The sequence below is a fragment of the Clostridium perfringens ATCC 13124 genome (genome assembly GCF_000013285.1).
Classification (GTDB): Bacteria; Bacillota; Clostridia; order Clostridiales; family Clostridiaceae; genus Sarcina; species Sarcina perfringens.
This window is the reverse complement of record NC_008261.1, coordinates 2,422,203-2,479,873: the sequence shown is the minus strand read 5'-3', so window position 1 is coordinate 2,479,873 and position 57,671 is coordinate 2,422,203. Positions and strand designations below refer to the sequence as shown.

Sequence of the window (57,671 nt, the reverse complement as noted above, 5' to 3'; positions counted from 1 at the left end):
CTTCTTTATCTATTATTTTTTCCCAATCCCATTGGTCAACATAAATAGAGTGAATGTTATCTAAATCTTCATCTCTTCTTATAGCGTTCATATCAGTATAAAGACCTTCACCATGTTCAAATTCATATCTATGAAGAGCTAGTCTTTTCCATTTAGCTAGAGAATGAACTATTTGAATGTTAAACTCTGGCATAGCTTTCATATCAAAACTTACAGGTCTTTCAATTCCATTTAGATCATCATTTAATCCTGAACCTTTATTTACGAAAAGTGGAGCAGAAACTCTTGTTAAGTTTAAGTTTTTAGCTAAAGAATCTTCGAAAAAGTCTTTAAGTTCTTTAATAGCAACTTCTGTTTCTCTAAGTGATAATAAAGGTTTATAGCCCTTTGGTATAAATAATTTTTCCATTTTAAACAACTCCTTAATTTTAAATGTAGATATATTTTTTGCTACATATATTTTTTTATAAATTTGTTTGGCCCCAAACAGGTTATTAAAATTTCTTTAAATGTTTTGATTTATACGTATAGTTAAAATAATAAAATTTAAAAATATAGTTTAAAAGACAATAAAAAAAGCCATCATCCTATATTTTTAATAGGACGAAGGCTGTATAATCATCTCCGCGGTACCACCTATGTTAGTACAAAAGCACTCACTTAATAACAGTGCATCTTAACACTGTCCTTCTTTTAACGGAAAGAAACCCGTCTAAGTCTACTGTCCAAAATAAATTTTGAAGTTCGGTTAGAAGCTCAAGGATGTTCTTCATCAAAGGTATAGTATGAGGCTTTCACCATCCCTCAATCGCTAAAACTCTTTCCAAAGATTACTTTTTCCCATCAATGCTTTGTACAACTTATTTATTTAATAATTAATATATACTAAAAATCTTAATTTGTGAAGGGGTTTTTTAAAATTTTTTTAAATTTATGATATAATTATTAAAAAAATATATATTTTAAAGCTAATTTTTAAAATAATAAAGGAGAAATTTATGATAAAAGCAGTATTGTTTGACCTAGATGGAACATTGATAAATACTAATGATTTAATACTAAAATCATTTAAACATACATTTAAAACTATGTTAGATTTAGAGCCAAGTGAAGAAGAGATTACTATGAACTATGGTAGACCATTGCAGGAAATTTTTAAATCCTATGATGAAAATAGAATAGAAGAAATGATTAATTGTTATAGAAAAATAAACTTAGAATTACATGATGATGAATGTAAAGAGTTTGCTGGAGTCGATTTAATGCTAAAAACATTAAAGAGTAAAGGAATTAAAATTGGAGTTGTAACTTCAAAGAAAAGTGATATGGCAGAGCGTGGTGCTAAACTAATGGGTATATTTAAGTATTTTGATACTTTTATAACTCCTGAAATTACTACAAAGCATAAGCCAGATGGGGAGCCAGTTTTAAAGGCTTGTGAAAATTTAGGAGTATCTCCTAGTGAAGCTCTTATGGTAGGTGATTCACCTTACGATATTTTAGCAGGTAAAAATGCTGGGGCTAAGACCTGTGGAGTTAAATACACAGCATTGCCTCTTGAAAAATTAGGAGAGAGTGAGCCAGAATTTTATGTAGATAAACCTTTAGAAATTTTAGATCTTGTTGAAAAATTAAATTCTTAATTTAATAGGTTTATAATAAAAAAAGATTTAGTCTAAGACTAAATCTTTTTTTTATTAAAATATATTTCTTCTACGTCTTCTACGTTTTCTTAAATTTATTGCTCTTATAATAAGTAATATTAATACAATTACAACTATTGCTAGAACAATTATTCCTAAATAACTTAAGAAATTAGCTTTTATAAGAGTAAAAGTACCTATATCAGCTTTTACTGGATAATCCTTAACGTAAGCTCTTTGAGTAACAGTAACAGCAGCTGATTCAGGATTAGAAGCTAATTGCCAAGCGTTCATATCATTTAAGTTTATTGATTTTGATGTTTCTTTTTCATTTACATAATTTTTATAATAATCTATGTTTTCAGTTGCAACAAAAGGAACATCTATTTTCTTAGTTGGTCCAAACCATCTAAAAAGTTTATATTCAACTGGAATAGTATCTATTGTTGTACCAGCCTTTATGTATGGAACTTTATCTACAGAGTAACTGTAATCAATAATTTTATTCATATCATTAAATACAATTTCATCCTTAGCATCATATTGAGAATTTAAAACAGCACCTATTATTTTTCTACCATTTCTTTCGTATACTGATACTAAACATCTTCCAGCAGGAGTTGTAAATCCAGTCTTTCCACCAATATTTCCGTCGATACCAAGTTCTTTATTTCTATTTTCTAAAAGTACTTTTTTTCCGTTTACAGTTATGTCGCTATCCTTAAGTGCCATAGTTTCGCTTACCCAAGGATTTTTATAAGCATTTTGTAAAATGACAGCTAAATCGTAAGCTGTTGAATAGTGATCATCATTATGTAAGCCATTTGGAGTAACAAAGTGAGTATTTTTTAATCCTAATTTTTTTACTTCGTCATTCATCATTACACTAAATTTTTCAGCACTTCCAGCCAACCCGTCTGCAATTACAGCGGCAGCATCATTAGCTGAAAACATAAGTAAAGCTTTCATTAAATCATTAGCATTCATTCCTTCGCCAACAGGTATTGGTCCAAAGCTATTGTTTAATGTATAAGGTTGTTGAGCTTTTGCATCTGCTGTATATGGAAAAGAATCATTCTTTGAAGCATGTTCAGCAAATAAAAGACTTGTCATTACCTTTGTTGTACTAGCAGGATATGCTTTTTCATCTATTCCCTTTGCATAAATAATTTCACCAGTGTCATAATCTAAAGTGACAGCATACTTTCCAACTATATTAGGCTGGGAAATTTCGGCAGCCTGAACAGTAGCTTTTGTTGGCGTAAAAAGTGATACTGATAAAGCAATCAATATTGAACTTAAAAGCTTTTTCTTAAATTTAATCAATTTTCATCTCTCCTAATTTCAAAGTCTCATTAAACTTTTTTTATTATAACATCTATAGGGCATAATAACAATAATAATAAAGAAAGAGATGTAAAGCTTTAATTGTGGTATTTACAATACATATCTTATATAATATAAGGTATTTGAAGCAATTAATTAATATTTAGGATGTGATAATATGGCAGCTTTAACTGTAGATGATATTTTAAAAGAAAGTGAAGTTGGAACATTAATTCCACTAATAGTAGAAGTAAATGATAAAGTAGTACCTATAATTTTTGTTAAAGATTATTTAGAAGCTTTAAAGGATATAGGTGATAATGTCTTAGTTGCCTTAAAAAGCAGCATTATAAGCAATAAAAAATTAGACTTGCTTTTAATTATGATTAGGTTTGACGAAAGAGAGGAAAATACCTATGATCTATGGTTAAACTATGGATTTAATTGGCACTTTGACTTTTTAAATGGGTTAATTAACTTAGACAAAATACTTATAGATTTTAGAGATGAAGACAACAATAGAATTAAGACTATTGAAGTTTGTAATACAATTAAAAAGGATTTAGAAAAGTATAAAGAGTCATGTGAAGATTCTATTTTAATTAAAGAAGGAAAAGAAGAAAACATAATTAAAGTAGTAAAAAGAAAAAAATATGAATCTTGGAACAATGAAGATGCTTTAGATTTAATTGATGAAGTATTAGATGATTATAGTAGCATACAAGATATGTGGGAGAACTTATAATATAAGTAAAAATTTTTAAGTCAATAGGTAGAAGTAAAGATTTTGTTCATATAAAAACTTATAATTTAAGTAAAAAATTTATAAAACTATAATATATAATCAACTTAAAAATAGAGTATATAAATAAGCCTGCCTTGAAATAATAAAATTAAAGGTGGGTGATAAATATGAAAGATAATAAAAATAATAAGAATTATAATAATAAAAAACATAAAGATCATGAACCTGATGATGGTACATTTATTTCATACAAAGAAAATGAAGAGTTTAATAGCAATGGAAGCTCAAGATATGGATATGAACAAGATAGCTGTGATTTATAAAAAGCTATAAAAAGGAGTAGGGGCTCTTAAAAATTTAAAAACAAAATTTATAAACTATATTATAATAATTAGTGAATAACATTTATTATATATTTATAAATTTTAAGTTTGATAATAGCCCCATTTCCTTTACCTATAATTAGTATGTAGAAAATCTTTTTTCGCGGGTATCAACAGTTAAATCCTTCTCATCTATAGAAATAACTCTTGAAAAACCATTACCATTTAAAATTTTAGTTTTAAATTTTCTTATTGATGATTCATCACCTTGCACCTCTATAAGTACTTGACCATCATCTAAATTTTCAGCATAACCAGTTAAAGATAATAAGCTTGCCTGATACTTACAAAAGAATCTGAAACCTACTCCTTGGACTCTACCACTTACTAGAAATTCTTTTCTAATCACAGTAAACACCTCCTATATTTATTATAATTACAATACTATATAAAAGGCACTTATTTCTCTAACTAAGGTGGAAATAATAATTTAACAATTAAATATTTAGTAATTTTCTTGTGAATGTTTACATAAATAGGAAATTATATGTATAATATATCTTAGAGGGAAATAATATTGAGGAGGAATTTCAATGAGGTTAGAAAAAAGTCTTGTTTTAATAAAACCTGATGCCGTTGAAAGAAATTTAATAGGTAAGATATTAGAGGTTTATGAGGGAGCAGGATTAAAGATAAAGGCTATGGAAATGAAGCAAATAAATAAGGAATTTGCTGAAAAACATTATGAAGAACATAGAGATAAGCAATTTTTTAATTCTCTAATAAAATATATAACAAGAAGTCCTCTTGTAGCTTTAATTCTTGAAGGAGAAGATGCTATAAATAAAATAAGATCTCTAAATGGGGCAACAAATCCAGAAAAGGCTGAGTTTGGAACAATAAGAAGAAGGTTTGCCTTAAGTGGAACAGAAAACTCAGTTCATGCATCAGATTCAATAGAAAGTGCTGAGAAAGAAATTAAGCTATGGTTCCCAAAAGTATTTTATGAAGAAATTTGTGGATAATATAAAAAGGTCTCTATCAAAATAACTTTTTATAAAACTTACAAACATATTCCGAGAATTACTAGATTTCGCTAAGAATTTATAATTATTACTCCGAAGATATTACTAAAGCTTCAAAACTTGCTTCGCTTCGAACAGTTTCAGCTTCTTAACGTAATATCTTCTCAGTAATAATTTAAATTCTAAAGCTCATCTAGATATTCTCTTCATACTGTTTGTAAGTTTTATTTGTTATATTTTGATAAAGACCTTTTTTAATAAACACACTTGATTTCTAACCAAGCTTCATCATATTTTCTAAGTATTTTAGAAGGTAAATCTATAAATACCTCACAATTTTTTAATGACTCTTCATCTGGGTATGCAACTTTATCATCTCTTATATCCTCAGGTAAAAGGTCATATGCAGCTGTGTTTGGAGTAGAGTATCCTATATATTCTACATTTTGCTCAGCATTTTCAGGATCGCAAAGGAAGTTTATAAACTTCTCAGCATTTTCTTTATGCTTTGCATTTTTAGGAATTGCTATGGCATCAAACCATTTATTTGATCCTTCCTTAGGAATAGCATAAGCTAAATCAGGATTTCTCTCTATCATTGTTACAGCATCTCCAGACCAAGCAACAGCAAGGGAAGCCTCTCCACCAACCATGGCATCTTTAACTTGGTCAACCATGTAAGCTAAGATTAATCCATCTTTCTTTTGAGTCATAAGCTCCTTTTTAGCAGCTTCTATTTGGTCTAGGTTTTCTGTATTTAATGAATATCCTAATTTTTTTTCTGCAACAGCCATAGCATCTCTAACACTATCTGGCATTATAACTTGATCCTTATATTTAGGATTCCAAAGGATATTCCAACTATCTACAGGATCACTAACTCTCTTTGTATTATATATTATTCCAACTGTTCCCCACATATATGGTACTGAGTATTCATTAGTTGGATCATAAGCTAAATTTTTAAATTGTTCTCCTATATATTTATAATTAGGAATATTAGAATAATCTATCTTAGCTAACATATCTTCTTCTTTCATTTTTTCTATCATGTAATCAGAAGGAATTACTATATCATAAGATACATTACCACTATTAAGTTTTTGATACATTATTTCATTAGTATCATAAACATCGTATTTAACATCTATTCCAGTTTCTTCTTTAAATTTAGTAAGTAGTTCTGGATCTATGTAATCTCCCCAGTTATAAACATAAAGAACGTTATTGTTTTTATCTTGAGTAGCTTCCTCATCCTTTTTTGGTCCACAACCAAGAAAAAGAGATGATAAAAGAAGTGTTGAACAAGTTAATGCTAAAAATTTTTTTAATTTCATATTAACGTTCCCCCTTTACTAAAGATTGTTTTCTATTAGCAATAAGAAGTAATGCTAAGACAACTATAAACATTAATGTTGAAAGAGCATTTATTTCTGGAGAAATACCTCTTCTAGCCATAGAATAAATTTCTATAGAAAGGTTAGAAACACCAGGACCTGTAGTGAAGAAACTTATAACAAAGTCATCTATTGACATTGTAAATGCTATTAAGAATCCTGCAGCTATACCAGGTATTATTTGAGGAATTACTACCTTTCTTAAAGCGTAAGATGGTTTTGCTCCTAAATCTAAGGCCGCATCAGTTAGATTTGGAGGTAATTGTCTTAGCTTAGGTAAAACAGATAATATAACATAAGGAATATCAAATGTTATGTGAGCTAAAAGCATAGTCCAAAAACCAGGTTTTAAATTAAATAAAACTCCACCAATAGCGAATAAAGTCATTAATGAAATACCTGTAACTATATCAGGATTTAATACAGGTAAATAGTTTACGTTTAATAATAAGGTTCTAGGACCTTTTTTCATATTATTAATTCCTATAGCACTTATAGTCCCTATAACCGTAGCAACAACAGAGGCTATTACTGCTATTAAAACTGTATAATAAAGAGCTGCTATTATTCTATCATTTTCAAGTAGGGAGCTATACCAATCAAAAGTAAAGCCACCCCAAACAGCCATAGATTTTGTTTTGTTAAATGAAAATACCATAAGTGTTACTATTGGTGCATATAAAAATATAAATACTAAGGCTAAATAAAATTTAGAAATAAAATCACCTAACTTTTTTACCATAGCTGTTTACCTCCTTCTTTTCCGTTCTTTTCATATTTAGACATAAAGGCCATTGAAATTAATATTAATATCATCATAAAGATTGATAAAGCAGAACCAAAGTTCCAGTTACCAATAGTAGTAAATTGTTGTTCTATAAGGTTACCAACTAACATGTATTTTCCACCACCTAGAAGGCTTGGGATTACGAAGTTTGAAACAGCTGGCATAAATACCATAGTTATTCCAGAGATTATTCCAGGAATACTAAGTGGTAAAATAATTTTTCTAAAAGCTTGAGCTTTATTTGCACCTAAGTCATAAGCTGCATTAACTAAGTTTTTATCAATTTTTATAAGTACAGTATATATTGGTATAACCATAAATGGTAAGAAGTTATATACCATTCCAAGTAAGATTGCTCCGTCAGTATATAGCATTTTAATTGGACCTATTCCTATATAACCTAAAAGAGTATTAATAAGTCCATCTCTACCAAGTATAGCCATCCACGCATATGTTCTAAGTAAGAAGTTCATCCACATTGGTAATATGAATAAAAGTATTAACATATTTCTTCTTTTTATAGGTAATTTAGAAATTATATAAGCTATTGGATAACCTAAAATTAAACATGAAACTGTTGATAAAACAGCAAGCCATATAGAACGTATAAAAACAGTAAAATATATTGGCTCAAATAATCTTTGGAAGTTTTCAAAAGAGAAAACAAATCTTCCGTCAACTTTACTTGTAAAACTAAAGAAAACTATTAAAAGTAAAGGGATAACTATGAATATAGCACTCCATACAACGTATGGATAAGCTGCAAATGATAAATTTTTATTTCTATTTTTCATCTTTAAACATCACTCTCTTTTTTCATTATGTGTATGCTTTCTGGATCAAGAGATAATCCTATTTTAGATCCTATTTCAGCATGTTTTGTATTGTGTAATATCCAAGTGTGGTTTTCATCCTTTACTTCTATTTCATAGTGAACACCTTTAAATATAACTGAAGTAACAGTTCCTTTTAACATACCTTCTTCATATTTAACCATTTCAAAATCTTCAGGTCTTATTACAACTTCAATAGCTTCGTTCTTTTCAAAACCTTTATCAACACAGTTAAATATTCTTCCAGCAAATTCAACCTTAAAGTCATCTAACATAGTTCCATCAACTATATTACTTTCACCGATGAATTTTGCTACAAATGAGTTAGCAGGTTCATTATATATATCTTCTGGGCTTCCCATTTGTTGAATTTCACCTTTATTCATAACAACTATTGTATCTGACATTGTTAAAGCTTCTTCTTGATCATGAGTTACAAATATAAATGTAATTCCTAATTTTTGTTGAATTCTCTTAAGCTCTATTTGCATTCCTTTTCTAAGTTTCATATCTAATGCACCTAAAGGCTCATCTAATAAAAGTACCTTTGGTTCATTTACTAAAGCTCTAGCTATGGCAACCCTTTGTTGTTGACCACCACTAAGGGCTTCAATATCTCTGTTTTCATATCCTTCAAGGGCAACTAACTTAAGCATTTCCTTAACTTTTTGATCTATAACATCTTTAGGCATTTTTTTTAGTTTTAATCCAAAAGCTATATTTTCATATACATTCATATGAGGGAATAGAGCATATTTTTGGAATACAGTATTTAATTGTCTTTCGTAAGGTGGTATATCGTTAATAATATTATTTTCAAAGACCACCTGGCCACTATCTGCCGTTTCAAAGCCAGCTATAATTTTTAAAGTGGTTGTTTTACCACATCCACTAGGTCCTAAAAGAGTTAGGAATTCATTCTTTTTTATATTTAGGGAAAGATTATCTAAAATTGTATCTTTTCCATATGATTTAGTTATTCCTTTTAATTCAATAATATTATTATCTTTCAAATCTAACACCTCTGCTTTCTAAATGTTTATACTAAAATGATGGTGGAGTACTTATCCATATAACCTTTGCAGAAATTTTTCCTGCATTAGAAATATAATGATTAGCCTTGGGCTTAAAGTAGAAACTCTCGCCTTTTCTTACTTTTACTTTTTTGTCTCCTAGATGAAGATATATTGCTCCAGATAGGACATACCCAAATTCCTCACCCTCATGAGGCTCTTCTTCAATATATTGTCCTCCAGGTTCAAGCGTTATCATTATAGGTTCCATATCATTCTTTTGAGCATTTGGAACTAACCACATAAGGTTATATTTTAATTCTTCATTTTCAGTTTCAAACATATCATCCTTAGAGAAGGCTATCTTTTCATTAGTATCTTCACTAAAGAATTCCGTTAAATTAGTTCCTAATATATCTAATATATCTATTAATGTAGCTATAGATGGAGAAGTAAGGTCATTCTCAAGCTGAGAAATAAATCCCTTAGATAATTCACATCTATTTGCTAATTCTTCTTGAGTCAACTGTTTGGCCACTCTGAGACGTCTAATTTTATCTCCTATTTCCAAGTTTTACACCTCAATTTCATTACTATAAGTTTTACTAAACTTTAAGTTTAAAATTACTAAACAAACACAAATAATTATAAATACTTTTAAAATAAAAATCAACAAAAAATTAAAAAAATATATTAATATTTAAATGTTGCCTTAAAATAGTGATTTAGCAACTTTAGAAGGAAAAAAATGTTATGGAGTTTAGGCTAATCTATTATTAAATTTAGTATAACTAAACAATAAAATAACAATTAATAAATAATGTATAAAAAATTTCACAGTTTGTGGTAATTTATGATAAAATACTCTTGAATTAATAAATGATTGGTGTGGTAATGTGATACAAAAAAGAAACTGTTATAGGAGAGAGGGAAGAAAAGTTTATATAAGAACACCATATTTAGAAGAACTAGGGTATACTGAAAAGCTATGGGGAGATATGGAGAGTATGACCGATGTAGGCAAAACAATATCTTTTCCAAGGTATAAGTGGGATAGTTTTTATAAAAAGATGGTGAGTCCTACAGATGGAAGAAATCTGTATTGCTTGGTTTTTGATTATAATGATAATCCAGTGGGGGAAGCAAGCTTTCATGGATATGACTCTATAACTAAAACTGCTAGGTTAAATGTTAGGATAGAAAATTCACATAGGGGAAAGGGCTACGGAAGTGAAGCGGTACATCTTATCTTAGAATGCTTTTTCAATGAATTTGGTGGCTTATATATGCTAGATACGGTTTCGTTAGATGAGAACAGAGAAAGACTTGAAAAAATTGGTTTCAAGATTATGTATAAAAATAAAGATGGTTATTCATATAGATTATCTAAGGATGATTTTAATAGTCAAATCAAAGACTTAAAAGAGAGAAAGTTTGGAATATTTATTTATGATAAGATGGTAGTAAGCACAGTAATATCTTTCTTAGAAATTTTTCATGATATAAATAAATCATTAGATAAAGAAATAATTTCAGTGGAATTAGTAGGTACAAAAAATAATATAATAAAAGATGGAATGTATGATATAAAGTTTGAAAATGTAAAATCTATAGAGGAAGTAGATCTAGATGTTATAATTGTTCCAGGAAGTAAGAGTAATAAGTTCTATGAAAATGAGGAATTTGAAAAACTCTTAAACAATATAAACGGATGTGAAACTGTCTGCGTTCTAGGAAATAGTATAATTCCATTTATAAAAAATAAATTTTTAAGAGGTTTAAAAGCGTATTATTCTAAGGAGTGGGTTGAATTTATAAAGGAAGAAATCGCCTTAACATCTTATTCTGATGAAGATATTATTGATAATGGAAGACTTATAATGGTTAAGAAAAAATCCTGTGAAATAGAAGGAATAAAATACATAATTAAAAAGTTGTTTGGAGAATCTGTATTAAATAGATTTGATTTATAGATTTGATGCTATATTTTATAGTGTTATGAATAGGAGTTGTTTATTATATGATAAACATAAAATTAGATGAAGACAAAAGAGGAAAAGTTATATTTAGAGCAAATATAGATGAGTGTCATAAAGATAACAGGATATTAAAAAGAGCATTGTTTGAGAGTAGAGTAGTAAACAATGAGTTTAAATATAATATACCAATGAAATATTTTTGGCCAATAATAAATAATGTTCATAAAGAATTAATAAGTTTAAGTGAGGATAGTAGACTTGAAGTTTTAGAATTTTCAGATGAATATGAAGAAGTTTATTATTATAATTATAAAGCTACACCAGCTTATATGAAGAAATGGAGAGAGGAAGGTTGTCCTCCGATTTTTAAAATAACAATAAATCCTAAGGATTTAAGTGTGGAGAAAAAAGTTATATTTGAAAGATTAATATAAAAAAGCTTTGAGAAAAAAATCTCAAAGCTTTTTTTATTATTGCCATTCTTCTACATTTTCTAATCCAGGAATAGAAGATGCTTTAAATACTGGCTCTTTAATTCCTGCTTTCTTTTGAGCTGTATAGTCCTTAAGTGCAAGGAAAGAATATTTACCAAGGAATAATATAGTTATTATATTTAGTATAGCCATTAATCCCATGAAAAGATCCGCTAAATTCCAAACTAAATCTACTTTTGCTATTGAACCAAATAATACCATGCCTATAACAAGTATTCTGTATATATTTAATAATACCTTATTAGTGTGTATAAACTCTATGTTTGTTTGACCGTAATAGAAGTTACCTACAATAGAACTAAAAGCAAATAATAATATACAAATTGCTATGAAATAAGCTCCGAAAGGTCCTATTTGAGATACAAGAGCTTTTTGAGTTAATTCTATACCTGTTAGTGAACTATCAGCGTATTGACCTGAAAGAAGTATTATAAATGCTGTACAAGAACAAATTAATAATGTATCAGTAAATACTCCTAAAGTTTGAATTAAACCTTGTTTTACTGGGTGAGTAACATCTGCTGTAGCAGCTGCATTTGGCGCACTACCCATACCAGCTTCATTTGAGAATAAACCTCTTTTAATACCCTGCATAACAGCGGCACCAAGTCCACCGGCAGTTAATTGTTTTATTCCAAAGGCTGATTCAAATATAAGTTTGAAAACTGATGGAATTTCAGTAATATTTAAAATTAAAACTATAATAGCAATAAGAATATAAAGAACCGCTAAAATTGGAACTATTATTTCTGAAACCTTAGCAACTCTGTGAATACCACCGAAGATAACTAAAGCAGTTACTATTGCTAATATTATACCAATTGCTCCTCTTGAAAGTCCGAAAGCACTATTGAATGCAACACTTACTGTGTTAGCTTGAACTGCATTAAATACGAATCCAAAACAGATTGTAATAAGAATTGAGAATATAATTCCTAACCATCTCTTTCCAAGTCCTTTTTCCATGTAATAGGCAGGACCACCTCTAAAAGAATCTTTATCCTTAGTTTTATATATTTGAGCTAATGTACTTTCTACGAAACTAGACGCAGAACCTATTAAGGCTATAAGCCACATCCAAAAAACAGCCCCAGGTCCACCAACAGCTACGGCTATGGCAACACCCGCTATATTACCAGTACCAACTCTTGAAGCTGTACTTATACAAAATGCCTGAAATGAAGAAACTCCGCCTTTTTCTTTATTTGACTTTCCTATACCGTCTCCTAATAAACGGAACATTTCTTTTATATATCTAAATTGAACAAATTTAGTTTTAAAAGAAAATAGAAGGCCTGCACCTATTAATAAAATAATTAATATGTAGCCCCAAAGAAAATCATTAAAACTAACTACTAAGTTATTAAGTATTTCCATAAATTCCTCCTCCTGTTGATAAGTTTTTTATTTTTTTGCGTCACACTTTATATCTAATTTTAATATGAATAATAAAAAAATGCAAGAACTAATATTGCTTTATTCATATGTGAGATATTTGAATGGAAAACATAGAAGTTAAATGTTAATAAAAAGTAAATAGTGTATATTAGTGAAGAGTAGTGTATTACAAAGCTATAGAGGGCTAATTATCAATAATAAAGCCACTATGAAATAAAAAATTCATAGTGGCTTTGTTTTGAATAAGGTCAAAATGCAAGAAGGACTTCCTTCTATTGCGTAATGTTGTTGTTTTGACCGTTTTGATTTTGGTTATTTCCAGCTTGAGGTGGAGTAATAACTCCATTATTTGTATTGTTTTCTGTTTGATTTTGAGGAGGAGTCACATTTCCACCTCCGTTATTATTAGTGTTATTATTACCATTAGCTGGTGTATTATCAGGCTTATTATTTGGATTTTGTTCATTTGGTTTATTATTATTATTTTCGTTAGGTTTAACTTCTTCAGGTTTAGTTTCTTGTTGTTTATTTCCTTCATTTGCTCCAGAATTATTATTATCATTTGTATCAGGAGCATTTACATGTAAATTTGTATGATAATTACAATATTGAGTAGGAGCAGAACCATTAATAAACCAATCATAATAAACTCTACTGCCTCTAGGGTCTTGAGTACAAAGGGAAGTAGGTTTAAGACCAGAATCCATACATACTGCAATCTTGCTTATTCCACTAGGTTGTTCAACCTCTTTGTACTGTAAGTCTTTATGAGCTAAGCCCATTATTTTTCCGAAAATAGGAGAGGTAACAGTACCACTACTAGTTCTCATTTCTCTAGGCTTATCATATCCAATCCAAATAGCCGCAGAATAATATGGAGTTAATCCTGCAAATAAATAGTCTTTATCTCCAGTGGTAGTTCCTGTTTTACCCGCCACAGGAATATTACCAAATTTAGCAGGTTTTGCAGAGCCACTTTCTACTTGATCCTTAAGCATATCATAAACTATATAAGACGCTTGAGGACTAAATATTTTAGTTTCTTCTGGAGTACTTGTATCAAGAATTACATTTCCATGAGAATCTAATACCTTTGTATATAATTTAGCATTTGTTTTAACACCGTTATTACCAAAAACACCGAAGGCTGAAGCTAGAGTATAAGTATTTCCTCCATCAGGATTATTAGGGTCATTTTGGAATTGACCTAAGGCTGTTGTGGAAATACCTCTAGAATGAGGTCCATAAACAAGACCTAATTTTTCTCCATAAGCTATAGAGTTTGAAACACCTACTTCGTTAGCAACTTTTATGGCTGCTAAGTTACTAGAGATTTTAATTGCTTCTCTAAAAGTTAAAGGACCTCTATAACTATTGTATTCATTCTTAGGTTGATCTTTATATCCTGTAGAAGATAATTCTTTATTACTTAATGGAGAATCATTTACTACAGAGCCAGCGCCACCAAGTCCTAAATCAATAGCAGGACCATAAACTGTTAATGGTTTTGTTGCAGAACCTATAGATTTTAAATCATAATAAGCTCTATTGTGAGACATAGCAGGTTGTTCCCCTCTTCCTCCAACTAAAGCCTTAACATGGCCTGTTTTATAGTCTATTATTGTGGCAGATGCTTGTAATTTATAAACACCATCTTCATTTTTTTCATTAGGATTATTAGTTATAGCTTTATAGTTATTTGGATCATCTAAAACTTTTTGAACATTATTTTGAAGATTTCTATCCATAGAAGTATAGATTTTTAATCCACCATTAGCTATAAGTTTGTCAACTTCCTCTTGTGTATATTTATATTTATTCATTAAGTCTTGTTTAACTTGAGTTATAGCTGGTCTTGTGAACCACTCAAAGTTAGTTTTACTTAATTTATTATTTGGTGTGAATTTTATACCATTTGTGTCAATTTCATTTATTGCGTCATTATATTGTTCACTTGAAATATATCCAAGTTCATGCATTTTAAATAGTACAGATTTAGTTCTATTTAAATATCTACTTGGATTTTCTTTATTTGCCTCTGAAAGACCATCATAAGAAGTTGGTGCTTGAGTAAGTCCTCCTAAATAAGCGCACTCAACTAAATTCAAATCTGAAACATTCTTACTAAAAAATCTTTGAGCAGCTGCGCTAACCCCATATTGGTATCCACCCATAGGAATTGTATTTAAATACGTAGTAAGGATTTCATCTTTTGAAAGGTGCTTTTCTAATTCCAAAGCTAAGTACATTTCTTTAATTTTTCTTTCATAACTAACTTCATTAGTAAGTACGGCATTTTTTATAAGTTGCTGAGTTATAGTTGAAGCCCCTTGAACCGTATTACTTCCTGAAAGTTTACCTTTAATATTAGAAGCTATTACCCCAAAAATTCTTTTAATGTCTATTCCTTTATGCTCATAAAATCTTTCGTCTTCAATAGCTACAAAAGCCTTTTTTAAGTTATCAGGTATCTCTTCAGATTTAACTACATAACGTTGTTCACGAGTTATAACATTATCCATAAAGTTTCCCTGATCATCGTAAAGAATGGATGGCTGATTTAGAGATTGAATTGCCTGAACATCTAACTCTGGAGATGAACGTATAATAGAAAGAACGTAAATTCCAACTACTGTTACGGCAGTTATCCCTAGAAGCAGAATCCCTATAAAGAACCATTTCAAAAATTTTGTTACTTTCGATTGATTTTTAGGTGAATTTTTCTTCTGCTTTCTATCTTTATGCTCTCTTTTTCTTTCAGTCATTTTTTCCTCCTATCATAATAAAACTTTCTATTTCTAAAAAACTACATAATTATATTATTATACATTTAAAGAAATATTATATTATATTATAGCATAATAATATTAAGAGTAAACCAAATTATAAGAGGTGTAGTCTTTGTATTATGTAAATAAAAATAAACGTAAAAATATAGATTTTAAAAAATATTTAATAATTACTTTATTAATGATTATTGCCTGTTTTTTAATTTTCATATATGTTTTTGATAAAATAATTGCACCTACAGTTTTACTTGTTTCAGATTCAGAAATGCAAGCTAAAACTTTAGATATTATAAACACTAATATTGCTGAGGTTTATACAGAAAAATTTAATTATAATGATGTAATAAAGGTTCAAAAAGATTCATCTGGGGCAATAAAAATGATTAATGCTGATACTATAAAATTAAATGAGTTAGCCACAGAGGTTGCCATAAAATCACAGAGGGATATAAAGGAAGTTGGATCCATAGGTGTAAAGATGCCAATTGGATATATAACAAAAAATAATATAATGTCTTATTGGGGTCCTAGTATAACTGTTAAAATGGAGCCTATAGGAAGAGTGGTAGTTACTTATGAGTCCTTATTTGAAAGTGCAGGAATAAATCAAACAAGGCATAAAATTTTAGTTAATGTAAAAACTAATCTTAAAATAATATTACCACTTCAATCAAAAGAGGTTGAAGTGGTAAATCAAATTCCAATTTCAGATACTGTCATAGTTGGAGAAGTTCCAAATAGCATGTGGGGTGGAAATATGCTACAAGGTATTAATGAAGAAAGTAGAGAAGATACAAATTAGCCTATTAAAAAAGGAGGAAATTCCTCCTTTTAATTATTTTTCCCAGTTAAATATGTAAGGGATATTTCTATAATGATCACCATAGTTTAATCCGTAACCAACAACGAATAAGTCCTCTATTTCAAAACAACAATAGTCTGGTTTTAAATCAACTTTTCTTCTAGAAGGTTTGTCTAAAAGAGTGCAAGTTTTAACTGATTTAGCTCCTAGTGATTTAACATGGTTTATAACAAAATCCATTGTTATACCTGAATCTATGATATCATCAACGATTAAGACATCTAAGCCTTCAATATTATCAGGAATATCATTTACAACTTTGACTATACCAGTACTTTCTTCACCATGGCCATAACTTGAAGTAGTCATAAATCCTATTTGAGCTTTAGTATCTATTGCTCTAACTAAATCCGCTGCAAATATGAAACTTCCTCTTAATAAAGATAAAACATAAAGGTTTTTATCCTTATAATCTTCAGTTAATTTTTTACCTACAATAGCTATTTGTTCTTTAATTTGCTCTTCAGAAAGTAGTATATTTCTGTTCTTATCTTCCATTATTTTCTCCCCTAACTATTCCGTATTATTTACAATATTGTATTTATAGTATAAAATTAAATGAAAATTGTCAAGAAACATAATAAATATCACGAGGTGGTAATATATGATACATGGAAATACTGATGGAATAAGGAATTCAGTACTTAAAGAATTAGAAGAACTTTATAAAATAAATGTACCAAAGTATAGTGTTTGTACAGAGGATATGATAAATATTATTTCTAGATTATCTTCTCAAATAGAAAGAGAAATTAGTGTAGGAATAAATAGAAAAGGAAAGGTAATTAGTGTAGCTATAGGAGATTCTTCAAGTGTAGAGATTCCATTAATAGATATACACGAAAAAAGATTATCTGGAGTTAGAATAATACATACTCATCCAAGTGGGGTTTCTAGACTTTCTGCTTTAGATATATCTGCCCTTATGAAATTAAAGCTTGATACAATAATGGCCATAGCTGTAGAGGAAGGCAAAGCTAAAGATGCTTCTTTAGGATTTTGCTATGTAGAAAATGAAATTCTTATAAGTGAAGAAGCACCTCATTTAACTATAGATAAGTGCTTACAAATTAATATTTTAGATAAGATTAATCATGTTGAAGAAGTTATTAAAACAAGCAATGTTGAGGAAGATGATAGTGAAAGAGCTATTTTAGTAGGATGTGATACAAGAGAAAGCTTAGATGAGTTAGAGGAACTTGCTAAGGCTTGTGATATTCCTACATTAGAAAAAGTATTTCAAAATAGAAGCAAAATAGATGCTTCTTTTTATATAGGAAGAGGTAAAGTTTTAGAAATTGCTAACATAAGACAATTAACAAGGGCTAACTTAGTAATTTTTGATGATGAATTATCAGGAGCACAAGTTAAAAACCTTGAAGCTAACTTAGGAGTTAAGGTAATTGATAGAACAACTCTTATTTTAGAAATATTCTCAAGAAGAGCTAAGACAAGGGAAGCTAAAATTCAAGTAGAACTTGCTCAACTTAAGTATAGAGCAGCTAGACTTATGGGACTTGGAACTGTTATGTCTAGAACTGGTGGTGGAATAGGAACAAGAGGACCAGGGGAAAAGAAACTTGAAATAGATAGAAGACATATAAGAGAAAGAATATACGATCTTCAAGCTGAGCTTAAAAAGATAAAGAAGATAAGAGAAACTCAAAGAGAGAGAAGAAGTAAGGATAAAACTTCACAGGTTTCCTTAGTTGGATATACTAACGCAGGAAAATCTACTTTAAGAAATACTCTATGTGCAGAATCAGCTTCAACTTTAGCTACTCAAGCTAAGGATAAGGTTTTTGAAGCAGATATGCTTTTTGCAACTTTAGATACTACAACAAGGGCTATAAAACTTCCTGATAATAGGGATATAACATTAACAGATACTGTTGGATTTGTAAGCAAACTTCCTCATGAATTAGTTGAAGCTTTTAAATCAACTTTAGAAGAAGTTATATACTCAGATCTTTTATGCCACGTTGTAGATGCTTCTTCAGATAATGCACAAGAAGAAATTATAGCTGTAGAAAAAGTTTTAGGTGAATTAAAAGCCTTAGAATCAGCAAAAATATTAGTTCTTAATAAAATTGATAAGGCTGATGAAGAAAAGCTAAATGAATTAGAAGCAAAATATTCTTCAATATATAATAAGGTAGTAAAGATTTCTGCTAGGGAAAGAATAAACTTAGATGATTTATTAGAAGCAATAAGTGAAGAATTGCCTTATACATTAAAAAGCAAGGAATATATAATTCCTTATACAGCTCAACAAGTTGTAGCTTATCTTCATAGAAATGCTAATGTAAGTGAAGAAGAATATAGAGAAGAGGGAACTTATATAAAAGCAGAAGTGGATGAAGAAGTAGAAAATAAATGTAGAGAATACGAGTTATAATAAGAGTATTAAATTCATGAGTAAAAGCTAAATTCAACAAGAATTTAGCTTTTATTATTACAATTGTCACATCATAAATTATAATATATATAAGTATAATAATAATGATACTAATTTTTAGGATGTGAATCATGGAAACTACGGATACTTTAGATCGTGGAAACATAAGAGGTCGTAGAGAAAGATCAGGAAACTCTAATGGACAGGAAGATCTTTTTGCAGCTCAAGCAGCTGCAAGTGATAATCAAAGTACTAATAATGTATGTACAGATGATTTTAATAAGGCATATAATCAGTTACAGGATATTTTATTAAAAGCAGCTACTATTCAAGCAAGTGTAGCTACATTAAATATAGGTGACGAATATAAAATGTATTATGATAGGGTGGTTAAGCCAGCTTTGGACATTATTTATTTTTTAAGTTTTGCAATACAAAATACAGCGGCAGCAGCTAACCTTTATCAATCTAATACCTATGGGAAAAAAGGAGAAGGAAAAAAAGCTTTAGATATTTCTTATGACATGTTAGAACAGATGGAAGTTGGAATTTGTTTATTGAAAGAGTCTTTAAAAATTTTGGTGGAAAAAGGGAATTGTTTATAGATATTATTTAATTAATGGGAGTTATTAAGGAGGAAAAAAATTTGAGTGAAATAATATTGAAATATCAAAATTCTTTTAAATCAGTTATAAATGACCTTCAAAAGAATGAGGATGTTATTGGAGTGACGGCATTTGGAAGTATAATAAATGGAGATATATGGGAAGGGTCAGATATAGATTTATTTGTTATTGTAAATGGAGACTTTAAAGGGGTAAAGGATGTTTATGGTGAGGAACTAGGCGTATCTTTACATTTAAAAATAGTATCTAAAAAGTTTCTAGTTAATTTCTGTCAAGAAGAAATAACAGGAAGCACAATACATAGAAAATTTATATCTTCAAAATTAATTTTTTGTAAGGACCAAGAAATATCAGATAAATTTACTTCAATAAAATATTATACAGATGCTCATAGTGAAAAGTGGAATCTTGTTTATTTAAGTGAGCTTTTACAAGATATGAATTTATATAAAAAATGTATTCATAATGAACATTTCTACGCTGCCTTTGAGGCTCTTATGTATTCAGTGGATAGTTTTAGTAGGCTGTATTTAAACTTTAATGGATATTTAATAACAAAAAGCTCTACTGGTATGCTTATGAAATTAGATGAAAACTTTGAGAAAATGGTTAATGGAATATTCAAAGCAGCAAATAAACAGGCTTTAGAATATGTACATTTTTATATTGAAAGCTTCTTAGAGAGAAATATTAGAGGAATAATAAGAGCTTTAGTTGATTTTATGAAAAAACAAAAGGATTATTTAAGCTCAGAAGAAATAAAAAAATCAGAAGAATTCCAAGGCTTTAAAATAGATTTTGAGGAATTATTAGGATATCTTTATAAGAAAAATATAGTTAAGAAAAGTGGAAGAGAGAAATTCTCACCCTGTGGACAAAAGCTTACAACAGAAAAAGTATATTTAATAAAAGATAATGTTTAAATAAGGTGTAAGAGATGAATAAATTTAGTGTGGTTTTTAAAGAGGGTTTATGTAAATACTTAATAATATACGATAATATTAAAAGTTTAATTGAAAATGGGAAAATATCAGAAGGAGAAAAGTTACCAACTATAAGAGAACTAGCAGACTTTTTAGAAGTTAATAAGGTAACTGTTATTAATGCTTATAAAAAGCTTGTACAAGAAGGATATGCATATCAAGCTCAAGGAAGTGGAACTTATGCTAAAAATAAGGATGTAGGAAAAAGTTTTAAGCATGATTATAATGATTTATTTAGAAAAATAGCCTCTGGAGATTTGAAGAATTGGATAGACTTTACTGGAGAAACTACTAGTGCAAACTTCTTCCAAGTAGAAAAACTTAAGAAAGTTTTAGATAATGTATTAGTTAGAGATGGTGTAGAGGCATTAATGTATAGTGACCCTTTAGGATATTTAGAATTAAGAAGAAGTATAAATGAAGAGTTCTGGAATGGAAAAAATAATTTAGATAATATACTTATAATTTCTGGAGCACAACAAGGTATTGATATTGTAGGTAAGTCCTTAGTAAATATAAATGATAATATTGTAATAGAAAGGCCAACTTATGGAGGAGCACTTTTAGTATTTAAGCTTAGAAGAGCAAATATATTAGAAATTCCAATGGAGAAGGATGGTCCTAATATTGAAAAGTTTGAAAATTTATTAAAGAGAAATAAAATAAAGTGTTTTTATACTATGAGCTATTTTCAGAACCCTACAGGTATAAGTTGTTCTTTAGAAAAAAAGAAAAGAATAATAGAGCTAGCACATAAATATGATTTTTACATACTAGAAGATGATTATCTTTCAGAATTAGTTTATTCTAATGATTTAGAGTATATACCATATAGGAGTTTAGATTCTGAGAGAGTTATATATATAAAAAGTTTCTCTAAAATATTTCTACCAGGTATAAGAATGGGATATTTAATAGCACCAGATAAATTTAAAGAGGAATTTCAAGCTTTAAAATTTAACACTGATATAGCTACCTCAAGTTTAATGCAAAGAGCTCTTCAGGATTACATTGTAAAGGGATATTGGAAAGAGCATATAGAAAGATTAAATGAGGAATATTCAAAGAGATATAATTTTATAAAAGAACTTATAGATAATAAATTAGGAGATATGGTTTCTTATAGAGAGCCTAAGGGCGGACTTAATTTATTCTTAAATATAAATAAGAACATAGGCATAACTTCTAAAAAGTTATTTTATGAACTGAAAGATAGACAAACTATAATTACTCCAGGAAGCATATTTTTTAAAAATCCTAATGATGGAGATAAAAGCTTTAGAATTGGATTTTCCCAAATAGATTATAGTAAGATAGAAAAAGGAATAGATAATATATACGATGTATTAAAAGGTAGGTAGATATTATGAATTATATAACGGTAAAAAAAGCAGCTGATGATAGATTTGAGGAGAAAAAATCAGTTTTTATAGGCTATGTTAAAAGAGTTACAACAGAGGAAGAGGCTAAAGAGTTTGTAGCAGAAATAAATAATAAACATAAGGATGCAAGACATAATTGCTATGCCTATGTTATAGGACAAAATATGGGAATACAAAGATATAGTGATAATGGTGAGCCACAGGGGACAGCAGGTATTCCAATATTAGAGGTAATAAAAAAACAAGGAATAACAGATTGTGCCGTAGTGGTAACTAGATACTTTGGAGGGATATTATTAGGTACAGGGGGACTTACTAGAGCCTATACTAAAGGGGCAGCCATAGCTATAAGTGCAGCAGGTGTTGTAGAAAAAGTAGAAGGAGCAATGCTTTGTACAGAAATAGATTATGATCTTTATGGAAAGATTCAATATATATGCGGTCAAAATAATTGGCACATAGAGGATACAGAGTTTACTAATAATGTTAAGATATATATATTAGCAGAAAAAACTATGATAGATGAAATAGAAAAAAGCTTTACAGAAGTAACAAATGGAAAAGCTATAATGAGTACTGATTTAGAAGGAGTATATTTTAAAGAAGGAAATAGACTTTATGAAAGTTTTGATGAGTAAGCTTTAACTACAGAAAAGAGCCAAGTTGAAGAGAAAAAATCTCTATGATATAATATTTAGGTGTTATTTCAAGATATTTAAAGAAATTTAAACTATAGTTCACATATATGTTAGGAGGAATAAGGATGTCAGGACATTCAAAGTGGCATAATATACAAGCTAAAAAAGGTAAAATGGATGCCAAAAGAGGAAAAATATTCACTAAGATAGGAAAAGAGATAGCTGTTGCAGTTAAAGAAGGTGGAGCAAACTTAGATGGTAACTCAAGATTAAAGGATGCTGTAGCAAAAGCTAAGGCTGCAAACATGCCAAATGATAACATTCAAAGAGCTATAAAGAAAGCTGCTGGAGAAGGAGATTCAGTAAACTATGAATCAATAGTTTATGAAGGATACGGACCATCAGGAGTAGCTGTAATGGTTGAAGTATTAACAGATAATAAAAATAGATCAGCTGGTAACGTAAGAAGTGCTTTCACTAAAGGTGGCGGAAACATGGGTACATCAGGATGTGTTGGTTTCATGTTCCAAAAGAAAGGTGAAATAGTAATAGAAAAAGCTGAGTTAGATGAAGATGAAATAATGATGATGGCTTTAGATGCTGGAGCAGAAGATTTTGCATCAGAGGAAGAAGTATTCATAGTTACAACTTCACCAGAAGATTTTGGTACAGTAAGAGAAGCTTTAGAAGCTGAAGGATTAGAATTCTTAGAAGCAGCAGTTAAAATGATACCAGATACCGAAACTGCTATAAACGAAGACGATGCTAAGAAGTTCCAAAAAATGCTTGACTTACTTGAAGATGACGACGATGTTCAAGAAGTGTATCACAATGCTGAATTCCCTGAAGGATGGGATGAATAATACGTTTTAAGCATTTTAGAAAATCAAAAAAATAATAGATAATGACATACAAAAGTAAGAGAACACACTTTTAATGTTAATATAAAATAATAATTTTATATATACATTGAAAGTGTGTTTTTTGTATTTTCAAATTTTATTTAAAGTTAATAAAAGTTTAGTTTTACGGTATATTATTAGGTTTATAGATTAGGGTGTATTTTATTAAATTTACTTATATAGATAATACTAGTTATAGTTTTTGTTTAATAAAATAGTATAGTAGATTTAAATATTGGTTTGTAATTTATGATTTTATATTATTAGTTATAAGTTAACATTTTACTAAAAAAATATTTAATATTTTTAACTTGAAAAAATTTTTAATTATTATATAATTTAATCCATAATAATTATTAATTAGAAATAAATATTATGGAGGAAAATATGTTAGATCAAAAGACAATAGATATAATAAAAAGTACAGTACCAGTTTTAAAATCCAATGGATTAGAAATAACAAAAACTTTCTATAAAAATATGTTTGAACAAAACCCTGAAGTAAAACCTTTGTTCAATATGAATAAACAAGAATCTGAAGAGCAACCAAAAGCTTTATCAATGGCAATATTAGCAGTTGCTCAAAATATAGATAACTTAGAAGCTATAAAACCTGTAGTTAATAGAATAGGAGTTATACACTGTAATGCAAAAGTTCAACCAGAACATTATCCAATAGTAGGTAAACACTTATTAGGAGCAATAAAAGAAGTTTTAGGTGATGGTGCAACTGAAGATATTATCAATGCGTGGGCTAAAACATATGGAGTTATAGCTGAAGTATTTATAAATAATGAAAAAGAGATGTATGCTTCAAGATAGAATAATATATAAGATGAGCTGTTAAATCAGCTCATCTTTTTATTTTATTTTTAATGAAGTAAAAAATAAATTTTAATATAGTTATTTCTTAGTTTCTCTTAGTGAGGTTGAAAATGCAGTCATAAGCATTATTAAAAAAAGCAATATAAATAATAATTCCATGGGACCTCCTTAAGCATAAATAAAATAGATTTAAATATAATAAAAAGTTTAAATTATTTATTACTATAGAAAAATAAATCTTATTATATCTAAAAATATATAAATAATAAGGTTTACATCTTATAATAATATCTTATCATACATAATATGGAAAAACATTAATTCTTTGAAAAAATTTCTTTAAACTTAAGAGATTTAAGAAGTTTATGATAAAGAGAAAATATATATAAGGTTTAATAAAAGTTAACAATTTATAAAAATAAGTAGTATAATTAAAAAAAGGATTTGGGTTATATTAGGAGATGATGTTTTATGAGAAGCTTAAATGGAAATTTAATAAGAATCTCTGGAGAATTGTTGAAAATAACATTAAATAAAGAAGTTACTGGAACTTTATATTACTTTGAGAAACTTAATGGAGAGTTAAAGTTTATTAAACATATAGAAAAAGAAAATGAATTTGAATTTAAGGATCCAGAGCCTAAGAATAGAACTTTTTATTTTATAAAATGTGAAAATGAAGAGTTGATTTTAGCAGAGAGACTTGTACCGCTTAAAAGATTTTGCAATTTTAGAGATTTAGGTGGATATGAAACAAAAGATGGAAGAAAGGTTAAATGGGGATTATTCTATCGCTCAGAAGCTTTAAATAAATTAAAAGGAGAAGATTTAGAATATTTTAAAACCCTAGGAATTAAATATATTTTTGACTATAGATCCTTAGAAGAAGTTAAATTAAGCCCAGATAGAAATGTTGAGGGAACAAAAAATATAAATATATCTGCAATGAGAAATTTAGATAATCAAAATCTAAATATGGAATCCTATTTAAAAGGAATTTTATCAAAGGATAGCAATCAAGAACTTCCTGAAAAGATACTTATGGATGGATATAGTGAGATGCCATTAAATAATTTAGCTTTTAAGGAGCTTATAAAGATAATAGAAAATCCTAAAAACCTAGCTGTATTACAGCATTGTACATCAGGAAAAGATAGAACAGGTTTAGGATCAGCCTTAATATTATTGCTTTTAGGTGTGCCAGAGCAAAAGGTAATAGAAGATTATATGTTAAGTAATGAATATAGAAAAGGGGAGAATCATAGAATACTTCAAATTTATGAAAAGCATGTATCAAATGAAACCATAAAGGAATTAATAGAGGGGATTTTAGGAGTAAAAAAGAAATTTATAGAACTTAGTTTAAATAAGATAAAAGATACTTATGGTAGCTATGAAACATATTTTTTTAAAGAATACGGATTAACTAAGGAAAAAATAGAGTTTTTAAGAAATGAATATTTATATTAGTTAAATAAATTTAAGAAATCTTACAACCTTTATTTAATATAATGTGAAATAATATTTAGATTAATTTTAAAGAAAATAGGATTTGTTATGATGGAGTTTAAAAAATCTTTCATAATAAATCCTATTTTATTATTTATATACTTTTTTTGAATTTTTATAACAAAATATTGAAAAAATATTAATATATGTTACAATTAGTATGTATAAAATTAACTTTTATAACAAATAAAATTCAAGGGGGATAATTTATGTTAAAGAAGTTTAGTAACAAAAAAATTACTGCTTTAATGGTTGTATTAGCAATGGTCTTTAGCTTTATACTACCAATACCAGTTAAAGCTGCTGAAATTTCTGAAACAAAAAATTCAAATGTAACAGAAAAGACAGATAAAAAAACTGTCAATATTCAAATACTTGCCACTTCTGATTTGCATGGTAAGTTTATGGATTATGATTATGCACAGGGAGAGGAATCTGTTGGTGGATTAAATCAAATAGCTACTGTGGTTAAAGAAGCTAAAAAGGAAAATCCTAATACTCTAGTGCTAGATAATGGTGATACTATTCAAGGAAATTACAATCACCTATTTATGAATAAAGAAAATCCTATGATACTTGCTATGAACACAATAGGATATGATGTTTTTTCATTAGGAAATCATGAATTTAATTTTGGAATGGACAAACTTCATAATATTATTGGTCAAGCAAATCCAAATCTTCATGTCTTATGTGGAAACCTTTACAGAAATGGAGAGAGAGTTTTTAATCCTTATACAATTAAAGATGTAGATGGAATAAAGGTTGCAATAATAGGAGTAGTTACTCCACATATAATGCAATGGGATTCTCAAAACTTAAAAGGTTATGAAGCTAAGAATCCGACAGAAGAAGTAAAGAAAATAATAGGAGAAATAAAGGCAAATGGAGGCGCTGATGTCTATGTAGTAACTTCTCATGCAAGTTTAAATGGAGAATATGGTGATGGAGATAGTGCTGCTGGAATAGCTGAAGCAAATCCAGAAGTAAGTGTAGTAGTTGCTGGACATAGTCATGATACAGTTAAATCAGAATTAAGAGGAAACGCTATAATTAGTGAACCTGCAAGTAGAGCAAAATATGTTTCTAAATTCAATTTAACTGTTGAAAAAGATGAAAGTGGAATAAAAGTTCTTGATAAGAATGCAGATCTTATAAGCCTTAAAGGGGTACAAGGAGATCCTGAATTAACTGAGAAACTTAAGCCTTTCCATGAAGCTGCTATAAATGATGCAACAGCTAAGATTGGAGAATTAAAAGGTGGAGATTTAGCAAAACCTGATGAAGTAAAAGGTATTCCACAATCAATAGTTGAAGACCAAGGGGTTACTGATTTTATAAATGAAGTACAATTATATAATAGTAAAAAGTTTTTACAAACTAAAGGAATAGATTCAAATAATGTGTACATGGTTTCATCAGCAGCTTTATTTAGTCCTAAGGCTAATCTTAAAGAAGGTCCTATAAGCAAGGCTGATGTTTCAAATATATATAAATTTGATAATAAATTATATGTTATAAAAACTAATGGAAAACAATTAAAGAAATACATGGAAGAAAACTCTAAGTTCTTTAATAAATATAAAGATGGAGATTTAACTATATCTTTTGATGAAAATGTAAGAATGTATAAGTATGATATGTTTGAAGGCGTTAATTACGAAATAAATATAGCTAAAGATCCAGGTGAAAGAATAGAAAACTTAAAATTCTCTAAAGATGGTAAACCAGTTGAAGATTCAGATGTAGTGTACCTATCAGTAAATGATTATAGATATAATTCAGGGTTAGCTGCAGGAATAATGGATCCAGGTGAACATGAAAAAATATATGATACAGTAAATGATGATATATCAGCAATAAGAGATTTAATAAGTGATTATATAATTAATGTTAAACATGGAGTAATAAATAGAAATGTAGATGGAAACTGGAAAATAACAGGTAACAATTGGAATCCAGAACAAAGAGCTTTAGCAGTTAAACTTATTAATGAAGGAAAAATAAAGCTACCAACTTCATCAAATGGAAGAACTCCAAATGTTAAATCTGTTACTTGGGATGAAGTATCAAAATTTGCAGAGGCTTTACCAGAAGAAAAGAAAGAAGTTGAGATTCCTATTTTAACATTCAATGATTTTCATGGTTCTTTAAAAGAATCAGGAGGAAATCCTGGAGCTGCTAAATTTGTTGGGGAATTAAAGAAAGTAAAAGAAAAAAATCCTAACACAATAGTAGTAAGTGGTGGAGATATGTATCAAGGAAGTGCATTATCTAACCTTTTAAAAGGAAAGCCAGTTAGTGATATGAATAAAGCTTTAGGTGTTCAATTTTCATCTGTAGGAAATCATGAATTTGACTGGGGTTATGATTTAATTCCAGGATGGGCTAAAGATGGTGGATTTGAATTCTTAGCTTCTAATATATATGAAAAATCTACAGGAGAACCTGTAAAATGGGCTAAACCTTATGGAGTTGTTGAAAAAGGTGGAAAGAAAATAGGATTTATAGGCCTTGCAACACCTGAAACAGCATATAAAACAAATCCTGATAATGTAAAAGATTTAGAATTTAGAGACCCTAACACTGAAGCAGAAAAATGGGTTAAACATTTAAGAGAAGTTGAAAAAGTTGATGCAGTAATTGCTTTAACACACATTGGAAGTCAACAAGATAGAAAAACTGGAGAAATAACAGGTGAAGTAGTTAATCTTACAAAGGTTACAGGCTTAGATGCAATTGTATCAGCTCATAGTCATATGCCTGTTAAAGGAACTGTTAACGGAGTTCCAATAGTACAAGCTTATAAAAATGGACGTGCTATTGGTCTTATAGATTTAAAATTTGATAAAGATGGAAAATTATCTGTTGAAGCTCAACGTATGGATATTTCTAAAAATATTAAAGATTTACCTGTAGATAAAGAAATGGAAGAAACATTAGGAAAATATGAAAAAGAATTATCACCTATCTTAGATGTTAAGGTGGCTGATTTAAGTGAAGATCTTCCACATAATAGAGATGCAGGGGTAAGCCCAATGGGAGCAACTGTTACAGAAACTATGAGAAAAATAGTAGATGCAGATATAGCTATAAACAATGGTGGTGGAGTAAGAGCTCCATTAAAGAAAGGAGTAATAACAGTAGGAGATATGTACACTATACTTCCTTTTGATAATACTATAGTAACAATGGATATGAAAGGTTCAGATATTATTAAAGTATTAGAACATGGAATTGCTCCTAAAGATTTTGGATGGGGACAACATGCTGGTCTTAAGTTCTGGTATAATCCAGATGCTGAACCTGGAAATAGAATAACGTCTGTAAGATTATTAGATGGAAGTAAGCTAGATCCAAATAAATATTATAAATTAGCAACTAATGATTTTATGGCCGCTGGTGGAGATGGATATGATTTCTCAGCAGCTAAGAATATTAAAGATACTAATAAAGTTTTAAGAGAAGGAATAAGTGATTATTGGAAAAATCATGGTATAAATCCTATAACTAACTTAGCAACTCTTATTGAACCTGGAGAAGATAAGGGAGAAGCTGTTAAACCAGTAGAACCAGAAAATCCATCTGTAGATTCAAACAAACCAGTTGAACAAGAAAAACCATCTATAGATACAAATAAGCCAATGGATCCAACTATAGATGATATTAATACAGATAAGCCTGAAATATCTAATCCAGATAATAATTCAAATAATGAAGAAAATAAAAAGGATGATTTAATTAAATTACCTAACACAGGAAATCCTTTTGGATCTGAAGTTTTTGCAGCAATGGGAGTTTTAGCTACTATAGGCGGTAGCATAATTCTAAAAAAGAAACATAATGATGCAGCTTAATTTAAAATGACTAAAAAAGCAGTAAAGAAAATTTCTTTACTGCTTTTATTATTTAAGAAGATTAATTGATTATTAAATTTAAATTTATTTAAGCATAGAATTTACTAGGAATTAAAAAAATAAAAAAGTTAATTAAAGTTAACGAATATTTAACAATAAAAGATTGAAAAATATTCGCCAAATAATGTACAATACATATGTATAAAATTTACTTTTATAACAATAGTAAACTAAATGAGGGGGAAAAATATGCTTAAAAAAGTAAGGGATAAGAAATTTACAGCATTAGCAGTTGCTACTTCAATGATCTTTGGAATTGCAACACCGTTAACTACTGTAAAGGCTACTGAAAATTTAGCACCGGAAAACCTAGAGAAAAAAGGAGAAGAAGCTAGTTTAGAAAAAGAAGGAGATGTAACTATTCAGATTTTAGGTACATCAGACCTTCATGGTAGATTTATGAATTATGAGTATGCTCGTAATCAAAAATCTGATGGTGGATTAAATCAAATATCCACATTAGTTAATGAAGCTAGAAATGAAAATCCTAATACAATAGTGGTTGATAATGGAGATACTATACAAGGAAATTTCAATCACTTATTTAAAAATGGTCCTAATCCTATGGTTATGGGAATGAATGCTATAGGATATGATGTTTTCTCTTTAGGAAATCATGAATTTAACTATGGAATGGACAACCTTAATGATGTTGTAAGTCAAGCTAATGATAATTTAGATGTATTATGTGCAAATCTTTATAAAGATGGTAAGAGGGTTTATGAAGGATATACAACTAGGGAAATAGAAGGCGTTGAAGTTGCTCTAATTGGAGTTGTAAGTCCTCATATAATGAAATGGGATTCAGAAAATTTAAAAGGATATGAGGCTAAAAATCCTGCAGAAGAAGTTGGATTTGTAATAGATGAAATAGAAAATAGACCTGAGGGTGGCGCTGATGTTTATGCAGTAGTTTCACATGTGGGATTAGAAAGTGAATATGGTAATGGAGATAGTGCTAGAGCCATAGCTGAAATGAACCCAGAGGTATCTGCCATAGTTGCAGGACATAGTCATACTAATGTACCAGAAGAAAAAATAAACAATGCAGTTATAAGCCAACCTACAAGTAATGGTCAAATGGTTTCTAAAATAGAATTAACTGTTAGAAAAAATGGAGAAAAAGTAGAAGTTGTAGATAAAAAGTCTAAATTATTAAGCACAAAGGGTGTAGCAGAGGATCAAAAAATAAATGATTTACTTTCTGATTTTCATAACACAGCAATTGCTGATGCAACAGCACCTGTTGGCGAAATGGTTGGAGGAGATCTTGCTGATAAAAATGAAATAAAAGAAATTCCACAATCATTAGTTGAAGATCAAGGTATAACTGACTTTATAAATGAAGTTCAATTATATAATAGTAGAAAGCATTTAGAATCAAAGAATATAAATCCAGATGAGGTTTATATGGTTTCTGGAGCAGCTTTATTTAGTGCTTCATCAAACTTATATGAAGGAAATATAAGCAAAGCAGATATTTCAAATATTTATAGATATGATAATAAATTATATACTATAAAAACAAATGGAAAGCAACTTAAAAAGTATATGGAAAAAAATGCTGAGTATTATAATACTTATAAAGATGGGGATTTAACAGTATCTTTCAATGAAGATGTTAGAATGTATTTATATGATATGTTTGATGGAGTAAGTTATGAAATAAATATATCTAAAGAGCCAGGTCAAAGAATTGAAAACTTAAAGTTTGAAAAAGATGGTAAGCCAGTTGAAGACTCAGATGTAGTTTATTTAACAGTAAATGATTATAGATATAATTCTGGCTTAGCTGCTGGAATAATGGACCAAGGTGAGCATGAGAAAATATATGATACAAATAATGATCAAATATCAGATATGAGAGATTTAATAGTTGATTATATTCAAAATGTAAAAGGTGGAAAAATTACTAAAAACATTGATAATAACTGGAAGATAACAGGTAATGATTGGGATTCAGAACAAAGAGAATTAGCTGTTAAACTTATAAATGAAGGTAAAATAAAAATACCTGTATCAGAAGATGGAAGAACTCCAAATGTAAAAGCTGTAACTTGGAATGATGTTTTAGAAGCTTTAGGAACTAAGGAAGTTGAAATACCAATAGTTACTTTCAACGATTTCCATGGATCTTTAGCAGAATCTAAGAGTGATGTTGGAGCAGCTAAGTTAGTTGGAGAAATAAAGAGAGTAAAAGAAGAAAATCCAAATACTGTAGTTGTTACAGGTGGAGATATATATCAAGGAAGTGCTATGTCAAATCTTTTAAAAGGTGAGCCAGTTACTGCTATGCTTAAGGAAATGGGCTTAGAATTTTCAGCAGTTGGTAACCATGAGTTTGACTGGGGATATGAATATATACCAGACTGGGCTAAAGCTGGAGAATTTGATTTCTTAGCATCAAATATATATGAAAAAGAAACTGGAAAACCAGTTGAATGGGCTAAGCCTTATGGCGTTGTTGAAAGAGAAGGAAAGAAAGTTGGATTTATAGGACTTGCTACTCCTGAAACTGCATACAAGACAAAACCAGATAACGTTGCTCATTTAGAATTTAAAGATCCTGTAGAAGCAACTAAGACTTGGGTAGATTATTTAGAAAATAAAGAAAATGTAGATGCCGTTGTTGTTTTAAGTCATTTAGGAAGTGAACAAAATAGAGAGACTGGAGAAATAACTGGTGAGATTGTTGAAGTTGCTGAAGTACCAGGAGTTGATGCTATAATATCAGCTCATAGTCACCAAAAAGTTGAAGGAAAAGTTAATGGAGTACCAGTTATACAAGCGTATAAAAATGGTAGAAATTTAGGATATGTTAACTTAAAATTTGACTATAAAGATGAATTAGTAGTTACAACTAAACTTGACGATATTTCTAAGAGAAAAGATACTCTTCCAGTTGATAAGAATATGGAAGATATATTAGCAAAATTTGAAGCTGATTTAGCTCCTATAATGAATGAAAAAGTTGCTGATTTATCAGTAGATTTACCACATGATAGAGATACTGGAGTAAGTCCTATGGGGGCTACTGTAGCTGAAACTATGAGAAGAATAGTTGATGCTGATATAGCAATAACTAATGGTGGAGGAGTAAGAGCCCCATTAATGGCTGGAACAGTTACTGTTGGAGATATGTACACAATACTTCCATTTGACAATACTTTAGTTACAATGGAAATGAAAGGTTCAGATATAATAAAAGTTTTAGAGCATGGAATAGAACCAGATAACTTTGGATGGGGACAACATGCTGGTGTTAAACTTTGGTACACTCCAGGAGCTGAAAGAGGAGAAAAGATAACTTCTGTTAGATTAGCTGATGGAACTAAATTAGAAAATGACAAGTATTATACAGTAGTTACTAATGATTTCATGGCTGTAGGTGGAGATTCTTATGATTTCTCAGCTGCTAAAAATGTAGTGGATACAAACTTAGTTATAAGAGATGAAATGGCAAATTATTGGAGAGAAAATGGAATAGATCCTATAACTGATTTATCTACTTTATTAGAAGCTGGTGAAGATACAACTGTTGATTCAGAAAAACCTGAAAATCCAGAAAATCCAGGTAACCCAGAAACACCACAAAATCCAGAAAATCCTGATAATGGTGAAAACTTACCTAACACAGGTATGCCATTTGGAACTGGAGCAGTGGCTGCTATGGGTACAGTATTAACAATTGGTGGACTAGCTGTATTAAGAAAGAAAAAGAATAATGCTGCATAGTAATTAATTATTTTGGGAGTGAATTTTAATCACTCCCTTTTTATTTTATGATATACTTTAATCTAATTTTGACTTTAGATATAAAAATAGAGATTTTTTTAGTTTAAACATTAATATTTTATTTGATTTTTACTTTAGATAAGATAGTAAGGATTTAATTACTATAGGAAGGTTATTGAACAAAAGCTAGGGAGATTTAGATAGAATATTAATATTAAAAGTGTTTGAAAATAAAAAAACATAAAATGTGTGTATAAAAAGAGAAAATATGTTAATAATCACCAATGAGGTGATGATATGAATTTTAATAATATAAAAAATAATGATAAAATCAAAAACTTAATATTTATTCTTTTAGGCATATTTATATTTGCAAGCAGTTATATGATAACTTACTTTTATAATAGTAGAAAAATTCAACAAACTAATATGAAGGTTACAGAGAAAAAAGGTGAACTTGTTTTAGCTGAGAATATGGATGTAATATTTACAAGAAGAACTTTAGATGATCATGTTGTAGTTGATTATAAAACTACTATTGGAGAAATGGTTAAAAATGATGAAATCAAGGGAGAAAATATGGATGAGTTAATTTCTGCTGTAGAAAAAGATGGGTATGAATTAGTTTCATCAACTTCAGGAGAAATAATTTTCTTAAATGATATGGGAATATTAGAAGCTGGTAAATATTATATAGGCGAAAAAGATGGGTACATAGCAATATTTAAGGCTGGTGAAGATGGAAGACCATTTATTGAAAAACCAGAGGATGTTAGCACAAAGAAGATAGAAGATTTGCCGGAGGTTGATAGAAGTAAAATAAGTAATTTTGAAAAGAAATATGATACAAGAGAAGAATGTGAAGAAAATATAACAAATTATATAAGTTAAAAATGTAAGTAGATTTATCATTTGAAAAAAATATATATAATCAATAGCTATGTCTTAGTAAGATGTGGCTTTTTTTATTACTTAAATGAAAGTATGACCTAGGAAAATAGAGAGTTTAGAGTGTTTTTAATGAATAGTAAATTTTGTGTAATTCATTGATAATATTCCCTCTTCATGTTAAAGTATTATATAGATTTAAAGAACTTATTATACATAGGAGCATTAAATATGTACGAATATATAAGAGGCCAATTTCAAGGGATAAGTAAGGATTATGTTGTAATAGAATTAAATAATATAGGATATAAAATTTTCACATCTGGAAATACAATGTCTAATATGCCAAAAGTGGGAGAGGAAGTTCTTCTATATCTAGAGCAGATCGTTAGGGAAGATTTCATAGGTCTATATGGATTTACAACAAGAGAAGAATTAGAAATGTTTAAGCTTTTATTATCCATAAATGGAGTAGGAGCAAAAGCTGCTTTATCACTTTTATCAATTAGTACTGTTAATAATTTAAAGTACGCAATAATGATGGGAGATGAAAAGCATATAACAAGAGCACCTGGAATAGGAAAGAAAACGGCTCAAAGAATTATTCTAGAGCTTAAGGATAAGTTAAAACCAGATGAACTTACTTCTGAAGAGGGAGAATTAATAGAAGGAATTAATGATAATTCTGATTATAGTTTCAATATAAATGAAACATTAAGTGCCTTAATGGCATTAGGATATACAGAGAAGGAAGCTCAAAAAGCTTTAGAAAAAGTTGATAAGACATTATCTATAGAAAATATGATAAAGGAGTCTTTAAAACTTTTAATGCGTTAGGAGGTGTAATTAAATGAGTGAAAGATTAGTTACCTCTAATGAGATTGGAATAGATTCAACTAATGAATACAGTTTGAGACCAGAGAAAATAAATGAATATATAGGTCAAGATAAAGTTAAAGAAAGACTAAACATATTCATAAAAGCTGCTCAAAGAAGAGAGGAAGCCTTAGATCATGTAATTTTATATGGGCCACCAGGTCTTGGAAAGACAACATTAGCTAATATAATAGCAAATGAAATGGGTGGAAATCTTAAAATAACATCAGGGCCTGCTATTGAAAGAGCAGGAGATTTAGCGGCAATATTAACAACCTTAAACACTAATGATGTTTTATTTATTGATGAGATACATAGATTAAATAGAAGTGTAGAGGAAATACTATATCCTGCCATGGAGGATTATGTTTTAGATATAATTATTGGTAAAGGGGCTGCTAGTAAATCCATAAGACTCGATTTACCTAAATTTACTCTAATAGGTGCCACAACTAGAATTGGTATGCTTAGTTCACCTTTAAGAGATAGATTTGGGGTTTTATGTTCTATGGAATATTATACTGATGAACAATTAAAGGAAATAATAATTAGAAGTGCTGAAATTTTAGGATGCCATATAACTGAAGAAGGGGCCTTTGAAATTGCTAAAAGGTCAAGGGGTACTCCTAGAATAGCAAATAGACTTTTAAAGAGAGTAAGAGATTTTGCAGAAGTTTTATATGATAATGAAATTACAGAAGAGGCTGCAAAAAAATCCTTAGAGATTTTAGAAGTTGATGGAGAAGGCTTTGATAGAATTGATAATAAAATTCTAGAAGCCATAATAGATAACTTCAATGGAGGGCCAGTAGGGATAGAAACCTTAGCTTACTTCGTTGGAGAGGAATTAGATACTATAGAAGATGTTTATGAGCCATATCTTCTACAAAAAGGGTTTATAGTTAGAACTCCAAGGGGAAGAATGGCAACAGATAAAGCATATAAACACTTAGGAAGAGTTAGATTTAATGAATCTAAGATAGATTCTAAACAGTGTACGTTATTTGAAAAATAAAATAGAGAAGGTGTAATTAAAATGAAAGTAAGTGATTTTTATTTTGAGCTACCAGAGGAACTTATAGCTCAATATCCACTTGAAAAGAGAGATTCTTCAAGATTAATGGTTTTAGATAAAAAAACTGGAGAGATTGAACATAGAAAATTCCATGATATATTAGAGTATTTAAATGAAGGAGATACTTTAGTTTTAAATAATACTAGAGTATTACCTGCTAGACTTATAGGAGAAAAAGAAGAAACTGGTGGTAAAATAGAATTTCTTCTTTTAAAGAGAATAGAAGGAGATAAGTGGGAGTGTTTAGCTAAACCAGGAAGAAAAGCTAAAGTAGGTACAGTTTTCACTTTTGGAGAAGGTAAACTTAAAGCCATAGTTAGAGAAATTGGTGAAGAAGGAAACAGAATAATAGAGTTTAAGTATGATGGTATATTTGAACAAGTTTTAGATGAATTAGGACAAATGCCACTTCCACCTTATATACATGAAAAATTAGAAGACAAAGAAAGATATCAAACAGTTTATTCTAAAGAAAAGGGATCAGCAGCAGCACCAACAGCTGGATTACATTTTACTGAGGAATTATTAAAAGAAATTAAAGATAAAGGTGTTAATATAGCATATTTAACTTTACATGTAGGACTTGGTACATTTAGACCAGTAAAGGTTGATGATGTAAATAATCATGTTATGCATTCAGAATATTATCATTTAGATAAAGAAAATGCAGAGCTTATAAATAAAACTAAGGAAGCTGGAAAGAGAGTAATTGCTGTAGGAACAACATCTTCAAGAACTTTAGAAACTATTGGAGATGAAAATGGAAGAGTTAGAGAACAAAGTGGATGGACAGATATATTCATATATCCAGGATATAAGTTTAAAATAGTTGATAATTTAATTACAAACTTCCATTTACCTGAATCAACTTTAATAATGCTTGTTTCAGCTTTAGCTGGTCAAGATAACATAATGAATGCTTATAACACTGCAGTAAAAGAAAAATACAGATTCTTCTCATTTGGAGATTCAATGTTTATAAAATAAAAAGCAAAGGAAGGACTTTTTTCATGACTAAAAAAAGATATACTCTTTTAAAAAAAGACGGAAAAGCTAGAAGGGGTGAGTTTGTAACTCCTCACGGTACAATTCAAACTCCTGTTTTTATGAATGTAGGAACTTTAGCAGCTATAAAAGGTGCTGTTTCTTCAATGGATTTAAAAGAAATAGGATGTCAAGTAGAGCTTTCTAATACATACCATTTACATTTAAGACCAGGAGATAAGATTGTAAAGCAAATGGGAGGCTTACATAACTTTATGAATTGGGATAGACCAATCTTAACAGATTCAGGTGGATTCCAAGTTTTCTCATTAGCAGGAATGAGAAAGATAAAAGAAGAGGGAGTTTATTTTAACTCACACATAGATGGTAGAAAAATATTCATGGGACCAGAAGAAAGTATGCAAATACAAAGTAATTTAGGTTCAACAATAGCTATGGCTTTTGATGAATGTATTCCAAATCCATCAACTAGAGAATATGTAGAAAAGTCAGTTGCAAGAACAACAAGATGGCTTGAAAGATGTAAAAAAGAAATGGATAGATTAAATTCATTAGATGACACTGTTAATAAAGAGCAAATGCTTTTTGGTATTAACCAAGGTGGAGTTTATGAAGATATAAGAATAGAACATGCTAAAACTATAAGAGAAATGGATTTAGATGGATATGCTATTGGAGGATTAGCGGTTGGAGAAACTCATGAAGAAATGTATAGAGTTATAGATGCTGTAGTTCCTCACTTGCCAGAGGATAAACCAATATATTTAATGGGGGTTGGTCTTCCATCAAATATATTAGAAGCAGTAGAAAGAGGAGTAGACTTCTTTGATTGTGTTTTACCTGCTAGAAATGGAAGACATGGTCATGTTTTCACTAAAGAAGGTAAAATAAACTTAATGAATGCTAAGTTTGAATTAGATGCTAGACCAATAGATGAAGGATGTCAATGTCCTGCATGTAAAAATTACACAAGAGCATATATAAGACACTTATTTAAGGCTAAAGAAATGTTAGCTATGAGATTATGTGTTCTTCACAATCTATACTTCTATAATAAGCTTATGGAGGATATAAGAGATGCTATAGATGGCGGATACTTTGCAGAATTCAAAGCTAAAAAATTAGAAGAGTGGAATGGAAGAGCTTAATAATATAAAATTTACATAATAAGAAGGGAGTGGCTAGTATGAATTTTCAACAAATAGCAACAATGGTATTACCTTTTATTTTAATGTTTGGTGTATTTTATTTCTTACTTATCTTACCAGAAAAGAAAAGAAAGAAAAAATATGATGCTATGATAGATGAGCTAAAAGTAAATGATAAGATCATAACTAGAGGCGGAATCATAGGTAGAATAGTAAAATTAAAAGATGATAGCGTTATAATAGAGACTACTCAAGATAGAACAAAGATCGAGTTTTCAAAACAAGGCATAAGTTCAAAGATTGATTAGTATAATTTAAAGAAATAGTTGTTTTAATGTATTTTATGCATTAAAATAACTATTTTTTCATTTTAGGTATTGAATTTTATATTATAATGTGAAAGAATAAGGGTGGTAAATCAAATTAGCTTTTTAAAAAGAACTTTAAAATTAAACCTTAACATGGTATAATATTAAAGATAGTTTTGATTGGAGGAAGAGTAAATGAAGCGTATAAAAACAGTAAACAAGTCAAGCTTAAAAAAGAGCTTATGTAAACCAGCAGATTGCAGAGAGTGTGCTAACTCATGCCAATCAGCTTGTAAAACATCAGCTACAGTAGCAAACTTAGCTTGTGAAAATTAATTATAAAAATTCTTAAGTGGCAGTAACTTTTAAAGTTGCTGCCATAGTTCTTAGTTAGGAGGAAATATTGTGGCATTAATTCATAAATTTATGCAAGGTGGAGAGTATTACGTAGTAGACGTAAACTCAGGAAGTGTTCATATTGTTGATGACCTTATTTACAATATGATAGATAATGATAACAAATTAAGTAGTAAGGAATCTTTAATTGAAAAGTTAAAAGATAAATATCCAGTTGAGGAAATTAAAGAGGCTTATGAAGATTTACTTCAATTAGTAGAAGAAGACGCTTTATACTCAGGAGATTTATATGAAGAGGTTGCTAAAGAAAGTGACAAGGCACCTTCATACATAAAAGCTCTATGCTTAAATGTTGTACATGACTGTAATTTAAGATGTAAATATTGTTTCGCTGACGAGGGAGAATACAAAGGATGTAGAAAACCAATGAGTGCTGAAGTTGGTAAAAAAGCTATTGATTTTGTATTAGCAAATTCAGGTGGAATAAAGAATATAGAAGTTGATTTATTTGGTGGGGAACCACTAATGGTATTTGATACTATAAAAGAAATAATAGATTATGGTAAGAAAAGAGGACAAGAAGTAGGCAAAAATGTAAGATTTACTATGACTACTAATGCAACTCTTTTAAATGATGAAAGAATCGATTATATAGATAAAAACATCGGAAATATAATTCTTTCAATAGATGGAAGAAAAGAAGTTAACGATGCTGTTAGAATAAGAGTTGATGGTTCAGGAAGTTATGATAGAATACTTCCAAACATAAAGAAAATGGTTGAAAAGAGAGATCCAAGTAAACAATATTATGCTAGAGGAACATTTACAAGAAATAATACTGACTTCTTCCAAGATGTAATGGCTCTTGCTAATGAAGGATTTACTGAGATTTCAATAGAGCCAGTTGTTCTTCCAGATGAACATGAATTATCTTTAAGAAGAGAAGATTTACCAAATATATTTGGAGAGTATGATAAATTATACAATGAAATGGTGAGAAGATTAGAAGAGGGAGATAACATATTCAAATTCTATCACTTTAACATTGATTTAAATGGTGGTCCTTGTGTTTATAAGAGAATAGCAGGATGTGGAGCAGGTCATGAGTATATTGCTGTAACTCCAGATGGGGAAATATATCCATGTCACCAATTCGTTGGAAATACTGATTTCTTACTAGGAAATATCTATGATGGAGAAATCAGAAAAGATCTTTCAACAGAATTTAAACAAGCTCACATATATAATAAACCAAAATGTAAAGAATGTTGGGCTAGATTCTACTGTAGTGGTGGATGTCAAGCTAATAACTTTAACTTTAATGGCGATATTCATGTTCCTTATGAAGTTGGATGTGAAATGCAAAAGAAAAGAATTGAGTGTGCTATTGCATTAAAGTCAAAGACTATGGACGCTGAATAAAAATATAATATTAATAATTGTTGCCATATATTGACTATATGGCAACATATTAATATAATTTAGTTTATCAGAGAAAATTTTACAGAGGGGGATAACCATGAAATCAAAATTAGGTAGCTTCATATTATTTTTTATCTCCATAGCAGTGATAAGTTTTTTAGCTCTAGCAGGGTTCAAAGGATTTACATTAGGGGACTATCAATTTAAAACGTTTAATGAGGTTATAACTAAAGGATTGGATTTACAAGGTGGAGTTTCTGTTCTTATGGAAATCCAAAGTAATGACGTAACAGTAGATCAATTAAACACAACAAAGGAACTTCTATCTTTAAGGGTTAATAAGGTTGGAGTTTCAGAAACTGTAGTAACAACAGAGGGAAATAATAGAATAAGAATTGATATTCCAGGACAATACGATTCAGGAACTATAGTGGATTCTCTTCAAAAAACAGGGGAGTTAACATTTGTAGGGCCTGAGGATGATGTTATTTTAACAGGTAAAGATGTTGAAAAGTCAAGTGTATATATAGACCCTCAAACAGGTAAGCCAGTTATAAAATTAGAGCTTAACGAAGAAGGTAAGCAAAAGTTTGCTGAGGCAACAAAAAAATATAAAGGCCAAAAAATAGCTATAAAAATGGATAATGAAACATTAACAGATCCAGTAGTAAATGACATAATTTCTAATGGTGAAGCTATTATTTCAGGAAATAGATCAATGGAAGAAGCTGAAAAGGTATCTGGAATAATAAATGCTGGTGCATTACCAGTTCCAGTTAAGGCAGTTTCAGTTGAGACTGTAGGTGCTCAATTAGGTGCAAATGCTCTTCCAAATGCTCTGAAAGCAGGAGCAATAGGTGTAGCTATAATATTCTTATTTATGATACTATACTATAGAGTTCCAGGATTCATTGCATGTATGTCACTAAGTGTTTATATATTATTAGTGCTTTATATATTTGCATTAGTAGGAGTAACTCTTACTTTACCAGGTATAGCAGCTTTCTTATTAACAGTAGGTATGGCAGTAGATGCTAACGTACTTATATTTGAAAGAATCAAAGAAGAACTTGGAAATGGTAGAAGTATAACATCAGCTATGAAAATAGGTTTTAGCAATGCTTTAAGATCAATAATGGATTCTAATATAACAACCCTTATTGCTGGTTTAGTATTATACTTCTTTGGATCAGGACCAGTTAAAGGATTTGCTTTAACATTATTAATAGGTATTGTAATAAGTATGTTTACCGCTATAATAATGACAAGATTCTTTATGAATTTAGGATTCAACATGGGAATATTAAATAAGCCTTCAATGTTTGGTCGTATAAAAGGAGGTAGACATAATGCTTAAAATTGTAGAGAAGAAGAAAATATGGTTTACTATATCAATTCTTATAATTGTTATAGGTTTTGGATTTATGTTTACTAAAGGTATGAACTTTGGAATCGACTTTAGAGGGGGTACTCAGGTTGTAATAAACATGGGTACAGATTTTAATAAAACCGATGTTGATAAAATTGTAGATGAATATTCAAAGGATGCCGTTACAAATCAAGTTAATGGTACTGAAATTCAAATAAAAGCAAAAGAGTTAAATAGTTCTCAAGTTAATGATATCTTTAAGGCTCTTAAAGAAAAATATGATTTAAAAGATGATGCCTTAGTATCACAAAATGAGATTGGGGCTTCAGTAGGAAGAGATTTAACAACAAATGCCATAGTAGCTCTTGTGATAGCCGTAATAGGTATGCTTATATACGTAGTTATAAGATTTGAATTCTCTTTTGGTATTGCAGCTATAATAGCTCTATTACATGATGTATTAATAACTATAAGTGTTTATGCTGTATTTGGAATAACAATAAATACTCCATTTATAGCGGCTATACTTACAATAGTAGGTTATTCTATAAATGATACAATAGTTATATTTGATAGAATAAGAGAAAATAGAAAAAAACTTAGAGGAAAATCTGTGGAAGAGATTGCAGACATGAGTATAACTCAAACAATGTCAAGATCTATAAATACAACACTTACAACTTTAATCACTATAGTTTGTGTTTATATATTTGTTCCTACAGTTAGAGATTTTGCTTTCCCATTAATAGTTGGTATAGCATCAGGAGCTTGTTCTTCAATATTTATAGCAAGTCCAATTTGGTGTATTTTAGCTAACAGACAAAAAAATAAAAAGGCAAGAAATAAGTAATAGTATATAAATGCTAAAAGTTTTATAACTTTTAGCATTTTTTTTATTTTAATTAGAATTTTTATTGTTTTTTAAGAAAAATAGGAGAAAAGTAATAAAAATGACTAATGAATACGTATTTATTTGAAAAGTATTTGTCAAAAAGGTAATTTTAAATTATAATATACTTGTTTTCTTAATTTTATGGAGGAGTTAAATTATGCAGAAGGCTTGGAAAAACATATATTGCACTAATTACATATCTGGGTATAGCCCTTTTAACATTAAAAATATGAATAAAGCAATAGAAAGACTAGCATCTGCAATTAACAATAGAGAAAAGATAGTTATATATGGTGGATGTGATTTAGATTCCATATGTGCAATATCATCTTTAATGCTTATACTAAAGTATTTAAATGCTGATGTTGAATATTGTGTAAGTTCAGAACATGAAGAGAAAAATTATGATATAGATGAATATACTTTAAGAGAAGATATTGCTTTTTTAGGTGCAGAACTTTTAATAACAGTAGGTTGTGGACTTAAAAATAAAGAGGTGGAGAATCTCTGTAATAGATTTAATATAGATTTAATAATAATGGAAAATAAACGCACAAAATGCATATATGATTCAACATATATAAACCCAAGTGAAGAAAAGTGTTCATATAGATATAAGGATTTGACTAATTCGGGGTTAACTTTTAAGTTAATGCAAGCTATTGCTATATATTATAACATGAAAAGAATAAATAAGTATTTAGATTTAATACTTATAGGTAGTGTTTCAAAGAACGTTAAAAATAAAGGGGAAAATGGAATAATATTAAAGGAAGGCATTCAATATTTAAGATATACTAATAGTATAGGATTGAATGCTATTAAGAGTTTCTTTAATATTAGTGATATAAATATAGATAGTATTAATAAAATAGTTAATGAGATAACTCCAAGAGAAGGTGCCATTAGCAAAAAAGATAACGCGAAGATAATTGTGGAGTTATTAACTACAAATGATAAGGACAGAGCGGAGCAAATAACTAAATATATTTATAATGAAAAAATAAGGTAGTAATTAAAATTTATATATATTTATTGATTTTGGAGGCAAAGTAATGAGTTTAAAGGATAAAATAAGAGTTATAGAAGATTTTCCTAAGAAGGGAATAAGTTTTAAAGACATAACTACTTTAATAGCAGATGGAGAAGGCTTAAGAGATTCAGTTGACCAAATGGCAGAATTCTTCAAAGATAAGAATATTGACGTTGTAGTTGGACCAGAAGCTAGAGGATTTATATTTGGAGTTCCTGTAGCATATGCTTTAGGTGTTGGATTCATTCCAGTAAGAAAGCCAGGTAAACTTCCAGGGGATACAGTTAGAGTAGAATATGATTTAGAGTATGGAAAAGATGCTTTAGAAATACACAAAGATGCTATAAAACCAGGTATGAGAGTTGCTATAGTTGACGATCTTTTAGCTACTGGTGGTACAATAGCTGCTGTTGCTAAATTAGTAGAACAAGCTGGTGGAGAAGTTGCTGGATTAGCATTTACTATTGAGTTAACAGAATTAAAAGGAAGAGATAAATTAAAAGGATACGAAGTAACATCATTAGTTGATTATGATGTTTAAAATTCTTTAATTTTGTAAAAAATTATAATAGAGTTTAAAATGGCTGGTTTATTGACCAGCCATTAATTTTATTATTGGTTTATTTTATTTTTTTGTTATATAATAATATAATATATTAAAAGAAATTTTAAGTAGGGGAGAATAATCCAGTATGTTAGAAGAACTAATTTCTAAAATAAAAGCTAATGGGAACAATGTTGATATAGATTTAGTTAAAAAAGCATATGATTTAGCTTTTGAAGCACATAAAGAACAAAAAAGAGAATCAGGAGAGCCATACATAATCCATCCTATTAGCGTGGCTATGATATTAGCTGATATGGGAATGGACACAAATACTATAGTTGCAGGACTTCTTCATGATGTCATAGAGGATACGGATTATACTTATGAAGATATAAGTAATATTTTTAATGTTGAAGTAGCTAATTTAGTTGATGGCGTTACTAAACTTGGTAAGATAAAATATAAAAGCAAAGAAGAACAACAAGCTGACAATGTAAGAAAAATGCTTTTAGCAATGGCTAAAGACATAAGGGTTATAATAATAAAACTAGCAGATAGACTTCATAATATGAGAACACTTAAATATATGAAGCCTGAAAAACAGAAGAAAAAAGCTCAAGAAACTTTAGATATATTTGCACCTTTAGCTCATAGATTAGGTATATCTAAAATAAAGTGGGAATTAGAAGATTTGTGTTTAAGATATATTCACCCAGAAGAATATTATGACTTAGTAAATATGATAGCTGAAAAAAGAGTGGAGAGAGAAAAATTTATTTCTCGTATAATTGAAGAGCTAAAAGAAAATTTAGATAAAGCTAATATAGATAGCGATATAGAAGGAAGACCAAAACATTTCTACAGTATATATAGAAAAATGGTAAATAAACATAAGAGCATAGAACAAATCTTTGATTTAACAGCCATAAGGATTTTAGTTAATACAGTTAAAGATTGCTATGCAGTACTAGGTATAGTACACACGATTTATAAGCCAATACCAGGTAGATTTAAAGATTACATAGCGATGCCAAAACCTAATATGTATCAATCCTTACATACAACAGTAATAGGAAGTGAAGGAAAGACTTTTGAAATTCAAATAAGAACTTTTGAAATGCATAGAACGGCTGAGTACGGAATAGCAGCTCACTGGAAATATAAGAGTGGTGTTACTGGAACTGATTCAAAAGATATGACTTTTGAAAACAAGTTAACATGGCTTAGAGATATACTTGAGTGGCAAAAGGAAGCTGTTGATGCAACTGAGTTTATGGAAGGATTCAAGCTTGACTTATTCTCAGATGAAATATTTGTATTTACTCCTAAGGGGGTAGTTATAAATTTACCAGCGGGAGCAACTCCTATAGACTTTGCATATAAGATTCATACAGATATAGGAAACAAGTGTGTAGGAGCTAAGGTAAACGGAAAGATAGTAACTTTAGATTACAAGCTTAAAACTGGGGAAATAGTAGAGATATTAACATCTTCATCATCTAGAGGGCCTAATATAGATTGGTTAAATATAGCTAATAGTAATCAAGCTAGAAGTAAAATAAAACAATGGCTTAGAAAAGCAAGAAGAGAAGAAAATTTAGAAAGAGGAAAGGAAATGCTTGAAAAGGAATGTAAGAAGCAATCCTTAGTATTTTCAGACCTTTGCAAAGGGCCATTATATGACAAATTATTAAAAAGATATCATTTAAATAATATTGAAGAAATATATGTAGCCGTAGGAGAAGGAGAGTTACTTTCATCTACTGTAATATCTAAGCTTAAAGAGAATGTTGTAAAACAGGTTAGCGAAGAAGAATTAAATAAAAATATTGAAGAACAAATAGCTAAAACTGAAAGACAAACAAAGAAAAAACAAAGCTATGGAGTAACTGTTAAGGGATTAAACAATATAATGGTTAGATTTGCAAGATGTTGTAATCCTGTACCTGGAGATGATATAGCTGGATACATAACTAAAGGAAGAGGAGTTTCTGTACATAGAAAGGACTGTTCTAATTTTAAAGCTATAGTAGAAAAACAGGGAGAGAAAGTTGTAGATGTTAGTTGGGGAACTGAAAAGGGAGCTGCATATGTGGCTGAACTTGAAGTTAAAGCAGAAGATAGAATGTGTTTATTATCTGATGTTATGTTAGTTATAACTGACTCTAATCTTAGCCTACTTTCTTTAAATGCTAAATCAGGTAAAAATGGAGTAGCAAATATAAATATTCAAGTAAAAATTGATAATATAGAACAATTAAAAGAATTAATGAAGAAAATAAGAAGACTACAAGGAATATTAGACGTTTATAGAGTAAATAAATAAAAGGGGGCATAACCGTGAGAGTTGTAGTTCAAAGAGTAAATAAATCCTCTGTTAAAGTGGATAATGAGATAGTTGGAAGTATAAATAAAGGCTTTAATGTATTAGTTGGAATTGGTAAAGAGGATACTATTGAAGACTTAAAATATATGAAAGATAAAGTTTTAAACTTAAGAGTTTTTGAAGATGAAGAAGATAAAATGAATTTATCTTTAAAGGATGTTTGTGGAGAACTACTTCTTATATCACAATTTACCCTTTATGGAGACTGTAGAAAGGGAAGAAGACCAAATTTCATGAATGCTCTTGGAGGGGATGAAGCTAAGAAACTTTTTGATGAGTTTGTAAGCATGTGTAGAGAAGAGGGCATAAAAGTTGAAACTGGAGTCTTTGGTGCCCATATGGTAGTTGACATAGAAAATGATGGGCCTGTAACTTTAATTTTAGATAGCAAAAAGAATTTCTAAACAAATATTACTATTTTGCCAATAAAGCATTATAATAAATATAGGCTTTTAGAAAAGTTAAACATTGAGATTTTTTATAGGAGTTTAGCTTAATAAGTTAGACTCCTATAAATTCGGTTAAAAATATAAATTAAACTTCATTTTTTAGGAGGGATTGATATGTTAATAAAAACAATTCCAGTAGGAATGTATCAAGCTAATTGTTATGTTGTTATAGATGAAGAAACTAAGGATTGTATAATAGTAGATCCAGGTGAAGAAGCATCAAGAATTGAAAGTGTAATAGAATCTTTAGATGCAAAACCAAAAATGATATTATTAACTCATGGACATTTTGATCATGTGGGAGCTGTGCAAAAACTTGCAGAAAAATATAAAATACCTTTTTATATAGATAAAAAAGATGAAGATATGATAGAAAGAAATGTTGATGTTTTTGGAAAACTTCCAAAGGCAGATGGATATTTAAAAGATGGAGATACTCTTAAGTTCTCAGATAATTATGAAATAAAATGTCTAGAGACACCAGGACATACTCCAGGAGGATTATGCTTCTTAATAGATAATTGTCTTTTTACAGGAGATACTCTATTTAGAGAATCAATTGGAAGAAGTGATTTTGAAGGGGGTAATCATTCCACTCTTCTTAAGAGTATAAATGATAAACTGGTTCCATTAGGTGATGACATAGCAGTATATCCAGGACATGGACCAAGTTCAACTATTAAACACGAAAGACAAAGAAACCCATTTTTAGCAGGAGATTTTTATGTATATTAAAATATATCTTAATGACTTAAAGTATAGATATGACGTTTATCAAATGTTTAATATATTCTATACTTTTAAGGAATTAAAGTTTGTAAATAAAGATGAAGAGAGAGACTACGATGTCTTTATATCTGAAAATATGGTTAAGATTTCAGAGGGAGACAATAGTTTTTCTTATGAGTTCAAAGAAGGATACGGATTTAAAACAGAACTTAAAAAGGGAATATTCAAATTTTTATCTGAAACTCTTAAGGATGAATATCCTTGGGGAACATTAGTTGGAATAAGACCAAGTAAAATAGCCTTATCTCTAATAAGAGAAGGAAAATCTGAGGAAGAGATAATAAAATATTTTGAAGATAATTATATGGCTAGGGAAGAAAAAGCTAAACTTTGCATAGAAGTTGCAGAAAGAGAAGAAAGTTTTGTAAATAAAGAGGAAAAAAACATAAGTATATATGTTGGTATGCCTTTTTGCCCTACAAGATGCCTTTATTGTTCCTTTGCAGCAAATCCTATAGCTGGATGTAAGAAAGATATTGAGCCTTATTTAGAAGCTTTAAGTAAAGAAATTTCAGCTATAAGTGATTATGTATCAAAGAAAGGCTTAAAGATAGAAACTGTTTATTTTGGTGGAGGTACTCCAACCTCAGTAAATAATGAACATTTTGAAGTATTAATGAAACATATATATGATAGTTTCGTTAATAATAAAGGAATAAAGGAGTTCACTGTTGAATGTGGAAGACCTGATTCTATAACTGAAGAAAAATTAAAAACTATGAAGAGATATGAAGTATCTAGAATATCTATAAATCCTCAAAGTATGAACGATAAAACCTTGAAATCAATAGGTAGAGGGCATTTAACAGAGGATGTAGTGGATAAATTCAATTTGGCAAGAAGCTTAGACTTTGATAACATAAATATGGATATTATAATAGGTCTTCCAAATGAAGATATTTCAGAAGTTTCTAAAACATGCTCTATGATAAAGGATCTTAATCCAGATAGTTTAACTATTCATGGGATGTCTATTAAAAGAGCATCAAGACTTCATGAAAATTTAGTTTTACATAACACTATAACTATTGCAGAGCAAAAAAATCTTAATAAGATGTATGAAATGAGTAAAGTTTTAGGTAGAGAACTAAATATGCATCCATATTATATGTATAGACAAAAAAATATGGTTGGTAACATGGAGAATGTGGGATATTCAAAAGATAACAAGGAATGTATCTACAATATTCAAATGATTGAAGATAAGCAGACTATAATTGCATTAGGAGCAGATGCAGTTTCTAAGGTAGTATTTTTAGAAGAAGATAAAAATCGTATAGAAAGATTTGCAAATGTTAAAGATGTAAAGGAATATGTAAAAAGAATAGAGGAAATGGTTGAAGGTAAGATAGAATTACTTGATACTTTATATAAATAAAAAATTTAATATTATGTAGGAGGAGTTGTTTATGGCGATACAAGCTCAAAAGGGTACAAAGGATATGTTACCTAATGACGCTTATAAATGGCATTATATAGAAGAAAAGTTAAGAAAAATATCAGCTGAATATGGAATTAGAGAGATCAGAACTCCTATGTTTGAGGCAACTGAACTTTTCAAAAGAGGAGTTGGAGAAACTACTGACGTGGTTCAAAAGGAAATGTATACTTTTGAAGATAAAGGTGGAAGAAGTATAACTCTTAAACCAGAGGGGACAGCTCCAGCTGTTAGAGCATTTATTGAAAATAGTTTATATGCTGATGCTCAGCCAACAAAAATGTTCTATTTTACTCCATGCTTTAGATATGAAAAAATGCAAAAAGGAAGATTAAGAGAATTCCATCAATATGGAATAGAAGTTTTTGGTTCACAAGAAGCTTCTATTGATGCAGAAATCTTATCTTTAGTTATGAGAGCATTAACAGAGGATTTTGGAATAAAAGGATTAAGCTTAAATATAAACAGTTTAGGATGTCCAAAATGTAGAGCAAAATTCAATGAAGCTTTAAAACAATACTTAAAAGAGAACTATGATAATCTTTGTGAAACTTGTAAAACAAGATTTGAAAAGAATCCTATGAGAATCATAGACTGTAAAGAAAAGAGATGTAAGGAAATAGTTAAGGAAGCTCCTTCAATACTAGATTACATCTGCGAAGAGTGTAGTGATCACTTTAGCAAGTTAAAAGCTTACTTAGATGTTATGGGAATAGAGTATAACATAGATCCACAAATAGTAAGAGGATTAGATTACTATAGTAAAACTGTTTTTGAAGTTATAAAAGATGGATTAACAGTTTGTGGTGGAGGAAGATATGACTACTTAGTAGAAGAAGTAGACGGTCCTAAAACTCCAGCTATGGGATTTGGATTAGGTTTAGAAAGACTTCTTTTAATATTAGATGAGGAAGGAATAGAAATTCCTGAACCTGTTAGATGCGAAGTTTATATTGGCTCAATGGGAGACAATGCTAAGCTTGAAGCTATGAAATTAGCATTTAATCTTAGAAAAGCTGGCATAAAGGCTGAAATAGATCACTTAGGAAAGAGTGTTAAGGCTCAAATGAAATATGCTAATAAAATAGGAGCTAAATATACTTTTGTTATAGGTGACTCTGAAATAGAAGAAAACAAAATTAAAATTAAGAGAATGAGCGATGGAGAACAATTCGAAGTCAGCTTAGATATAAATGAAATAGTAAATATAGTTAAGTAGTAGACAGGAGGAGAATTAAAATGGGTGAAGCTTTAAATGGATTAAAGCGTAACATAATGTGTGGCGACGCTAGAGAAAGCCATATTGGACAAAAAGTAACCGTAATGGGTTGGGTTCAAAGAAATAGAAATCTTGGAGGTCTTCAATTTATAGACTTAAGAGATAGAGAAGGAATTTTACAGGTTGTATTTAATGATGATTTAGGAGAAGAAATCCTAGAAAAAGCAAAATCAATAAGACCTGAATATTGTATTGCTGTAACAGGTGAAATAGTTAAGAGAGAATCAGTAAATCCAAACATGCCAACAGGTATGGTTGAGTTAAAAGCTGAGGAATTAAAGATTTTATCTGAATCAGATACTCCTCCAATATATATAAAAGAAGATTTAGATGCTGCTGAAAGTATTAGATTAAAGTATAGATACTTAGATTTAAGAAGACCAGATATGCAAAATATCTTCAAAATAAGACATAAGACAACTAAAGCAATAAGAGATTATTTAGATCAAAATGGTTTCTTAGAAATGGAGACACCAATACTTACAAAGTCAACTCCAGAAGGAGCTAGAGACTATCTTGTTCCATCAAGAAACTATCCAGGAATGTTCTATGCATTACCTCAATCACCACAATTATTTAAACAATTATTAATGGTATCAGGTTTTGATAGATACTTCCAAATAGTTAAGTGTTTCAGAGATGAGGACTTAAGAGCTAATAGACAACCAGAGTTTACTCAAGTTGACTTAGAAATGTCATTTGTTGAGCAAGACGACGTTATGGCTTTAAATGAAGGTTTAATAAAGCATGTATTTAAAGAAGTTTTAGGAGTAGATGTAAAAACTCCAATAAAGAGAATGACATTTAAAGATGCTATGGAAAAATACGGTTCAGATAAACCAGACTTAAGATTTGGAATGGAAATTACAAACTTAAGCGATGTTGTTAAAGAATGTGGATTTAAAGTATTCACAGACGCTGTAGCTAATGGCGGTTCTGTTAGAGGTTTATGCTTAGAAGGCGGAGCTTCTATGGGAAGAAAAGACATTGATAGATTAGGAGAGTTCGTTAAAACTTTCAAAGCTAAAGGATTAGCATGGATTCAATTAAAAGAAGAAGGTGTTAAATCACCAATAGCTAAATTCTTTAGTGAAGAGGAGCTAAACAAAATAATTGAAACTATGGGAGCTAAAACAGGAGATTTAATTCTTATAGTTGCTGATAAAAACTCAGTAGTTTTAAAAGCTTTAGGAGAATTAAGATTAGAGCTTTCAAGAAAATTTGATTTAGTTAAAGATAAGAGTGAGTTTAACTTCACATGGATAACAGAGTTTGATCTTCTTGAGTACGATGAAGAAGAAGGAAGATACTTTGCAGCTCACCATCCATTTACAATGCCAATGGATGAGGATATAAAGTACTTAGATACTGATCCAGGAAGAGTTAGAGCTAAGGCTTATGACTTAGTATTAAATGGAGAAGAGTTAGGTGGAGGATCTATAAGAATACATGATACTAAGCTTCAAGAAAAAATGTTTGAAGTATTAGGATTTACTCAAGAATCAGCTTGGGAAAGATTTGGATTCTTATTAGAAGCATTTAAATTTGGACCACCACCACACGGCGGATTAGCTTTCGGTTTAGATAGAATGATAATGTTCTTAGCAGGAACTGAAAATATCAAGGACGTTATAACATTCCCTAAAAACCAAAATGCATTCTGTTATTTAACTGAAGCACCTAATATAGTAGATGAAGAACAATTAAAAGAATTAGGAATTGAAACAATAAAGAAAGAAGATACGGCAGAATAATTTTTGAGCAATCTAAATTGAGATACTAAAGTAAACTTAATTAGCGTGGGTTTTTACTCACGCTAATTTTAGTCAATTTATATGGAAAATGAGTAAAAAGGCTTACACTTTATAAGTTAAGAGTTTTTATTACTTTACCATTTAAAAAGTAAATCTTAATTATAGATTGCTATTTTTATTGACTTTCAATTAGGAATTAAGGTATATTAAGTAATTAATATGAAATAATAATATAAATTAAAAATATTATATATTAGATTACAATAATGGTATGAGGTGTAAATTTTGAATGATAATGAAGCTTTAAGAAAAGATATACTTGTAAGATTAAGAAAAATAGAGGGGCAAGTAAAAGGAATTCAAGGAATGGTAGAGAAGGATGTTTGTTGTAGGGATGTATTAACTCAAATATCTGCCATAAGAGCTGCTATAAACAAAGTTGGGGTACTTCTTATAGAAAACTATGCTAGAAATTGTATGGGTATAGGAGAAGAGGATAAAGAGGAATTAGCAGGATTAGAACAATTAATAAAAACATTAAATAGTTTTGTAAAATAATAGACCACCTTTGTGGTCTATTTTTTTGTATGAAAATCTATATTGCTTTTGTTTTTTAATTTTTTAAATAATAATATGTTTTTAGGATTTAATGATCCATGAGTATATTGTTTTTTTCTATTGTTTATTAAACGAGTGATTGTAGATACAAATAAAACTCCTAAGGCTAATGCGCCTGAAGATGAAATTGTCATTATGGCTTGATTCCAAGTTGACATAGCATCTCCCTTTATAGCTTCGTACATAGTATTATACATGCCCCCTCCAGGAACTAAGGGGATTAAGGCACAAACAACTATTGTGGTTACTGGAGTTTTTAAAATTCTTGCATATATTTCAGAATAAGCACTAAAGGCAATTGCTGAAAAGAACATTGATAATATGACACTTAGTCCAAAATATAATCCTATTTTATAAACTAGCCACCCTAAGGCTCCACCTATTCCGGCAAAGAATAAATTCTTTCCGTGAATATTAAATAATACTCCAAAAGCTATAGTAGCTATGAAGGTAGCTAGAACTTCTTTAATTAAAACCACTTATATACCACCTCCAAAGTAAATCCAAATACTCATAACCATACCAGTTCCAACAGCTATAGAGATAGCTACTAAGAAGGCCTCAGCTGCCCTTATAAGGCCTGATATTAAATCACCAGCTATTGTATCTCTAATAGCATTTGTAATAGATAAACCAGGAACTAATAGCATTATACTACCTATTATCATTGTGTCTAAATTACTTCCAACTCCTAAGCTATAGGCTATTAAGGATAAGAGAGCAGCGATTGCTCCACCTAAAGTATTTATAAAAAAGGCGTTTATTCCTAATTCCCCAGCCTTAAAGGTAGCTAGTTTTACAAACATTCCAACAAAAAATGATACTACGCAGTCTTCTATATTACCTCCTAATATAGTGGTGAATCCAGCAGCTGCTATGGCTGAAAATACTAGATTTGTTCTGAAATCGTATTTAGGACAGTTTTCATTTATATCTATTAATTTTTCTAAAACCTCATCAAGAGAATATTTTTCCGTATAAAGTTTTCTTGAAAGTTCATTAACCAAGTGGATTTTCTGCAAATCAACAGTTCTATTAGTAACTCTTTTTACTAAAGTAGTTGTATAATTATTCTCATCGTAAACAGAAACCATAATTCCAGTTGGGGTAACAAAACTTTCAGCATATCTAATACCGTAAGCTGCACAGATTCTACAAATAGTTTCCTCAACTCTGTAAGTTTCTCCACCGCTTTCTAGTATTATTCTACCTGCAAAAGTTGCAATATGTAATACTTTGTCAAAATCCATATTATTCTCCCCTATGTAAATTTATAACCAATATAGTAATTATAACATATGAAAAGTTAAAATAAGCTATACAAACTCATATTAGTTTAATCAAAATATAAACAAATTATTTTTTGTTGCTAAAAATAATTAATAAATTTATAATAAGTAATATACATTTTACGTTTGGGGTGAAGAAAATGAATTTTGACAACTTAGAAAGAGAAGATGAGCAAATTGCACATCTTGTTCAAAAGGAAAAGGAAAGACAAGAAAATAGTATAGAGCTTATAGCTTCAGAAAACTTTGTTAGCAAAGCTGTTATGGAAGCTATGGGATCATATTTAACAAATAAATATGCTGAGGGTTACCCTTCAAAAAGATACTATGGTGGATGTCACGTAGTAGATGAGGTTGAAGATTTAGCAAGAGAAAGAGTAAAAAAATTATTTGGGGCTGAGCATGCTAATGTACAACCACATTCAGGATCACAAGCTAATATGGCTGTTTATTTTTCAATATTAGAGCCAGGTGATACTGTATTAGGAATGGATTTAAGCCATGGAGGACATTTAACTCATGGTTCACCAGTTAACTTTTCAGGTAGATTATTTAATTTCGTGTCATATGGTGTAGATAAAGAGACAGAAACAATAAATTATGAAACTGTAAGAGAATTAGCTCTTAAACATAAACCTAAATTAATAGTTGCAGGAGCTAGTGCATATTCAAGAATTATAGATTTTAAAACTTTAAGAGAGATAGCAGATGAGGTAGGAGCATACTTAATGGTTGATATAGCTCACATTGCAGGGCTTGTAGCTACAGGCTTACATCCATCACCAGTTCCTTATGCTGATTTTGTTACATCAACAACTCATAAAACTTTAAGAGGACCAAGAGGTGGATTAATACTTTGTAAAGAAAAATTTGCAAAAGCATTAGATAAGAATATCTTCCCAGGAATACAAGGTGGTCCTTTAATGCATATAATAGCTGCAAAGGCTGTTTGTTTTAAAGAAGCATTAGAACCAAGTTTTAAAACATATATGGAGCAAGTTGTTAAAAATGCACATGTTTTAGCAGAAGCTTTAGAATCTTATGGATTTAAATTAGTTTCAAATGGAACTGATAACCATTTAATACTTGTTGATTTAACTAATAAAGATATAACTGGTAAAGATGCAGAAATTCTTTTAGATAGCATAGGAATAACTTTAAACAAAAATACTGTACCAAATGAAACAAGAAGTCCATTTGTTACTAGTGGTGTTAGAATAGGAACTCCTGCTATAACAACTAGAGGATTTAAAGAAGAAGAAATGAAAGAAATAGCTTCTATAATAAATGATGCTATTAAAGAAAAAGATGGAGATTTAGAGCCATTAAAAGCAAGAGTTAAAGCTTTATGTGCTAAGTATCCTTTATATTAATAATTAAAAAATAGTTTTTAAGGTAGTACTAATTTCCCTTTGGTGAATTTAGTATTCTCTTTAAGAAATACTGAATAAAGAATTAAAGTCATGTTGCAATTTAAATTTGTAACATGGCTTTAATTTTTTAATAATAATAGTATTACAAGAGAATAATTTAAAAAGAGAAAATTTTTTGATATAGTTTATATTGTGAAAATATTCATATTAGTAGTTGAAAGAGGTGAACTTTCATAGGAATTTACCTATGAAGATTTTTATGAGATTTATAGATTTTCATTGTGATACAGCATCACGTATGCTTCAAGAAAATAAAAAGCTTTTTAAAAATGATTTAAAAGTTGATATAAATAAATTAAGAGAAGGGGAAGCTTTAGCTCAATTTTTCGCTTTGTTTATAAATAAAGAATGTAATTCTGATACTTATTCTTATTGCAAAGAAATGCTACAGAATTTTAAAAGAGAAATAAATGAGAATTCAAGAGATATAGTCTTATGCAGAAATATAAGTGATTTAGAAAGGGCAGAAAAAGAGGATAAAATAGGAGCCTTTATAACTATTGAAGAGGGAGATGCTATTAAGGGTGACATTGAAAAGTTAAGGGAGTTTAAAGAAGAGGGAGTTTCTTTAATAACCTTAACTTGGAACTATATAAATGACTTAGGATATCCAAATTATGAGTTTAAATATAAGGATAAGGGTCTTACTAAAAAAGGTATAGAAGTTGTGGAAGAAATGAATAGTCTAGGAATGTTAATAGATGTTTCTCATCTTTCTGATGGAGGATTCTATGATGTAATAAAATATTCAAAGAGTCCAATTATAGCATCTCATTCTAATAGTAGAACAAAGACTAATCATAGCAGAAATTTAACTGACCATATGATTAAAGAGCTAGCTAATAATGGTGGGGTAACAGGAATAAATTTTTGCAATGCTTTCTTAAAAGAAGAGTGGGAAGAGGATTTAAATTTAGCTTCCATAAGAAATATGGTTAGACATATAAAACACATAAGAAATATTGGGGGAATAGATGTTATTTCCTTAGGATCTGATTTTGATGGTATAGAAAATGAGGTTGAAATTAAAGATTCAAGTAAGATGAGCTTATTATTAAATACCTTGGAAAGGGAAGGTTTTAAAGAGGATGAAATAGAGAAAATATATTATAAGAATGCAAAGAGAATAATAAGAGATGTTTTAAGATAGTCTTATAACTTAGTTATATAATGGTTTATGAAAATAAGTTTTAATAAGTTATTTTGATACAACTTTTAAGAATTTTAATATTGTGCAGAAAAGGATGAAGGATTAATGGAGAAAAAATTATTAGGCAAGATAGTATATATAACAGGAGCTTCAAAGGGAATTGGAAGAGGAATAGCAAGGGAATTTGGAAAGGCTGGAGCTTTTGTTTTAGTTGGATATAATAGTGATTTAGAAGGGGCTAATGAAACCTTAAATATGATTAAAGAACTAGGTGGTTCAGGAGAAATTTTAGGTGGAAATGTAGCAAATAAGGATGAGAGAAATCATATAATAAGTTCTATTAAAAATAAATTTGGAAAACTTGATGTATTAGTAAATAATGCTGGAATTTCAAAAATAGGATTATTTATGGATGCTAGTGATGAAGAGATAGATTCTATTATGAATGTTAACTTAATAGGTGCTATGAAGCTTACAAGGGATTCTATGGACTTATTAAGAGAAGGAAGTAATTCATCAATTATAAATATATCATCCATATGGGGGAATGTTGGGGCTTCCTGCGAAGTTTTATATTCAACTACTAAGGGAGGAATGAATTTATTTACTAAGGCCTTAGCAAAAGAAATAGCTCCTT

General features: G+C 29.4%; 52 protein-coding genes and 1 other annotated feature (2 of these 53 cut by a window edge). Of the genes, 39 read left to right on the top strand and 13 right to left on the bottom strand.

Annotation, left to right across the window (positions count from 1 at the left end):
* Window positions 1-409 carry the 5' end (the start) of an aspartate--ammonia ligase gene (gene asnA, locus CPF_RS10870; RefSeq protein ID WP_003461748.1) on the bottom strand. Its footprint begins 602 nt before the window's first position, so the window shows 409 of its 1,011 coding nt (coding positions 1-409); the start codon lies at window positions 407-409; its stop codon lies off the left edge, out of view.
* A 187-nt stretch (window positions 410-596) separates the two neighbouring features.
* Window positions 597-856 (bottom strand) — a binding site (T-box leader).
* Window positions 857-998: 142 nt separating this feature from the next.
* Between asnA and ppaX the strand changes: the two genes are divergently transcribed.
* A complete protein-coding gene (ppaX, locus tag CPF_RS10865; RefSeq protein WP_011591015.1) occupies window positions 999-1,643 on the top strand; it encodes a pyrophosphatase PpaX in 645 nt (214 codons plus the stop codon).
* A 54-nt stretch (window positions 1,644-1,697) separates the two neighbouring features.
* Here the strand turns inward: ppaX and CPF_RS10860 are convergent, their stop codons facing one another.
* Entirely contained in the window at window positions 1,698-2,969 is a 1,272-nt protein-coding gene (locus CPF_RS10860) for a D-alanyl-D-alanine carboxypeptidase family protein (protein WP_011591014.1), read from the bottom strand.
* Window positions 2,970-3,147: 178 nt separating this feature from the next.
* On the opposite strand from CPF_RS10860, the gene CPF_RS10855 reads away from it, so the two are divergent.
* Both CPF_RS10855 and CPF_RS15030 read left to right on the top strand, forming a co-directional pair.
* Entirely contained in the window at window positions 3,148-3,714 is a 567-nt protein-coding gene (locus CPF_RS10855; RefSeq protein WP_003454815.1) for a hypothetical protein, read from the top strand.
* A 167-nt stretch (window positions 3,715-3,881) separates the two neighbouring features.
* Window positions 3,882-4,037, top strand: a complete 156-nt coding sequence (locus tag CPF_RS15030) for a hypothetical protein (RefSeq protein ID WP_003455191.1) — start codon at window positions 3,882-3,884, stop codon at window positions 4,035-4,037.
* A 139-nt stretch (window positions 4,038-4,176) separates the two neighbouring features.
* Here CPF_RS15030 and CPF_RS10850 read toward each other — a convergent pair whose 3' ends face one another.
* Complete coding sequence (locus CPF_RS10850) at window positions 4,177-4,446, bottom strand: acylphosphatase (protein ID WP_003461780.1); 270 nt, start codon at window positions 4,444-4,446, stop codon at window positions 4,177-4,179.
* 184 nt (window positions 4,447-4,630) lie between these two features.
* Between CPF_RS10850 and ndk the strand changes: the two genes are divergently transcribed.
* Window positions 4,631-5,062 (top strand): nucleoside-diphosphate kinase, encoded by a 432-nt coding sequence (ndk, locus tag CPF_RS10845; protein ID WP_003451216.1) that lies wholly within the window; start codon window positions 4,631-4,633, stop codon window positions 5,060-5,062.
* A gap of 254 nt (window positions 5,063-5,316) precedes the next feature.
* On the opposite strand, the gene CPF_RS10840 is transcribed toward ndk, so the two are convergent.
* From CPF_RS10840 to CPF_RS10820, 5 genes are read right to left on the bottom strand one after another with little or no spacing between them, the layout of a single operon-like run.
* On the bottom strand, window positions 5,317-6,399 hold the full coding sequence (locus tag CPF_RS10840; protein WP_003454960.1) for an ABC transporter substrate-binding protein: 1,083 nt from the start codon (window positions 6,397-6,399) through the stop codon (window positions 5,317-5,319).
* Between the two features lies 1 nt (window position 6,400).
* The gene (locus CPF_RS10835) at window positions 6,401-7,201 is read right to left on the bottom strand and encodes an ABC transporter permease (protein ID WP_003451178.1); all 801 of its coding nucleotides are present in this window, start codon (window positions 7,199-7,201) and stop codon (window positions 6,401-6,403) included.
* Window positions 7,195-8,040, bottom strand: coding sequence for an ABC transporter permease (locus CPF_RS10830; protein WP_003461855.1), 846 nt, complete (start codon window positions 8,038-8,040; stop codon window positions 7,195-7,197). The genes CPF_RS10835 and CPF_RS10830 overlap by 7 nt, the downstream gene beginning before the upstream one ends.
* A gap of 2 nt (window positions 8,041-8,042) precedes the next feature.
* Window positions 8,043-9,092, bottom strand: coding sequence for a spermidine/putrescine ABC transporter ATP-binding protein (potA, locus tag CPF_RS10825; RefSeq protein ID WP_004457807.1), 1,050 nt, complete (start codon window positions 9,090-9,092; stop codon window positions 8,043-8,045).
* Window positions 9,093-9,123: 31 nt separating this feature from the next.
* Window positions 9,124-9,663, bottom strand: coding sequence for a helix-turn-helix domain-containing protein (locus CPF_RS10820; protein WP_003451138.1), 540 nt, complete (start codon window positions 9,661-9,663; stop codon window positions 9,124-9,126).
* Between the two features lie 325 nt (window positions 9,664-9,988).
* Here CPF_RS10820 and CPF_RS10815 point away from each other — a divergent pair, with 325 nt between their 5' ends.
* Entirely contained in the window at window positions 9,989-11,065 is a 1,077-nt protein-coding gene (locus CPF_RS10815) for a GNAT family N-acetyltransferase (RefSeq protein ID WP_041702716.1), read from the top strand.
* A gap of 47 nt (window positions 11,066-11,112) precedes the next feature.
* Window positions 11,113-11,505, top strand: a complete 393-nt coding sequence (locus CPF_RS10810) for a hypothetical protein (protein WP_003470926.1) — start codon at window positions 11,113-11,115, stop codon at window positions 11,503-11,505.
* 36 nt (window positions 11,506-11,541) lie between these two features.
* Here CPF_RS10810 and CPF_RS10805 read toward each other — a convergent pair whose 3' ends face one another.
* Together CPF_RS10805 and CPF_RS10800 are read right to left on the bottom strand one after the other, a co-directional pair.
* Window positions 11,542-12,942 (bottom strand): alanine/glycine:cation symporter family protein, encoded by a 1,401-nt coding sequence (locus CPF_RS10805; protein WP_003451357.1) that lies wholly within the window; start codon window positions 12,940-12,942, stop codon window positions 11,542-11,544.
* A gap of 293 nt (window positions 12,943-13,235) precedes the next feature.
* Window positions 13,236-15,728: a transglycosylase domain-containing protein gene (locus CPF_RS10800; protein WP_011591012.1), complete on the bottom strand. Its 2,493-nt coding sequence runs from the start codon at window positions 15,726-15,728 to the stop codon at window positions 13,236-13,238.
* Window positions 15,729-15,864: 136 nt separating this feature from the next.
* On the opposite strand from CPF_RS10800, the gene yunB reads away from it, so the two are divergent.
* Window positions 15,865-16,554, top strand: coding sequence for a sporulation protein YunB (gene yunB / locus CPF_RS10795; protein WP_011591011.1), 690 nt, complete (start codon window positions 15,865-15,867; stop codon window positions 16,552-16,554).
* A 33-nt stretch (window positions 16,555-16,587) separates the two neighbouring features.
* On the opposite strand, the gene hpt is transcribed toward yunB, so the two are convergent.
* On the bottom strand, window positions 16,588-17,112 hold the full coding sequence (gene hpt, locus CPF_RS10790) for a hypoxanthine phosphoribosyltransferase (protein WP_003451102.1): 525 nt from the start codon (window positions 17,110-17,112) through the stop codon (window positions 16,588-16,590).
* 106 nt (window positions 17,113-17,218) lie between these two features.
* On the opposite strand from hpt, the gene hflX reads away from it, so the two are divergent.
* The 29 genes from hflX to CPF_RS10645 all read left to right on the top strand — a co-directional run bounded on the left by hflX (window position 17,219) and on the right by CPF_RS10645 (window position 53,102).
* A complete protein-coding gene (hflX, locus tag CPF_RS10785; RefSeq protein ID WP_003451503.1) occupies window positions 17,219-19,012 on the top strand; it encodes a GTPase HflX in 1,794 nt (597 codons plus the stop codon).
* 131 nt (window positions 19,013-19,143) lie between these two features.
* On the top strand, window positions 19,144-19,617 hold the full coding sequence (locus CPF_RS10780; protein ID WP_011591010.1) for a hypothetical protein: 474 nt from the start codon (window positions 19,144-19,146) through the stop codon (window positions 19,615-19,617).
* Between the two features lie 41 nt (window positions 19,618-19,658).
* The gene (locus CPF_RS10775) at window positions 19,659-20,561 is read left to right on the top strand and encodes a nucleotidyltransferase domain-containing protein (RefSeq protein WP_011591009.1); all 903 of its coding nucleotides are present in this window, start codon (window positions 19,659-19,661) and stop codon (window positions 20,559-20,561) included.
* 14 nt (window positions 20,562-20,575) lie between these two features.
* A complete protein-coding gene (locus tag CPF_RS10770) occupies window positions 20,576-21,982 on the top strand; it encodes a PLP-dependent aminotransferase family protein (protein WP_003454993.1) in 1,407 nt (468 codons plus the stop codon).
* A 5-nt stretch (window positions 21,983-21,987) separates the two neighbouring features.
* Complete coding sequence (locus CPF_RS10765) at window positions 21,988-22,641, top strand: YigZ family protein (RefSeq protein ID WP_003454954.1); 654 nt, start codon at window positions 21,988-21,990, stop codon at window positions 22,639-22,641.
* Window positions 22,642-22,766: 125 nt separating this feature from the next.
* Window positions 22,767-23,504 carry a YebC/PmpR family DNA-binding transcriptional regulator gene (locus CPF_RS10760; protein WP_003451771.1) on the top strand — a complete coding sequence of 246 codons (738 nt, stop codon included), beginning with the start codon at window positions 22,767-22,769 and terminating at the stop codon, window positions 23,502-23,504.
* A 426-nt stretch (window positions 23,505-23,930) separates the two neighbouring features.
* Window positions 23,931-24,365 (top strand): globin domain-containing protein, encoded by a 435-nt coding sequence (locus CPF_RS10755; protein ID WP_003454969.1) that lies wholly within the window; start codon window positions 23,931-23,933, stop codon window positions 24,363-24,365.
* A 474-nt stretch (window positions 24,366-24,839) separates the two neighbouring features.
* Window positions 24,840-25,838 carry a tyrosine-protein phosphatase gene (locus CPF_RS10750; RefSeq protein ID WP_011591008.1) on the top strand — a complete coding sequence of 333 codons (999 nt, stop codon included), beginning with the start codon at window positions 24,840-24,842 and terminating at the stop codon, window positions 25,836-25,838.
* A 248-nt stretch (window positions 25,839-26,086) separates the two neighbouring features.
* Window positions 26,087-29,734, top strand: a complete 3,648-nt coding sequence (locus tag CPF_RS10745) for a multifunctional 2',3'-cyclic-nucleotide 2'-phosphodiesterase/3'-nucleotidase/5'-nucleotidase (protein ID WP_011591007.1) — start codon at window positions 26,087-26,089, stop codon at window positions 29,732-29,734.
* Between the two features lie 249 nt (window positions 29,735-29,983).
* A complete protein-coding gene (locus CPF_RS10740) occupies window positions 29,984-33,529 on the top strand; it encodes a multifunctional 2',3'-cyclic-nucleotide 2'-phosphodiesterase/3'-nucleotidase/5'-nucleotidase (protein ID WP_011591006.1) in 3,546 nt (1,181 codons plus the stop codon).
* Window positions 33,530-33,826: 297 nt separating this feature from the next.
* Window positions 33,827-34,420 carry a hypothetical protein gene (locus tag CPF_RS10735; protein ID WP_003451265.1) on the top strand — a complete coding sequence of 198 codons (594 nt, stop codon included), beginning with the start codon at window positions 33,827-33,829 and terminating at the stop codon, window positions 34,418-34,420.
* A 228-nt stretch (window positions 34,421-34,648) separates the two neighbouring features.
* Window positions 34,649-35,254 carry a Holliday junction branch migration protein RuvA gene (ruvA, locus tag CPF_RS10730; protein WP_003481965.1) on the top strand — a complete coding sequence of 202 codons (606 nt, stop codon included), beginning with the start codon at window positions 34,649-34,651 and terminating at the stop codon, window positions 35,252-35,254.
* 13 nt (window positions 35,255-35,267) lie between these two features.
* The gene (gene ruvB / locus CPF_RS10725; RefSeq protein WP_003451099.1) at window positions 35,268-36,308 is read left to right on the top strand and encodes a Holliday junction branch migration DNA helicase RuvB; all 1,041 of its coding nucleotides are present in this window, start codon (window positions 35,268-35,270) and stop codon (window positions 36,306-36,308) included.
* 21 nt (window positions 36,309-36,329) lie between these two features.
* Entirely contained in the window at window positions 36,330-37,355 is a 1,026-nt protein-coding gene (gene queA / locus CPF_RS10720; protein ID WP_003461896.1) for a tRNA preQ1(34) S-adenosylmethionine ribosyltransferase-isomerase QueA, read from the top strand.
* Between the two features lie 23 nt (window positions 37,356-37,378).
* Entirely contained in the window at window positions 37,379-38,521 is a 1,143-nt protein-coding gene (gene tgt, locus CPF_RS10715) for a tRNA guanosine(34) transglycosylase Tgt (RefSeq protein WP_003451459.1), read from the top strand.
* Window positions 38,522-38,559: 38 nt separating this feature from the next.
* A complete protein-coding gene (yajC, locus tag CPF_RS10710) occupies window positions 38,560-38,829 on the top strand; it encodes a preprotein translocase subunit YajC (protein WP_003451165.1) in 270 nt (89 codons plus the stop codon).
* A 195-nt stretch (window positions 38,830-39,024) separates the two neighbouring features.
* Entirely contained in the window at window positions 39,025-39,165 is a 141-nt protein-coding gene (gene scfA, locus CPF_RS10705; protein WP_003451489.1) for a six-cysteine ranthipeptide SCIFF, read from the top strand.
* A 69-nt stretch (window positions 39,166-39,234) separates the two neighbouring features.
* Complete coding sequence (scfB, locus tag CPF_RS10700) at window positions 39,235-40,608, top strand: thioether cross-link-forming SCIFF peptide maturase (protein ID WP_011591005.1); 1,374 nt, start codon at window positions 39,235-39,237, stop codon at window positions 40,606-40,608.
* A 97-nt stretch (window positions 40,609-40,705) separates the two neighbouring features.
* The gene (secD, locus tag CPF_RS10695) at window positions 40,706-41,965 is read left to right on the top strand and encodes a protein translocase subunit SecD (protein ID WP_003451081.1); all 1,260 of its coding nucleotides are present in this window, start codon (window positions 40,706-40,708) and stop codon (window positions 41,963-41,965) included.
* Complete coding sequence (gene secF, locus CPF_RS10690) at window positions 41,958-42,827, top strand: protein translocase subunit SecF (RefSeq protein ID WP_011591004.1); 870 nt, start codon at window positions 41,958-41,960, stop codon at window positions 42,825-42,827. The genes secD and secF overlap by 8 nt, the downstream gene beginning before the upstream one ends.
* A gap of 199 nt (window positions 42,828-43,026) precedes the next feature.
* Window positions 43,027-43,881, top strand: a complete 855-nt coding sequence (locus CPF_RS10685) for a DHH family phosphoesterase (protein ID WP_003451668.1) — start codon at window positions 43,027-43,029, stop codon at window positions 43,879-43,881.
* Window positions 43,882-43,924: 43 nt separating this feature from the next.
* On the top strand, window positions 43,925-44,443 hold the full coding sequence (locus CPF_RS10680) for an adenine phosphoribosyltransferase (RefSeq protein WP_003451591.1): 519 nt from the start codon (window positions 43,925-43,927) through the stop codon (window positions 44,441-44,443).
* 151 nt (window positions 44,444-44,594) lie between these two features.
* Entirely contained in the window at window positions 44,595-46,775 is a 2,181-nt protein-coding gene (locus CPF_RS10675) for a RelA/SpoT family protein (RefSeq protein ID WP_011591003.1), read from the top strand.
* A 14-nt stretch (window positions 46,776-46,789) separates the two neighbouring features.
* The gene (gene dtd, locus CPF_RS10670; protein ID WP_003451157.1) at window positions 46,790-47,239 is read left to right on the top strand and encodes a D-aminoacyl-tRNA deacylase; all 450 of its coding nucleotides are present in this window, start codon (window positions 46,790-46,792) and stop codon (window positions 47,237-47,239) included.
* 159 nt (window positions 47,240-47,398) lie between these two features.
* A complete protein-coding gene (locus CPF_RS10665; RefSeq protein ID WP_011591002.1) occupies window positions 47,399-48,019 on the top strand; it encodes an MBL fold metallo-hydrolase in 621 nt (206 codons plus the stop codon).
* Window positions 48,009-49,451, top strand: a complete 1,443-nt coding sequence (locus tag CPF_RS10660; RefSeq protein ID WP_011591001.1) for a coproporphyrinogen III oxidase — start codon at window positions 48,009-48,011, stop codon at window positions 49,449-49,451. Before CPF_RS10665 ends, CPF_RS10660 begins: the two co-directional genes overlap by 11 nt.
* A 31-nt stretch (window positions 49,452-49,482) precedes the next feature.
* Window positions 49,483-50,730: a histidine--tRNA ligase gene (gene hisS, locus CPF_RS10655; protein WP_003478447.1), complete on the top strand. Its 1,248-nt coding sequence runs from the start codon at window positions 49,483-49,485 to the stop codon at window positions 50,728-50,730.
* A 20-nt stretch (window positions 50,731-50,750) separates the two neighbouring features.
* Window positions 50,751-52,544: an aspartate--tRNA ligase gene (gene aspS / locus CPF_RS10650; RefSeq protein WP_003451272.1), complete on the top strand. Its 1,794-nt coding sequence runs from the start codon at window positions 50,751-50,753 to the stop codon at window positions 52,542-52,544.
* Window positions 52,545-52,829: 285 nt separating this feature from the next.
* The gene (locus tag CPF_RS10645; protein ID WP_003451077.1) at window positions 52,830-53,102 is read left to right on the top strand and encodes a metal-sensitive transcriptional regulator; all 273 of its coding nucleotides are present in this window, start codon (window positions 52,830-52,832) and stop codon (window positions 53,100-53,102) included.
* 17 nt (window positions 53,103-53,119) lie between these two features.
* On the opposite strand, the gene CPF_RS10640 is transcribed toward CPF_RS10645, so the two are convergent.
* Window positions 53,120-53,641, bottom strand: a complete 522-nt coding sequence (locus tag CPF_RS10640) for a threonine/serine exporter family protein (protein ID WP_003451569.1) — start codon at window positions 53,639-53,641, stop codon at window positions 53,120-53,122.
* On the bottom strand, window positions 53,642-54,412 hold the full coding sequence (locus tag CPF_RS10635) for a threonine/serine exporter family protein (RefSeq protein ID WP_003454759.1): 771 nt from the start codon (window positions 54,410-54,412) through the stop codon (window positions 53,642-53,644).
* A gap of 179 nt (window positions 54,413-54,591) precedes the next feature.
* Here CPF_RS10635 and glyA point away from each other — a divergent pair, with 179 nt between their 5' ends.
* The 3 genes from glyA to ymfI all read left to right on the top strand — a co-directional run.
* On the top strand, window positions 54,592-55,824 hold the full coding sequence (glyA, locus tag CPF_RS10630; protein ID WP_003468731.1) for a serine hydroxymethyltransferase: 1,233 nt from the start codon (window positions 54,592-54,594) through the stop codon (window positions 55,822-55,824).
* 247 nt (window positions 55,825-56,071) lie between these two features.
* Entirely contained in the window at window positions 56,072-57,034 is a 963-nt protein-coding gene (locus tag CPF_RS10625; RefSeq protein ID WP_011591000.1) for a dipeptidase, read from the top strand.
* Window positions 57,035-57,139: 105 nt separating this feature from the next.
* A protein-coding gene (gene ymfI, locus CPF_RS10620) for an elongation factor P 5-aminopentanone reductase (RefSeq protein ID WP_003468803.1) crosses the window boundary here: on the top strand, window positions 57,140-57,671 show its 5' portion. Its footprint extends 215 nt past the window's final position; only the first 532 of its 747 coding nucleotides appear in the window; its start codon is at window positions 57,140-57,142; its stop codon lies beyond the right edge, outside the window.

Coding starts and splice junctions, on each gene's coding strand:
- ppaX (WP_011591015.1), top strand. CDS start 999: ATGATAAAAGCAGTATTGTTTGACCTAGATGGAACATTGATAAATACT.
- CPF_RS10855 (WP_003454815.1), top strand. CDS start 3,148: ATGGCAGCTTTAACTGTAGATGATATTTTAAAAGAAAGTGAAGTTGGA.
- CPF_RS15030 (WP_003455191.1), top strand. CDS start 3,882: ATGAAAGATAATAAAAATAATAAGAATTATAATAATAAAAAACATAAA.
- ndk (WP_003451216.1), top strand. CDS start 4,631: ATGAGGTTAGAAAAAAGTCTTGTTTTAATAAAACCTGATGCCGTTGAA.
- CPF_RS10840 (WP_003454960.1), bottom strand. CDS start 6,399: ATGAAATTAAAAAAATTTTTAGCATTAACTTGTTCAACACTTCTTTTA.
- CPF_RS10835 (WP_003451178.1), bottom strand. CDS start 7,201: ATGGTAAAAAAGTTAGGTGATTTTATTTCTAAATTTTATTTAGCCTTA.
- CPF_RS10830 (WP_003461855.1), bottom strand. CDS start 8,040: ATGAAAAATAGAAATAAAAATTTATCATTTGCAGCTTATCCATACGTT.
- CPF_RS10810 (WP_003470926.1), top strand. CDS start 11,113: ATGATAAACATAAAATTAGATGAAGACAAAAGAGGAAAAGTTATATTT.
- CPF_RS10805 (WP_003451357.1), bottom strand. CDS start 12,942: ATGGAAATACTTAATAACTTAGTAGTTAGTTTTAATGATTTTCTTTGG.
- CPF_RS10800 (WP_011591012.1), bottom strand. CDS start 15,728: ATGACTGAAAGAAAAAGAGAGCATAAAGATAGAAAGCAGAAGAAAAAT.
- hpt (WP_003451102.1), bottom strand. CDS start 17,112: ATGGAAGATAAGAACAGAAATATACTACTTTCTGAAGAGCAAATTAAA.
- hflX (WP_003451503.1), top strand. CDS start 17,219: ATGATACATGGAAATACTGATGGAATAAGGAATTCAGTACTTAAAGAA.
- CPF_RS10780 (WP_011591010.1), top strand. CDS start 19,144: ATGGAAACTACGGATACTTTAGATCGTGGAAACATAAGAGGTCGTAGA.
- CPF_RS10770 (WP_003454993.1), top strand. CDS start 20,576: ATGAATAAATTTAGTGTGGTTTTTAAAGAGGGTTTATGTAAATACTTA.
- CPF_RS10765 (WP_003454954.1), top strand. CDS start 21,988: ATGAATTATATAACGGTAAAAAAAGCAGCTGATGATAGATTTGAGGAG.
- CPF_RS10760 (WP_003451771.1), top strand. CDS start 22,767: ATGTCAGGACATTCAAAGTGGCATAATATACAAGCTAAAAAAGGTAAA.
- CPF_RS10755 (WP_003454969.1), top strand. CDS start 23,931: ATGTTAGATCAAAAGACAATAGATATAATAAAAAGTACAGTACCAGTT.
- CPF_RS10750 (WP_011591008.1), top strand. CDS start 24,840: ATGAGAAGCTTAAATGGAAATTTAATAAGAATCTCTGGAGAATTGTTG.
- CPF_RS10745 (WP_011591007.1), top strand. CDS start 26,087: ATGTTAAAGAAGTTTAGTAACAAAAAAATTACTGCTTTAATGGTTGTA.
- CPF_RS10740 (WP_011591006.1), top strand. CDS start 29,984: ATGCTTAAAAAAGTAAGGGATAAGAAATTTACAGCATTAGCAGTTGCT.
- CPF_RS10735 (WP_003451265.1), top strand. CDS start 33,827: ATGAATTTTAATAATATAAAAAATAATGATAAAATCAAAAACTTAATA.
- ruvA (WP_003481965.1), top strand. CDS start 34,649: ATGTACGAATATATAAGAGGCCAATTTCAAGGGATAAGTAAGGATTAT.
- ruvB (WP_003451099.1), top strand. CDS start 35,268: ATGAGTGAAAGATTAGTTACCTCTAATGAGATTGGAATAGATTCAACT.
- queA (WP_003461896.1), top strand. CDS start 36,330: ATGAAAGTAAGTGATTTTTATTTTGAGCTACCAGAGGAACTTATAGCT.
- tgt (WP_003451459.1), top strand. CDS start 37,379: ATGACTAAAAAAAGATATACTCTTTTAAAAAAAGACGGAAAAGCTAGA.
- yajC (WP_003451165.1), top strand. CDS start 38,560: ATGAATTTTCAACAAATAGCAACAATGGTATTACCTTTTATTTTAATG.
- scfA (WP_003451489.1), top strand. CDS start 39,025: ATGAAGCGTATAAAAACAGTAAACAAGTCAAGCTTAAAAAAGAGCTTA.
- secD (WP_003451081.1), top strand. CDS start 40,706: ATGAAATCAAAATTAGGTAGCTTCATATTATTTTTTATCTCCATAGCA.
- secF (WP_011591004.1), top strand. CDS start 41,958: ATGCTTAAAATTGTAGAGAAGAAGAAAATATGGTTTACTATATCAATT.
- CPF_RS10685 (WP_003451668.1), top strand. CDS start 43,027: ATGCAGAAGGCTTGGAAAAACATATATTGCACTAATTACATATCTGGG.
- CPF_RS10680 (WP_003451591.1), top strand. CDS start 43,925: ATGAGTTTAAAGGATAAAATAAGAGTTATAGAAGATTTTCCTAAGAAG.
- CPF_RS10675 (WP_011591003.1), top strand. CDS start 44,595: ATGTTAGAAGAACTAATTTCTAAAATAAAAGCTAATGGGAACAATGTT.
- CPF_RS10665 (WP_011591002.1), top strand. CDS start 47,399: ATGTTAATAAAAACAATTCCAGTAGGAATGTATCAAGCTAATTGTTAT.
- CPF_RS10660 (WP_011591001.1), top strand. CDS start 48,009: ATGTATATTAAAATATATCTTAATGACTTAAAGTATAGATATGACGTT.
- hisS (WP_003478447.1), top strand. CDS start 49,483: ATGGCGATACAAGCTCAAAAGGGTACAAAGGATATGTTACCTAATGAC.
- aspS (WP_003451272.1), top strand. CDS start 50,751: ATGGGTGAAGCTTTAAATGGATTAAAGCGTAACATAATGTGTGGCGAC.
- CPF_RS10635 (WP_003454759.1), bottom strand. CDS start 54,412: ATGGATTTTGACAAAGTATTACATATTGCAACTTTTGCAGGTAGAATA.
- glyA (WP_003468731.1), top strand. CDS start 54,592: ATGAATTTTGACAACTTAGAAAGAGAAGATGAGCAAATTGCACATCTT.
- CPF_RS10625 (WP_011591000.1), top strand. CDS start 56,072: ATGAAGATTTTTATGAGATTTATAGATTTTCATTGTGATACAGCATCA.